Annotated in this window: 54 protein-coding genes and 1 riboswitch (1 of these 55 cut by a window edge); of the genes, 29 read left to right on the forward strand and 25 right to left on the reverse strand. The window is 62.0% G+C overall.

Annotated features, from left to right (window positions below; genetic code table 11):
- A partial coding sequence (locus QN224_RS20330; protein WP_283978128.1) for an SUMF1/EgtB/PvdO family nonheme iron enzyme occupies window positions 1-335 on the forward strand: 335 nt, incomplete at its 5' end.
- A complete protein-coding gene (locus QN224_RS20335) occupies window positions 314-1,321 on the forward strand; it encodes a ScyD/ScyE family protein (RefSeq protein WP_283978129.1) in 1,008 nt (335 codons plus the stop codon). The genes QN224_RS20330 and QN224_RS20335, both read left to right, overlap by 22 nt.
- A gap of 13 nt (window positions 1,322-1,334) precedes the next feature.
- Here the strand turns inward: QN224_RS20335 and QN224_RS20340 are convergent, their stop codons facing one another.
- The 6 genes from QN224_RS20340 to QN224_RS20365 all read right to left on the reverse strand — a co-directional run bounded on the left by QN224_RS20340 (window position 1,335) and on the right by QN224_RS20365 (window position 8,593).
- Entirely contained in the window at window positions 1,335-2,117 is a 783-nt protein-coding gene (locus tag QN224_RS20340; RefSeq protein ID WP_283978130.1) for an ATP-binding cassette domain-containing protein, read from the reverse strand.
- Window positions 2,107-4,362: an ABC transporter permease gene (locus QN224_RS20345; RefSeq protein ID WP_283978131.1), complete on the reverse strand. Its 2,256-nt coding sequence runs from the start codon at window positions 4,360-4,362 to the stop codon at window positions 2,107-2,109. Before QN224_RS20345 ends, QN224_RS20340 begins: the two co-directional genes overlap by 11 nt.
- An 81-nt stretch (window positions 4,363-4,443) precedes the next feature.
- Window positions 4,444-5,526 (reverse strand): substrate-binding domain-containing protein, encoded by a 1,083-nt coding sequence (locus tag QN224_RS20350; protein ID WP_283978132.1) that lies wholly within the window; start codon window positions 5,524-5,526, stop codon window positions 4,444-4,446.
- 238 nt (window positions 5,527-5,764) lie between these two features.
- Window positions 5,765-6,781, reverse strand: coding sequence for an amidohydrolase family protein (locus tag QN224_RS20355; protein WP_283978133.1), 1,017 nt, complete (start codon window positions 6,779-6,781; stop codon window positions 5,765-5,767).
- Between the two features lie 41 nt (window positions 6,782-6,822).
- Window positions 6,823-7,515 (reverse strand): class II aldolase/adducin family protein, encoded by a 693-nt coding sequence (locus QN224_RS20360; protein ID WP_283978134.1) that lies wholly within the window; start codon window positions 7,513-7,515, stop codon window positions 6,823-6,825.
- A gap of 88 nt (window positions 7,516-7,603) precedes the next feature.
- Window positions 7,604-8,593 carry a PhnD/SsuA/transferrin family substrate-binding protein gene (locus tag QN224_RS20365; RefSeq protein ID WP_283978135.1) on the reverse strand — a complete coding sequence of 330 codons (990 nt, stop codon included), beginning with the start codon at window positions 8,591-8,593 and terminating at the stop codon, window positions 7,604-7,606.
- A gap of 255 nt (window positions 8,594-8,848) precedes the next feature.
- Between QN224_RS20365 and QN224_RS20370 the strand changes: the two genes are divergently transcribed.
- Window positions 8,849-10,462 (forward strand): FAD-dependent monooxygenase, encoded by a 1,614-nt coding sequence (locus QN224_RS20370; RefSeq protein ID WP_283978136.1) that lies wholly within the window; start codon window positions 8,849-8,851, stop codon window positions 10,460-10,462.
- Window positions 10,463-10,526: 64 nt separating this feature from the next.
- Here QN224_RS20370 and QN224_RS20375 read toward each other — a convergent pair whose 3' ends face one another.
- From QN224_RS20375 to QN224_RS20395, 5 genes are all read right to left on the reverse strand, one after another.
- Window positions 10,527-12,035 (reverse strand): ethanolamine ammonia-lyase reactivating factor EutA, encoded by a 1,509-nt coding sequence (locus QN224_RS20375; protein WP_283978137.1) that lies wholly within the window; start codon window positions 12,033-12,035, stop codon window positions 10,527-10,529.
- Between the two features lie 11 nt (window positions 12,036-12,046).
- Window positions 12,047-13,285: a cupin domain-containing protein gene (locus tag QN224_RS20380; RefSeq protein WP_283978138.1), complete on the reverse strand. Its 1,239-nt coding sequence runs from the start codon at window positions 13,283-13,285 to the stop codon at window positions 12,047-12,049.
- Window positions 13,286-13,493: 208 nt separating this feature from the next.
- Window positions 13,494-14,243 carry an IclR family transcriptional regulator gene (locus QN224_RS20385; protein ID WP_283978139.1) on the reverse strand — a complete coding sequence of 250 codons (750 nt, stop codon included), beginning with the start codon at window positions 14,241-14,243 and terminating at the stop codon, window positions 13,494-13,496.
- Window positions 14,244-14,504: 261 nt separating this feature from the next.
- Complete coding sequence (locus tag QN224_RS20390; RefSeq protein WP_283978140.1) at window positions 14,505-15,278, reverse strand: class II aldolase/adducin family protein; 774 nt, start codon at window positions 15,276-15,278, stop codon at window positions 14,505-14,507.
- Between the two features lie 104 nt (window positions 15,279-15,382).
- On the reverse strand, window positions 15,383-15,700 hold the full coding sequence (locus QN224_RS20395) for a non-heme iron oxygenase ferredoxin subunit (RefSeq protein WP_173513447.1): 318 nt from the start codon (window positions 15,698-15,700) through the stop codon (window positions 15,383-15,385).
- 228 nt (window positions 15,701-15,928) lie between these two features.
- On the opposite strand from QN224_RS20395, the gene QN224_RS20400 reads away from it, so the two are divergent.
- The 7 genes from QN224_RS20400 to QN224_RS20430 all read left to right on the forward strand — a co-directional run bounded on the left by QN224_RS20400 (window position 15,929) and on the right by QN224_RS20430 (window position 22,312).
- Window positions 15,929-17,215, forward strand: a complete 1,287-nt coding sequence (locus QN224_RS20400; protein ID WP_269275301.1) for a Rieske 2Fe-2S domain-containing protein — start codon at window positions 15,929-15,931, stop codon at window positions 17,213-17,215.
- Between the two features lie 88 nt (window positions 17,216-17,303).
- Window positions 17,304-17,825, forward strand: a complete 522-nt coding sequence (locus QN224_RS20405; RefSeq protein WP_283978141.1) for a hypothetical protein — start codon at window positions 17,304-17,306, stop codon at window positions 17,823-17,825.
- 83 nt (window positions 17,826-17,908) lie between these two features.
- Window positions 17,909-18,748 (forward strand): IclR family transcriptional regulator, encoded by an 840-nt coding sequence (locus tag QN224_RS20410; protein ID WP_283978142.1) that lies wholly within the window; start codon window positions 17,909-17,911, stop codon window positions 18,746-18,748.
- 2 nt (window positions 18,749-18,750) lie between these two features.
- Entirely contained in the window at window positions 18,751-19,755 is a 1,005-nt protein-coding gene (locus QN224_RS20415; RefSeq protein ID WP_283978143.1) for an FAD-binding oxidoreductase, read from the forward strand.
- A 37-nt stretch (window positions 19,756-19,792) separates the two neighbouring features.
- On the forward strand, window positions 19,793-20,743 hold the full coding sequence (locus QN224_RS20420; protein WP_173513452.1) for a LysR family transcriptional regulator: 951 nt from the start codon (window positions 19,793-19,795) through the stop codon (window positions 20,741-20,743).
- A 239-nt stretch (window positions 20,744-20,982) separates the two neighbouring features.
- Complete coding sequence (locus QN224_RS20425) at window positions 20,983-21,918, forward strand: ABC transporter substrate-binding protein (RefSeq protein WP_283978144.1); 936 nt, start codon at window positions 20,983-20,985, stop codon at window positions 21,916-21,918.
- A 181-nt stretch (window positions 21,919-22,099) separates the two neighbouring features.
- On the forward strand, window positions 22,100-22,312 hold the full coding sequence (locus QN224_RS20430) for a hypothetical protein (protein ID WP_283978145.1): 213 nt from the start codon (window positions 22,100-22,102) through the stop codon (window positions 22,310-22,312).
- A gap of 155 nt (window positions 22,313-22,467) precedes the next feature.
- Here QN224_RS20430 and QN224_RS20435 read toward each other — a convergent pair whose 3' ends face one another.
- A complete protein-coding gene (locus tag QN224_RS20435; RefSeq protein WP_173513455.1) occupies window positions 22,468-23,064 on the reverse strand; it encodes a HupE/UreJ family protein in 597 nt (198 codons plus the stop codon).
- A 165-nt stretch (window positions 23,065-23,229) separates the two neighbouring features.
- On the opposite strand from QN224_RS20435, the gene QN224_RS20440 reads away from it, so the two are divergent.
- Window positions 23,230-24,165 (forward strand): LysR family transcriptional regulator, encoded by a 936-nt coding sequence (locus QN224_RS20440; RefSeq protein WP_283978146.1) that lies wholly within the window; start codon window positions 23,230-23,232, stop codon window positions 24,163-24,165.
- A 24-nt stretch (window positions 24,166-24,189) separates the two neighbouring features.
- Here the strand turns inward: QN224_RS20440 and QN224_RS20445 are convergent, their stop codons facing one another.
- From QN224_RS20445 to QN224_RS20455, 3 genes are all read right to left on the reverse strand, one after another.
- Window positions 24,190-25,056, reverse strand: coding sequence for an alpha/beta hydrolase (locus QN224_RS20445; protein ID WP_283978147.1), 867 nt, complete (start codon window positions 25,054-25,056; stop codon window positions 24,190-24,192).
- A 231-nt stretch (window positions 25,057-25,287) separates the two neighbouring features.
- Window positions 25,288-25,965, reverse strand: a complete 678-nt coding sequence (locus QN224_RS20450) for an RraA family protein (protein ID WP_283978148.1) — start codon at window positions 25,963-25,965, stop codon at window positions 25,288-25,290.
- Window positions 25,966-25,994: 29 nt separating this feature from the next.
- The gene (locus QN224_RS20455; RefSeq protein WP_269275321.1) at window positions 25,995-27,104 is read right to left on the reverse strand and encodes a zinc-binding dehydrogenase; all 1,110 of its coding nucleotides are present in this window, start codon (window positions 27,102-27,104) and stop codon (window positions 25,995-25,997) included.
- Between the two features lie 161 nt (window positions 27,105-27,265).
- On the opposite strand from QN224_RS20455, the gene QN224_RS20460 reads away from it, so the two are divergent.
- Complete coding sequence (locus tag QN224_RS20460; RefSeq protein WP_173513460.1) at window positions 27,266-27,559, forward strand: hypothetical protein; 294 nt, start codon at window positions 27,266-27,268, stop codon at window positions 27,557-27,559.
- Window positions 27,560-27,622: 63 nt separating this feature from the next.
- On the opposite strand, the gene QN224_RS20465 is transcribed toward QN224_RS20460, so the two are convergent.
- The 4 genes from QN224_RS20465 to QN224_RS20480 form a co-directional block, all read right to left on the reverse strand.
- Window positions 27,623-28,663, reverse strand: a complete 1,041-nt coding sequence (locus QN224_RS20465; protein ID WP_283978149.1) for an amidohydrolase family protein — start codon at window positions 28,661-28,663, stop codon at window positions 27,623-27,625.
- A gap of 55 nt (window positions 28,664-28,718) precedes the next feature.
- A complete protein-coding gene (locus QN224_RS20470) occupies window positions 28,719-29,585 on the reverse strand; it encodes a phosphate ABC transporter substrate-binding protein (protein WP_283978150.1) in 867 nt (288 codons plus the stop codon).
- Window positions 29,586-29,803: 218 nt separating this feature from the next.
- A complete protein-coding gene (locus QN224_RS20475; protein WP_173513463.1) occupies window positions 29,804-30,343 on the reverse strand; it encodes a chromate transporter in 540 nt (179 codons plus the stop codon).
- Window positions 30,336-30,923, reverse strand: a complete 588-nt coding sequence (locus tag QN224_RS20480) for a chromate transporter (protein WP_283978151.1) — start codon at window positions 30,921-30,923, stop codon at window positions 30,336-30,338. The genes QN224_RS20475 and QN224_RS20480 overlap by 8 nt, the downstream gene beginning before the upstream one ends.
- Before the next feature lie 598 nt (window positions 30,924-31,521).
- Between QN224_RS20480 and QN224_RS20485 the strand changes: the two genes are divergently transcribed.
- From QN224_RS20485 to QN224_RS20550, 14 genes are all read left to right on the forward strand, one after another.
- Window positions 31,522-33,033 (forward strand): tripartite tricarboxylate transporter permease, encoded by a 1,512-nt coding sequence (locus tag QN224_RS20485; protein ID WP_173513465.1) that lies wholly within the window; start codon window positions 31,522-31,524, stop codon window positions 33,031-33,033.
- Window positions 33,030-33,557, forward strand: coding sequence for a tripartite tricarboxylate transporter TctB family protein (locus QN224_RS20490; protein ID WP_283978152.1), 528 nt, complete (start codon window positions 33,030-33,032; stop codon window positions 33,555-33,557). The genes QN224_RS20485 and QN224_RS20490 overlap by 4 nt, the downstream gene beginning before the upstream one ends.
- A gap of 205 nt (window positions 33,558-33,762) precedes the next feature.
- A complete protein-coding gene (locus tag QN224_RS20495; protein WP_283978153.1) occupies window positions 33,763-34,767 on the forward strand; it encodes a tripartite tricarboxylate transporter substrate binding protein in 1,005 nt (334 codons plus the stop codon).
- 155 nt (window positions 34,768-34,922) lie between these two features.
- On the forward strand, window positions 34,923-35,930 hold the full coding sequence (locus tag QN224_RS20500) for a tripartite tricarboxylate transporter substrate binding protein (protein ID WP_283978154.1): 1,008 nt from the start codon (window positions 34,923-34,925) through the stop codon (window positions 35,928-35,930).
- Between the two features lie 219 nt (window positions 35,931-36,149).
- A complete protein-coding gene (locus QN224_RS20505; RefSeq protein WP_283978155.1) occupies window positions 36,150-37,010 on the forward strand; it encodes an NAD(P)-dependent oxidoreductase in 861 nt (286 codons plus the stop codon).
- 136 nt (window positions 37,011-37,146) lie between these two features.
- Entirely contained in the window at window positions 37,147-38,373 is a 1,227-nt protein-coding gene (locus QN224_RS20510; protein WP_283978156.1) for a hypothetical protein, read from the forward strand.
- 160 nt (window positions 38,374-38,533) lie between these two features.
- Window positions 38,534-40,039: an ethanolamine ammonia-lyase reactivating factor EutA gene (locus QN224_RS20515; RefSeq protein ID WP_283978157.1), complete on the forward strand. Its 1,506-nt coding sequence runs from the start codon at window positions 38,534-38,536 to the stop codon at window positions 40,037-40,039.
- Between the two features lie 37 nt (window positions 40,040-40,076).
- The gene (locus QN224_RS20520; protein WP_173513470.1) at window positions 40,077-41,039 is read left to right on the forward strand and encodes a LysR family transcriptional regulator; all 963 of its coding nucleotides are present in this window, start codon (window positions 40,077-40,079) and stop codon (window positions 41,037-41,039) included.
- A 29-nt stretch (window positions 41,040-41,068) separates the two neighbouring features.
- Window positions 41,069-42,595 carry a 2,3-bisphosphoglycerate-independent phosphoglycerate mutase gene (gene gpmI / locus QN224_RS20525; protein WP_283978158.1) on the forward strand — a complete coding sequence of 509 codons (1,527 nt, stop codon included), beginning with the start codon at window positions 41,069-41,071 and terminating at the stop codon, window positions 42,593-42,595.
- Window positions 42,596-42,748: 153 nt separating this feature from the next.
- A complete protein-coding gene (locus QN224_RS20530) occupies window positions 42,749-43,501 on the forward strand; it encodes a GntR family transcriptional regulator (protein ID WP_283978159.1) in 753 nt (250 codons plus the stop codon).
- A gap of 68 nt (window positions 43,502-43,569) precedes the next feature.
- On the forward strand, window positions 43,570-45,096 hold the full coding sequence (locus tag QN224_RS20535; RefSeq protein ID WP_283978160.1) for a putative N-acetylmannosamine-6-phosphate 2-epimerase: 1,527 nt from the start codon (window positions 43,570-43,572) through the stop codon (window positions 45,094-45,096).
- A 49-nt stretch (window positions 45,097-45,145) separates the two neighbouring features.
- Window positions 45,146-46,477, forward strand: a complete 1,332-nt coding sequence (locus tag QN224_RS20540) for an extracellular solute-binding protein (RefSeq protein ID WP_283978162.1) — start codon at window positions 45,146-45,148, stop codon at window positions 46,475-46,477.
- A gap of 54 nt (window positions 46,478-46,531) precedes the next feature.
- Window positions 46,532-47,398 carry a carbohydrate ABC transporter permease gene (locus QN224_RS20545; RefSeq protein WP_269275352.1) on the forward strand — a complete coding sequence of 289 codons (867 nt, stop codon included), beginning with the start codon at window positions 46,532-46,534 and terminating at the stop codon, window positions 47,396-47,398.
- A gap of 3 nt (window positions 47,399-47,401) precedes the next feature.
- Window positions 47,402-48,223 (forward strand): carbohydrate ABC transporter permease, encoded by an 822-nt coding sequence (locus tag QN224_RS20550; RefSeq protein ID WP_283978163.1) that lies wholly within the window; start codon window positions 47,402-47,404, stop codon window positions 48,221-48,223.
- Window positions 48,224-48,253: 30 nt separating this feature from the next.
- On the opposite strand, the gene QN224_RS20555 is transcribed toward QN224_RS20550, so the two are convergent.
- Window positions 48,254-48,673, reverse strand: a complete 420-nt coding sequence (locus tag QN224_RS20555) for a heme-binding protein (protein WP_283978164.1) — start codon at window positions 48,671-48,673, stop codon at window positions 48,254-48,256.
- 283 nt (window positions 48,674-48,956) lie between these two features.
- On the opposite strand from QN224_RS20555, the gene QN224_RS20560 reads away from it, so the two are divergent.
- Window positions 48,957-49,472, forward strand: a complete 516-nt coding sequence (locus QN224_RS20560) for an acyl-CoA thioesterase (protein WP_173513478.1) — start codon at window positions 48,957-48,959, stop codon at window positions 49,470-49,472.
- Between the two features lie 353 nt (window positions 49,473-49,825).
- Here QN224_RS20560 and QN224_RS20565 read toward each other — a convergent pair whose 3' ends face one another.
- Together QN224_RS20565 and bdcA are read right to left on the reverse strand one after the other, a co-directional pair.
- Window positions 49,826-50,263, reverse strand: coding sequence for a hypothetical protein (locus tag QN224_RS20565; protein ID WP_173513479.1), 438 nt, complete (start codon window positions 50,261-50,263; stop codon window positions 49,826-49,828).
- Window positions 50,264-50,512: 249 nt separating this feature from the next.
- Window positions 50,513-51,226 (reverse strand): SDR family oxidoreductase, encoded by a 714-nt coding sequence (gene bdcA, locus QN224_RS20570; protein ID WP_283978165.1) that lies wholly within the window; start codon window positions 51,224-51,226, stop codon window positions 50,513-50,515.
- Window positions 51,227-51,298: 72 nt separating this feature from the next.
- On the opposite strand from bdcA, the gene QN224_RS20575 reads away from it, so the two are divergent.
- Window positions 51,299-51,895, forward strand: a complete 597-nt coding sequence (locus tag QN224_RS20575; RefSeq protein WP_283978166.1) for a TetR/AcrR family transcriptional regulator — start codon at window positions 51,299-51,301, stop codon at window positions 51,893-51,895.
- Window positions 51,896-52,013: 118 nt separating this feature from the next.
- Window positions 52,014-52,116, forward strand: a riboswitch (TPP riboswitch).
- A 111-nt stretch (window positions 52,117-52,227) separates the two neighbouring features.
- The gene (gene thiD, locus QN224_RS20580; RefSeq protein WP_283978167.1) at window positions 52,228-53,022 is read left to right on the forward strand and encodes a bifunctional hydroxymethylpyrimidine kinase/phosphomethylpyrimidine kinase; all 795 of its coding nucleotides are present in this window, start codon (window positions 52,228-52,230) and stop codon (window positions 53,020-53,022) included.
- A 367-nt stretch (window positions 53,023-53,389) separates the two neighbouring features.
- On the opposite strand, the gene QN224_RS20585 is transcribed toward thiD, so the two are convergent.
- The 3 genes in view from QN224_RS20585 to QN224_RS20595 are tightly spaced (at most 54 nt apart) and all read right to left on the reverse strand, a layout consistent with a single transcriptional unit that may run on beyond the window.
- Window positions 53,390-55,756: a polysaccharide biosynthesis tyrosine autokinase gene (locus QN224_RS20585; RefSeq protein WP_283978168.1), complete on the reverse strand. Its 2,367-nt coding sequence runs from the start codon at window positions 55,754-55,756 to the stop codon at window positions 53,390-53,392.
- Between the two features lie 54 nt (window positions 55,757-55,810).
- A complete protein-coding gene (locus QN224_RS20590; protein ID WP_283978169.1) occupies window positions 55,811-56,716 on the reverse strand; it encodes a UTP--glucose-1-phosphate uridylyltransferase in 906 nt (301 codons plus the stop codon).
- Between the two features lie 4 nt (window positions 56,717-56,720).
- A protein-coding gene (locus QN224_RS20595; protein ID WP_173513486.1) for a glycosyltransferase family 2 protein crosses the window boundary here: on the reverse strand, window positions 56,721-56,798 show its 3' portion. Its footprint extends 936 nt past the window's final position; the window shows 78 of its 1,014 coding nt (coding positions 937-1,014); the start codon falls outside the window, past its right edge; its stop codon occupies window positions 56,721-56,723.

Consider the following 56,798-nt stretch of genomic DNA (forward strand, 5'->3'; position numbering starts at 1 on the left):
AGGCGGTGCCGGCCAACTTCGGCATGGACAGCTGCTGTTCCGGCGATGCACGCGACGGCTATCCTATGACCGCTCCGGCGGACGCCTTTGCCGACGGTGCGAGCGGAGAGGGCGTCCTCAATCTCGTCGGCAATGTCTGGGAATGGACCAGCGATGTCTATGCACCCTATGAAGGCGGGACGGACGCGGTGAACGTCGGACCGTATCGCGTGCTTCGCGGCGGCGCCTGGAATAGCGATCCAGCTCATCTTACCACGACCTATCGCCTCGCCTATGATCCGGAATTCCGTTTTGCAGCCAATGGCGGCTTCCGATGCGTTCGCTCCAAGCCCTGATCATCGCCACCGGTCTTCTGATCCTCGCAGCCGGCGCCGCTGCCGAACCGACAGCCGCGCCCGGCTACAGACTGGAGACAGTCAGCAAGCCGGGTGCCGCTTTCTCCGGCCTGTCCCGCAACCGTGAGGCGCTGCTTGTCACCGATCTCGCCAGCGGCCGGCTTTACCGGCGTGAGCCGGATGGTGTCCTTGTCTCCTTCGGTCCGGCCTTTCCGCACGGCCTCGATGTGATCGGCGACCCGACCGGCCCCTACCGCGTCACGCGCGTCGGCGATACTTTTGTCGTGGCTCAAGGGTGGACGCCGGTCGATGCCGGCGAAGGTCCGCTTGACCATGCCCTCGTGGCGATCGGCGAGGACGGCAACCCACGCGTGATCAGCAGCGATTTCTGGAATCCGTTCGACTTCGCAGTTACGAATGGAACCTACTACGTCATCGACTCCGCACGAAATAGCGTCGAACGCGTGCAGGCGGACGGTCGAAAGCAAACGGTCATGACCTTTCGCCGCGTGAAGCAGGAAACGACGGCCTTGCGGCAGCTTTCTCCGACGGAGTTTACCGAAGAGAACGGTTACGAAGTCGATGCGGTGCCGACCGGCATCGCTCTTCGCGACCGGCGCATCCATGTGGCGCTATTCGGCGGATTTCCTTTCCTCGACGGCGCGGGAAAGATCGTTTCGACCCCGGAGACGGGTGAAACAACGGTGCCGCGGGTCGATGTCGAAGGCCTGAACGCGCCGGTGGCAATCGCCTTCGATGCGGATGGCGGGATGCTTGTCCTCGAGCATGGTCGTTACGACCAGAAGGAGGGTTTTCTGAAGGGGAGCGGTCGATTGCTCAAACTCGATAAGACGACGGGCGCCAGGCAGACCATTCTCGATGGGCTGACACGGCCCGTCTCCGTCCTCGTCTGGGACGAGCGGCGGCTCGTCGTTTCCGAGCTTGCCGGTAATCTCCACTTCCTGACGCGGGAACCGACGCCATGACGCTGACGAGCACTCAGGCATTCCTTGCCTGGTCGGCCGTAAGCGCCTGGTCGCGCGTTCCCGAAACGATGATCTCCAGCACCTCGTGCTCGTCCGTGTTCCCGATGTATCGGTCGCCGACATACTCGCCGCGCTTGAGCACCATGACGCGATCACCGACAGCGAAAATGTCGACAAGGCGGTGGGAGATGATGATCTGGGCGACGCCTTGCCGCTTCAGTTCCAGCATGGTCTCGAGCAGCCGTTCGGTCGCCATCACCGATAGATTGGCTGTCGGCTCGTCGAGGATCACCACGCGCGGCTCGAACGAGATTGCTCGCGCGATCGCCACCGATTGCTGACGGCCGCCTGACAGGCTCTCGACCTTCTGATAGACCGAATTCACATCCACCTTGAGCCGCTTCAACACGCCGTCGGCTTCCGCATACATGCGCCGCCGGTCGACAAAAAACCCCCGGCGCGGCCAGCGGCCGAGAAAGATGTTCTGGCCGACGTCCATGTTTCCGCAAAGGGCGAAGTCCTGGTAGATCATCTCGATGCCCGCCGCGCGGCTTTCGTGCGGGCTCTTGAAGTGGACCGGCTTTCCAGCGACCAAGATCTCGCCGGCGTCGCGCTGGTAGGCGCCGGTGAGAATCTTCATCAGCGTGGATTTGCCGGCCGAGTTGTCGCCGACGAGGCCGAGGATCTCGCCCGGGTAGAGCACGAGGTCGACGCTGCGGAGCGCCTGCACCGCTCCGAAGGCCTTTTCGATACCGCGCATCTCGATAATCGGAGCACTTCTGGGGCTATCGGGCATGGCTGGTCTCCGGGGCTCGCTGGCGCGCAAGACGCTCGCGCAGGCGGCCGAACAGGTTGGCCTGGCGAACCCAGATATCGACAAGCACTGCGACGATCAGAATGCCGCCGATGAAGACGTTGATCCAATGCTGCGGCATGCTGAAGCCTTGGACGTTGAGCTGCAGCAGCGCCCGCACGAGTGTGATCACGGCCGCGCCGGCGAGCGCACCGATCATCGTGCCGTAGCCGCCGAAGATCGAACCGCCGCCGATGATGACTGCAGCGATCGCATCGAGTTCACGGAACTGGCCGGCCACCGGGTTGAAGCTGCGGAAATAGGCGACGTTGATGATCCCGGCCATGGTCGCGCAGAGGGCGGCCAACAGCAGCGAAAGAAACCGCACGCGATTGGTGTTGATCCCGGCATAGGCGGCGGCCCGGATGTTCCCGCCCGTGGCGTAGACCTGCTGACCGAACGGCGTGTAGGCAAGGACGACGCCGGCGACGAGCGCCACGAGGAGCATCCAGATCGTCTGCACGCTTACGACCAGGGCGACAGTGCGCAGAAGCCCGTCCGGCAGCACGATCTGCATGTGCAGGAGGATGTCATTCACCTTGCGGCCGATGAGGTTGTAGCCCTCGGGCCAACCGGTCAACTGCTGACCGGCGACGAACCAGGCGGCGAGGCCGCGGGCGATGTAGAACATGCCGAGCGTGGCGATGAAGGCCGGCAGCTTGAAGCCGACGGTCACGACGGCATTGACGAGGCCGGCGGCCATCCCCGCCAGCAGGCCCATCGTCACGGCGGTGACCGGGTCGGCGCCCAGCACCTTCAGGAAATAGGCCGCGGTACTGCCGGCAAGGGCGAGCACGGCGCCGACGGAGAGATCGATATCGCCGGCGGCGATGACATAGGTGAGCCCGACGGTGATCAGCGCCAGCTCGGTGTAGTTGAGCATGATCGCGAAGGTGTTGGAGAGATTCCACCAATAGTCGGGCCTGAGCGCAAGGCCCGTCAGCCACAGGACGGCAGTCAGGATGATCGCGAGTGCATCCCGGCGGCCCAGAAACCGACCGAGCATGGTGGTTGACGGCGCCATGTCCGTCGCCATGACCCCCTTTGTCTGCACGCCCTCGAGCGCCACACCCTCCATCTCGTAGGCCGGCGGCGGTGGCTGGCCGCGCAGCCACGCCCAGAACCGCGCCGCAAGCTGGCGGCGAATGAGGTGCGGCTCGATGAGCACCGCAATGACGAGGAGCAGCCCGAGAAACACCAGCACGGCACCTGAAGGCAGGGTGTATCGGGCGTTGACGGCAATGGTCTCGCCGCCGATCACGACGGTACGCGTGATCGGCCAGCCTTCACGCAACACCTTGTCGATCAGGACGACGACAGCGGTGCCGAGGCAGGAGCCGATGACACGGCCGCGGCCACCAAGGATCGACGCCCCGCCGATGATGACAGATGCGATGACGGTAAGTTCCCAGGTGACGCCGTAAAGGGGCGTCACACCCTTGTCCTGAGCCGCGGACAGGAGTGCCGCAAGGGTCGCCGAGAGCGATGAGATCAGATAGGCCCGGATGCGCACCCAGTTCGTCGGTATACCGGCATAAATCGCCGCCTGCTCGTTGCCTCCGGTGGCGAAGGTCTCGTAGCCCCAGCGGGTTTTGGCGAGCACCAAGGCGCCGACCGTGGCAACGATGGCGAAGATGACGATCTGGTTGTTGAAGCCGAAGACGTTGCTCCCGCCTAGGTGGAAGAAGAGCGGGTAATCCCTTGCTTTGCCGGAATAATAGATCGCCTGGCCGTGCGTCAGCGCCAGCACGAAACCGCGCCCGATGAAGAGGATCGTCAACGTCGCGATGAACGCCGGCACCTTCAGAACGGTGACGAGCATGCCGTTGACGAGCCCGATCAGCGTACCCAGTAGTATGCAGACGATCACTGACGTCGCGATGTCGAGATTGAGAAAGCTCGGCGCGAACAGCCGGGCGAAGATCACGGCGATCAGGCCGTAGGTAGAACCGACCGAAAGATCGAGGTCCTTGTTGGCGATGACGAAAGTCATGCCGACGGCGATGATCCCGACGCGGGAGGTGTCGCGCAAAAGCGCGTGAAGAGCACCCGTCGATCCGAAGAAGGCCGGATTGACGAGCGCCCCGCCGAGAAAGAGCAGGGCGAGGAAGATCAGAAGGCCGGCTTCCCAGCCGCCGACAAGCTGCGGTGGTGCACGGCCGAGCGATGCCGTCGTGGTGAGCGCCATGGAGTTCCTGCGATTCTTGCTGTCATCACGATGCGGGAGAGCTTGCGCCCTCCTGCATCTGCTCAGATGCACACGCCGGCATCAGTTCTCGAAACGCTTGCCGACCTTGGCGACCGTTTCCTTGGTCACGAGTTGGGCACGCGTATCGAGATTGGCGGCCGAAATGCCACGGTCGATCTGCAGGTAAAGCTGCATCACCGGCCAGAAGCCCTGCAAGAACGGCTGCTGCCCGAGCGAGCCGGTGAGGTTGCCGGCAGCGATGCCTTCCTGCTGGGCCGGGCCAAGGTCGAAGCCATAGGCGCAGAACTTGTTCGTCCACCCCATCTGTTCGACGGCCTTGACCAGCGGCGGCGTGAAGACGTTGTTGGCGGTAAAGGCGCCGACGACGTCGCCGCGCGACTCGAACAGCGACACGAGCGCATTGACCGGGTCGTTCGGGTTCGTGTCGATGCCGACGTTTTCCGGGCCGGCGTCGACCTTGAAGGCGTCGAGCTTGCCGGCATCCTTCAGCGTCTTGACGATCGCGTTGAAGGCGGCGGTAACGCGGTTGTTCACTTCGATGTTGCCCATTGCGGTCGACGACGGCAGCAGGATCGAGCCCGAAGTGGCGCCGCTTTCGAGCACGCATTTGGCCAGCGCCTCACCGCCGATCGCTGCAGCCGAAGCGTCCTGGCCTGTATGGCTGATGCTGCTTCGGTTGAGGATCGTGCCGTCGAAGGAGTTGGTCGTAGCGACCGGAATGCCGGCGGCCTCGGCGGCCTTGACGATATCGTTGTATGCGCCGGCCTGCGGTGTCGTCATGATGATCCCATCGATCGTCGGGTCCTGTACGATCTGGTTCAGGATCTCGATCTCGCGGGCGGGATCATCCACCGGCGATTCCGAACCGAGCAGCAGGATGGTCGCGCCGATCATGTTGCCGGCGACCTTGGCTCCGACATAGACCGGATCGAAGAAGCCGTTGCCGGCCGTGTGGGTCACGATGGCGAAGGTGAGATGGCCATCGGCCGAATGGAAGTTCTTCGTTTCCGGAGCTTCCTTGGCGGCTTCATCGAAGCTGTAGCCGCCGACTGCCTTTTCGACACTGCCGGACTGGGCAAAGGTGTTCTGGGCGCAAAGGGATAGCGCCGCGACCGATGCCGCACACAATAAAACTCGCCTCATGTTGGTCCTCCCTTGCAATCACGGGAGAAAGCCGTTCGGGCGCGTGACTGAGAGGGTCCGAAAGCTTCCTCCCATCTGCCAAGATGCTAATATTCTGCGCATTCCGGTCGAAGTAAATGGTGAACTCACCAAATTGTCGTATTATTAGGGCGGTAGACCGGTTTCGCGAGATAAACGCCCTGGCGCTGTCGACGCCGGCGGGCGCCCCCCCATCGCCGGCGTCGACTGCCCTCGAACTTCAATGCGCTGAAAGCCCGAAGAGCGCCTCAGCATTGCGGAAGCAGATCTTTTCGAGGTCCGCCTTGGGAAGGTCGAGCGTGTTCAGGATTTTCAGCGTGTCGCGGATATAGCCGGGGCCTTTTTCCGGATCGAACGGCGAGTCGGACGCAAAGAGGATGCGGTCGCTGCCGTAAAATTCCAGGCCGCAGAGCGTCGCTGCGCGCGAACCGAAAACGGCGGTGTCTGCATAGAAATCCTTGAAATAGTCCAGCGGACGCTTCTTCAGCCGCTTGAGCACGAGAGAAAGATCCTCGTCCGAGGTCCGCTTGCCGAGCTGGTCCCAGCCGGGGCCGACACGTCCTTCGAAATAGGGAACCATCGCTCCCATGTGGTGGGCCAGCACCTTGAGGCCGGGAAGCCGGTCCATGAAGCCGGAGAAGACGAGCCGCGCCATGGCGGCGCTGGTCTCGTAGGGCCAGCCGAAGGTCCACCAGATCTCGTATTTCGATTTGTCCTCCGTTGCATAGTCCGGCATGGACGAGTTCCGTGACGGGTGGAGCAGTACCGGCTTGCCATGGCGGGCAGCGGCTTCGAAGATCGGGAAGAAACGCTCCTCGTCGAGCGGCGCGCCGTTGACGTTGGTGTGGATCTGCAGGCCGTTCGCGCCGAGTTCGGTGAAAGCCCGCTCGGCTTCTCTGACGGCCGCTTCGGGAGCGTTCATCGGAAGTGCGGCGACGAAGCCGGCGAACCGGTCCGGGTGTTTCTCGACGAGTTCCGCCAGTCCGTCATTGCCGAGTTTGGCAAACTCCGTCGACAGCTCCGGGCCGCCCATGGCTTCGAGCGGCGGCATGCCGAGCGAGAGGATCTGCGTATAGTCCTTGAACTCGTCCATGACACGGAAGCGGGCTTGGAGGTCATGTATGCAGGGAATGCCTTGCATCCGGCGACCGATATCCTTGCCGGCACCGTCGAGCTGCTGGATCCTTTGCCAGAGCGCTTTCGGGAAAAAGTGATTGAACGCGTCAATATAGTGCATCGTGTTCCTCTTGCTGCGATTTTGCTTGGTGGCGCCGAGGGTCAGCCGCGCTTCAGGCGCCGGACGAGATAGGCGAAAGTGGCTTTGAACATTTCTTCGCGGAACATGTGCCGGCGCTTGGCCTTGACGTCCTCCGGCTTACCGAGCGCCTTGGCGCCGCCCGCCGCCTCTACCCAAAGCTGCATCATGCAGGCGGTTTCGAGCGAAAGCGCCAGGTAGATTGCCGGCTCGATGCTGGCGGCAGCGGTGACGATGCCGTGGTTCTGCAGCAGCATGGCGCCATGACCGCCGAGCGTTGCGGCCACCGCGCGGCCGCGTTCGGCCGTGGTGATCAGCTCGGTTGTTTCGGAAAAGACCGGCAGTCCTTCGGAGAAGATCGATCCGGCGTGGCCGATCGCCTGCAGCGGTTTACCAAGGGCAGAGAAGCTGACCGCGTAGGGCGCATGCGTGTGCACCACGGCGTTGACGTCCGGTCGCGCCTTCAGCACCTCCGAATGGATATAGACCTCGTTGTGGCGGCCGAGATCACCGGCGACCTTCTCGCCGTCGAGACCGACGGTGATGAGGTTGTCGGGCGTGATTTCCTCAAGGCCGATCTTTGAGGCCTTCATGTAGAAACGATCCGGCGCATCCGGCACGCGCACCGAAATATGGCCCCGCGTCCAGTCGCCCTGTCCGGCCTGTTCGAGGATCTTGCCGGCCTCGACCATTCTCTGTTTCACGTCCTCATGCATCGTCTTCTGCTCCGATGGCTCATTGCGCAGGAAAGGATTGCCGCCGGCGAGGAGGGCTCCGCCGCTTCGGTCTTGCAGGTCGCAGGCGCTACACACGGTGCTTGTCCCCCCGCTTGCGGCCTTGCGACACGTCGAGGAAGAGTTCGGAGAGCGGCACCTTGCGATCGATCAGGCCCTGTTCGTGTGCATAGCCGACGACCGTTTCGAGCGTCCTGCGGTTCTGGCCGTCGAGGCCATAGGCCCAGGGGTCGTCGCCGAGGATTTCCTGCTGTTCCTCCCAGGCCTCGCGGTACCAGGCGAGCGGCACGATGCGCGGATTCTCCATGCGCCGCATCGCGATGCGCTTTGCCTCGTTGAAGGCCTGAAAGAGATTGATCGGCACCCAGGGATGGCGCTCGACGATCTCGGGGCGGATGCCGAGAACATGCATGATGGGGAAAATGCCGGTTCGCCTGTAATAGGCGATCTCCTCCCGCTTGTAGTCGGGAAAAAGCCGGCCGACGCGGGGATCGCGCCTGACGATCGGTTCGATGAGGTCGGGATGGAGGAGCGCGTCGATCTCGCCGTCCAGAAGCATCTGCTCAACCGACTTGTCGTTGGGAAGGCGATGAAGCCGGAGCCCTTCCGGCGGCGTGAAATCGACATCCTCGTCCAGCTCCGCATACCAGTCGATCGACTTGTGCGGGACGCCGTACTCGCTTTCGAGAAGCCCGCGCAGCCAGAGCGTCGCGGTGACGAGATAGCTCTTCACGCCGACCTTGCGACCGATCAGATCCGTCGGTTCGCGGATTCCACTTTGGGTGTTGGTGAAGATGAAGCCGTGGCGAAAGCGGCGGTGCAGAAAGACCGGGATCGCCGCGAAGGGCAGCCCCTGTGCCTTCGCGGCGATGTAGGATGATAGCGAGACTTCGGCGACGTCGAACTCGCCGTTTCTCAGAAAGCGCCAGTGACGCGTCGTGGAGTCCATCTCGGTCAGGATCGTGAGTTCGATCCCGTCCGGTCGCACGCCTCCCTCCTTCAGTGCCCGAACGATCTCGTAATCGCCACAGGCCAGCGTCAGCTCAAGCTTTTTCGTCACCCGTTCCTCCCACTTCACGCGAGCTGCCCTGCGGCATCACCTAATGCACCATGCGCCAAACATCGCTGGAATGTCCAGCAGAATCTAAGAGTTTCTCGTAATGTGAGATTCTGTAATTTTCAGTTTGACGGACGAAACAATCTGACAGTACAAGTTTGTCATCCCTATCCGGCGGTGCTCGTTGTGTCGCAGCTGTGATCGATGTCGGTTTGCCGGGGCTGGTTGTGTCGCTAACAAACTTGATGGAATCTTATCATGCGCGAAACGGACATCCTCATTGTCGGAGCCGGACCTGTTGGGCTGACACTTGCGATCGACCTCGGCCAAAGGGGCGTGCGTTGCACATTGATCGAGAAGAAGGCGGCGCCGGAGTTTCTGCCGAAGATGGAGCGCTGCAACGCGCGAACGATGGAGATATTCCGGCGCATGGGGCTTTCCGAGCGGATCAGGGCGGCCGGTCTTGACGCTTCGGTTCCGATGGACGTCTATGTCGTGCTGGCGATGAACGAACCACCACTGGTGCGGCTGCCTTACCCATCCGTCGCCGAGTCGCTTGCGGAGATCGCGCTGAGCACCGATGCCTCGCAACCGCTCGAAGCCTATCAGCTCATCTCGCAATATACCTTGGAACCGCTGCTGAAATCTGTCGCCGAAAGCCTGCCCAGCGTCACCGTGCGCTACGGCTGCGAGTTCCTGTCGCTGGAGCAGGACGAAGGTGGCGTCACGGTACGGACCGCGGATGCGAAGGGTGCGATCGAACACATCCGCGCCAAGTATCTGGTTGGCTGCGACGGCGGCGCGAGCCCCGTACGCAAGCAGCTCGGCATCAAACTGCGCGGCGAGGGGAACCTTCTGCATCTGCGCCAGGCGCTCTATTACAGCGAGACGCTTTATGACCGCATTCCGATCGGGCGCGGCCCCGGGCGCGGGCGGCACTATCATGTCGCCGATGGGCAGGCGACGTTCCTCATCATGCAGGATTCGACCAAACATTGGACACTTCACGCGGTCGTCGAACGTGACGAGGACATGGCCCAGCAGTTCGAAAAGGCCGTCGGCGCGCCGGTCGACTATAGAATGCTCTATGTCGGGCAATGGAAGCAGAACCTGCTTCTGGCGGATCACTACGGCACCGGACGGGTCTTCCTCGCGGGAGACGCGGCGCACCTGGTGATCCCGACCGGGGGCCTTGGCATGAACACCGGCGTCGGTGACGCCACCGATCTCGGTTGGAAACTTGCGGCGATGCTGCAGGGCTGGGGCGGGCCCAACCTCCTGCGCTCCTACGAGATCGAGCGGCGACAGGTCGGCGATCGAAACGTCGGCGCGTCGCGTTATGCGTCGCTCGGCCGACGCAAGTGGCGCTCTGAGTACCGGCCGGACATCCGCGACGCGACGCCGGCGGGCCAGGCGACACGCGACAATCTCGCGCGTGTGGCAGATGTCGAGCAGCGCAAGACCAACGAGATGATCGGCGCCGAGCTCGGTTATCGCTATGTCGGCTCGCCAGTCATCACCGATGAGCCCGGAGGGCCGGAACACCTCTTCCGCGAGTACCATCCGACCACCTGGCCTGGTGCCCGGCTGCCGCATCTCTGGCTCGATAGCGGCGAGCCGGTGCAGGACCGCATCGGCCGAGGCTATACGCTGCTGCGGCTCGGTGGTACCGGCGCCGACGACGGCGCTCTCGGCAAGGCTTTTCGCGCTCGCGACGTGCCGTTCGCGACGGTCGATATCGCCGAACAGAGGGCGCGCGATATCTACGGCTACAATCTGATCCTCGTTCGCCCCGATATGCATGTCGTCTGGCGTGGGAACCAGGCGCCGGAAGATGCGGCCGCAATCGCGGCCATGGTAACAGGCCACTGAACGGCAAATGCCGCGAAGCCTCCGAGGCTTCGCGGCAGGTGTAAACAGCAGTCGATCGCTGTGCTCAATCGCGGTCGAAAGCTTCATGGCCGAGACCGAGGCTCGGGAAGACCAGCGACTTGATCACCACCGGCACGGCGCCAGACGTCTCGAGCATAGCGCCGATGTCGATGAAATCGAACTCGTCGAGTTTGATGCCGTCGATGGAGACGAGTTTCGAGACGCCGGCTTCCTGTTTGCAGTGCATCCCGACAAGGCCACCAATATCGCCTTCACCGACGAGGATCAGCGGATGACCGCTGTGAAGGATCGGAGCTAGCCCTTCGACAATGCCGCGACAGAAACCGTCGAGGCGCCGATAGCTTGCCGAGCCTTCCCATTCGTAGCAGACGGCCACCGCACTCTCGCCGTCTGTGAGATCGAGCCGTGCCAAGGCCTCCCGCACCGCGCGGGCAATGGCGTCCGCGTCGATTTCCTCGCCGAAGACGAGCGCCGGCTTGATGACCGGCACGTTGCGCACGGGCAGCATGTCGAGCGGGTCGACGAAGATCGTGCTGCCGCTCACTTGCACCGTATATTGCGAGGCGCCGACGACGGTTGCCCGAATGCCTTGCTGCGGGCGCTCCAGCTGCGGAGGCCAATTGGCGAGACGTTGTCGAAGTTCGACGGCAAGAAGGGGACCAAGATCGCTGAAATCCTGTTCCGTATCCGCATAGAGGAACTCGGAAACGCCGCCCGAGATCATCACGACGTCGGGTGTCGGGCCGGCCGGCAAAGGCGGCAACCGGTGAAGATCGGCGGTTTCCCGCCGTATCTCGCCGCCCTGCATGGCCTCGAACAGCAAATCGATCATCGAGGCGGCGATGCTTTGGGCATCCTCGGCCGTCAGTATCGCGCCGAGTTCGATCGCGACCCCTGCGCGACGCGCAAAGTAATAGCCTGCTTCTTCGATCCGCGTGATGCGGCGGTTGGCGTCGAAGGCGATCACGCGTGCGCCGATATCGATGGCGCTGATATTACGGATTGCGCCGTCCTCGCAAAGAGCGAGCTTGGAGGTGCCGCCGCCGATATCGACGTTCAGCACCCGTGCGCCTTTGCCGGAGCGTGCGACCGCGCCCGAGCCGAAGGCGGCGAGCGTCGTTTCCAGCCCGTCTCCGGCACTGACGACGACGAACTTTCCGGTCTGGGCGGAAAATATTTCACCGATCGCACGCGCATTGCGGCGGCGGACCGCGACGCCGGTCAGGATGAGCGCGCCAGTGTCGATCGCCTCCGGCTTCAGGCCGGCGGCCTCGTATTGGTCGGCTATAAACGCCCCGAGCGCCTCGGCATCGATCTCGTTGTCATCGGCGTAAGGCGTCAGCAAGACCTCGGACTGGTGCAGCAGCGTGCGCTCGACCACCATGTAGCGCGTGTCGAGGCGTTCGAGCACGATGCGCGAGAAGGCGAGGTGAGATGTCGACGAACCGATGTCGATACCGACGCTGGTCAGCCTGATCTCATCCTCGAGTTCCATGCTGCGGCCGACATTCGAAAAGAATATCCGGCCGCCCTGTTCTTCTTCCTCGAACATCGCTCCGCCAATCAGACGACCGTCGACATCTTTTTGGTCGTATCGGTCGGCTTCTCATACCACTCGGGCTTCATGCGGATCTCCACGCCGTTCCGCTTGAGATGGGCCTCGTATTCGTTGCGGATGAAAGGGTCTTCCATCCAGTAGGGGATGGCGGTGCCGCCTTCGTTGACGTCGATTGCGGTGTAGTCGGTGTGTTTTTCGCCAGGTGCGCCGGGATCGCGGCCGGGATTGTGCGGGCCGAACCAGGCCATCAGGCGGAATGGTTCCTTGGAGACGCTGAAGTGCTGGTGATACCAGCGGGCGCCGCCGGGCGCCGCCGTCACCATGCCGAACGGGCCGTAGTCGAGGCGGCGTACCTTGTCGGCGTGGCCGTCCTTCCAGGGGTTGACGCCGTATTGCTCGGGCCAGGTGTAGGTATAGCCTTCGCCCTTCAGGCAGATCAGGATCGCCGCCGAGGTGTGGGCGTGCGCCTTGGAATAGCGGCCGTTCTCGTGCTGGCCGATCCAGTAATAGAAGGTGTTGTTGGTCATGAAGGGCTCGACGCGGCGGTAGCCGGGCGAACGCCGATTGTCGAGCGGCAGTTCGCAGTTGACGGCGTCCGGCAGGAAGTTCGTGCGCCGCATGGCGAGACCGCGCACCGGATCGGGCTCGATCTCTTCGCGATATTTGTAGAAGTCGTCGGCGCCTGAGAAGCGGTCGCGGAAGACGTAAGGGTTGTTGAAGACGGCGTCGGCGTTCTGGAGTTGGTTGAGCACGTTCGGCGCCGTGGTGCCGCCGAGCAGCAGTGCAGGACTGTTGGTTGCATTGACGATGCGGTGCCATGCATTCATCGGGATGGAGAACATAGAGCCCTCCTGCCACTCGAAGACATGCTTGCGGCCTTCGCCTTCGAGCCAGACCTCGGTGGAGCCGCGCCCCTCGACCACGATGTAGATTTCCTCATACATGTGCTTCTCGGCGTTGAGTGCGCCGGCGGCGGGGACCTCGACGAGGTGGCAGCCCCATTTGGTTTCGGTGCCGTAGAGCTGGATATAGGTGCCGTTGCCGCCGGTCCGCTTCCACGGCTTCAGCGGCAGGTTCTTCACGCTCGAGACGCCGAGATCGCGAAAGACCGGAATGCCTTCCTCTTCCATGAACTGGTCATAGGGCGTCGGCTGTTTCTTGAACTCGCCGAAGCCAGCCTTCTTGGTGCCAGCGGGCTCATGCCAGTGGGTACCGGTGCCGCCGCCAAGTGGGTCCTGATGCATTCCTGTCTCCTCTCGGTTGTCGCAGTCGGGCAGCGCGAGCCGCGCTCGCGGCGGGGGAAGCATATCTGCTCCGGATTGCCCGTTTCAGCCAAACGCTAACAGACGGAGGGAATGACGGTAGTGCGTTTTCGGAAAGGCCTCCTTTCCGATCCGATCGAAGTCTGCTTGGCCACCGGCGAGCGAGCGAGGCCGTGAAGTGCGTCGCTTCTCAGCTGCGCGCTACGGCCTTGGAGATGATGCCGGCACAAAACACGACGCGCTCGGCGACATCCTCGATCATTTTCGAATTGGTGCGGGAATCCCGGAGTGTCAGGCTCAGGCTACCGAGGATCTCCGAACGGCTGTCGAAGACGGGGGCCGCCACGCCGGTCACGCCGGGCGTCACATCGCCTGTCGTGCTCACCCAGCCCCGCTGCCTGTGCTCCCTCAGCGCAGTCTTGACTTCCTTCAGCGTCGTGCCGAGGCCGGCGGCAGCAAACTGTTCCGGTACCAGGCCATAGAACTTGCGCAACTGATGGTCAGGCAGGTAGGCAAGAATCCCGAGCGATGCGGCGCCGTGAAGAAGTGACCGCCTGCGTCCGCGTTCGTAGTTGCTGTGGATCGTGTCCGTGCCGCTTTCCTGATGGACGCAAAGCACGTCGAACCGGTATCGGCGGCAGAGGAGGGCGATGCCGCGGAACTGGCTGGCGAGCTCCTCCATTACCGGGCGCGCCGCCCGGATGAGCACGTCGCCCGTTCGGATCTTGTAATCCAGTTCGACGATCCGCGGCCCGAGCATGTAGCCGACAGAAGGCAACGACGTGAGAAGGCCCGCGTCCGTCAGTGTCTTCAGGTAGCGATAGAGCGTCGAACGGGTATAGCCGAGCCGTTCATGCATCTCGTCGAAGGTGACGGCAACGGCGTCCTCGCCGCTGTCGAAAAGATCGAGAATGCCGAGCATCTTTTCGTGGCTGTTCAAGCGGCGGTCCCCCGCAGGTCAGCAGGAAAGAAGCCGAACAGAAGGGAAAGTCGCGAAGGCAGACCGATCACGGATGGCGACATCGATACTCGTACTCGAAGCTCAAGAGCCGGCGGGGCGGCCCGTTGCGCGGCGGACCGGGGTTCACCGGTCCGCCAATGTGGGATTCGCGCACATCTTGTGCCAGCCACACGCTTCCTTCAAGCAGCAAATTCTAAGGCCGGTCGCCCGACCTCATCGTCGTTTCTCAGCGGAGCTTGGTCACGCGTTCCACGCTTCGGGGAAGATGCCGTCCCGGATGGCGCCGCGGGCGTAATAATTCCAGAGCTTGCGGATGTGATGCCCGCGCCTGAAACCATGGGAGAAGGACTCGATTTCGGCTTCCGTCAGCGGCTTCAGCTTGCCGATTGCGGCGGCACGATAGGCGGCCTCGGCGTTCTCAACGAGGTGCAGCGAATCGATGAAGACGCCGCGCACCGTTTCGGCGGTAACGATCTGCCCATGTGCGCGAATTTGCATGGCGTGGTGCGGTCCGAGCGTCTCAACGATACCCCGACCCCTTTCGGCATCGTCCACGTGGGCGGGATCCGGATGGACCGGAATACCGCTCTTCCAGCGGATCGCGTGGTTCTTGAAGGGCAGCAGCGGCACGTCTTCGACAAGCGTGAAGACGTTCGTCACGTCGTGATGGAAGTGTGCGATCGAATTGACGTCCGCCCGTGCACGATAAATCTCACAATGAAGGAATACTTCGGACGGCGGCTTGATGCCGGTCGGGCCAGACACGACCTTGCCGTCGCGGTCGCAGACCAGGAGATCGTCAGGAGATACTTCGGCGCGACTCTTCTCCTGCGGCTGGATCAGAAAGGTGACGCCACCCGGCAGGCGAGCACTGACATGGCCGCTATACTCCAGTATTTTCAAGCTGTTGAGCAGCCGCGTGCTCATCGCCACATCGAGGCGCAAGGACGCTTCGGATGGCGCGTCGGCTGCCTCCGCGGCCGCCGCACCGTCGCTCTTCTTATGGACCTGCATGAGTTCCTCCGTGAGATAGAATAAATCTCACATTATACGACTTCGTTGTTTTCGCAAGCGCGCCGGAGCGTCGGTCATCGGCCGCGCACAAAGCGCGAGCGGCGTCAAACCTCGATCGTTACGTTCTCTCCCTCGATCACCACCTTGTAGGTTTTTACCGGAATCATGCAGGGCGGCGTGACCACTTCGCCAGTGCGGACGTCGAACGCTCCGTTGTGGAAGTCGCACTCGATCGTGTGGCCGTCGAGGTAACCTTCGGAAAGCGATCCCGGACCGTGCGTGCACAGGTCGTCGGTAACGTAAAACACGCCGTTGACGTTGAAGACGGCGAGGGTGAGATCGCCTTCCTCAACCCGTATCGCGCTGTCCCAATCGACGTCGCTCGTGGAACACAGCCTAATTCTGGTGCTTGCCTCGGCCATTCCTGGCTCCTCCTTCGTTGCGTTGCAGGCCCGCTTGACGGGGCGGTCATCAGATTGTACGTTGCTTAAACAGAAACAGCGTTCCGTATAAAGGAACACAGAAAAGATACCTGATCGGTCGAGAACGTCAACCCGGAATTCGGAAAAGCCGCGAGGCGGTCGGAAAAGGGGAGTGGCGGCGCAAATCGGCGGACCGCCCAAGCGGTCCGCAACATGGAGGAAATGAAAATGCTCAGGAAGGAACAGAACGATCTTCTAACGCAGACGGGCCCGGGCACGCCGATGGGCGACATGTTTCGCTGTTATTGGATCCCGGCGTTGCTCGCGGAGGAACTGCCCGACAACGATTGCGCGCCGGTCCGCGTGAAGCTCCTGAGCGAGCGCCTGCTCGCCTTTCGTGACAGCGAAGGCCGCTACGGGCTGATCGACGAATTCTGCGCCCATCGCGGCGTCTCGCTCTGGTTCGGGCGCAACGAGCAAGGCGGTCTGCGCTGCCCCTATCACGGCTGGAAATACGACCACACCGGCCAGTGCACCGAAGTGCCTTCGGAGCCGAAGGAAAGCGGCTATTGCGGCAAGATCAAGCTCAAATCCTACCCGCTGATCAAGATCGGCGACATCCTGTGGACCTACATGGGGCCGGCTGAAAAGCAGCCGCCGCATCCCGAATGGGAGTTCGCGCTCGTTCCCTCGGAACAGACTTTCACATCGAAGCGCTGGCAGGAGTGCAACTGGCTGCAGGCGATGGAGGGCGGCATCGATTCCAGCCACGTATCCTGGCTGCACAGCGGCAATCTCAACAGCGACCCGCTCTTCAAGGGCGCGCGCGGCAACAAGTACAACATGTCGGATGCGAGGCCCTTCTTCGAGGTGACCGACAGTGAGGGTGGTCTCTTCATCGGTGCCCGACGGAATGCCGAAGAAGGCCATTACTATTGGCGCGTCACACCCTGGGTCATGCCGTCCTTCACGATGGTTCCGCCGCGCGGCGACCATCCCGTTCATGGTCACTTCTGGATTCCGATCGACGACGAGAACTGCTGGGCCTGGAGCTTCGACTATCACCCCGTTCGCGCGCTGACGAAAGAGGAACGCCAGGCGATGATCGACGGCAAGGGCATCCATGTCGCCTACGTGCCTGGAACCTACCGGCCGCTCGCCAACAAGGACAATGATTACCTCATGGACCGCGAGGCTCAGCGCAAGGGCATCACCTATTCTGGTGTCGAAGGCATCGCGATGCAGGACGCCTCGCTGCAGGAAAGCATGGGGCCGATCGTCGATCGCAGCAAGGAAAACCTGGTGTCGACCGACAACGGCATCATCATGGCACGACACCGCCTGCTGAAGGCCGCTCGCGCATTGCGTGACAAAGGCGTCGTTCCTCCGGGCGTCGACCCGGTTCATCACCGCGTCCGTTCGGCTGCGATCGTGCTGCCGGTCGATAAATCCTATGTCGATGTCGCCGACGAGGCGTTGACCGTGATCGAGGGCAAGGCGCAGACCAGCGTTTGAGGCGGGGGCCGGGACACGGGATCCCGGCGGCCTCAGTCGTCGGGATCCGTGTATTCGCCAGCAGTTCGTTCCAATGAGGAGAAATGTCATGCAGCTCGGACTGAGCGAAAGTGCGCGCTTCGCCACCGCGGAGGAAGCACGTTTCCGTATCGCATACCCGAATTCGCTGCCACGCAAGTCCCGTGTCATCGCTTTGGATGAACCGAGTGTGGCGATGCTGCGCACGCTTGCCGACATGCCCTGGAGCGGCGCGCATTTCCTGCGTTACGTCAACGCAAAAGGGGCAACTGATTCCCTCCACATGCTGCCGGTCGACGCGGTCTTGGAGGACCTTGAAGGGAAGAGGGTCAGCCTCGCCGACGAGCTCGCCGATGCCGACATCATCGTCATGGTGACGACAGCCGGTACCGCGGCTGAGGCTGCAGAAGTGATCGGCAACGCCTGCTTCGTCCGCAACAAGCTGGCGACCGGACTTGTGCGCAACGCCGAGGGTATCTCCGCGGAGGATCTGGCACGCACGCTGACGACCATGCGTCCCTTTGCGGCGATGCTGGTGGTCTCCAACGGCGACGAATATGTCGGCGAAATGCTGAGTGCGCTCAGGGTTTGAGATCGGCAGGGTGGTGATGTGAGACCATGGCAACTGTGTTATGGACGAGCCGTAACTCTCGCGACGAAACGGACAATCACGCCATGAACGCACCCACCAAACCACCCGCGCGCGGAGGAAAAGGTCCCGCCGGCAAGCGCAACCGCCTCTCGTCAGTAACGACGGCGATCCGTCTCCTGAAGGCTTTCTCGGAGGACGAGGCCGAGATCGGCGTCAGTGCGCTGGCGCAAAGGCTGAAGGTCGCAAAGAGCACGGTCCATCGTTTGGCGGTGACGCTCGTAACCGAAGGGTTGCTCGAGCAGAATCCGCAAACGGAACGCTATCGACTTGGCGTCGGCCTTTTCGCCCTCGGCACGCTTGTCCGCCGGCGCATGGATCTCTCCAACGAGGCGAGACCCTATCTGTTCGACCTGCGCAAGCTGACAGGCGAAACGATCATTCTGGGCATCCCCTCCGACGGCGAGGTGATGCACGTCTATGACCTGGAGAGCCCGCAGGCCCTGGCGATGAAGTCCGATCTCGGCGCGCGCAAGCCCGCCCATTGCAGTGCCGTCGGGCGTGCGATCTTCGCCTTCGCCCCGGAACCGGCGATTGAGCGGATGCTTGCCGGGCCGCTGCAGCGGCGAACGGCGAAGACGATTACCGATCCGGTACGCCTGAGGGAGATGCTGGCCGAGGTTCGGGAGCGCGGTTACGCCATCGAGGACGAGGAAAGCGAACCCGGAATCCGCGGCATTGCCGCTCCGGTGCGCGATTCGACTGGCGCTGTCGTCGGCGCGGTCGGTATCGCAGGCCCATTGCAGCGGCTGTCTCTCGAGGTGCTTGAAGGCTTTTCGCCGGCGCTTCTGGAAGCGGTCGCGGCTATTTCATCCCGCCTCGGTTACACGGCGGCTTTTCGAGAGAGATACGATCTAGGGAGTTGAACATGCCGGCAATTGCACTCAAGGGAAGCGACGTCGAATGGAATTGTGCCGATGGCGACACGATCATGCGCTCGGCGCTGCGCGCAGGCCTCGGCTTTCCCTATGAATGCAATGTCGGTTCCTGCGGCAATTGCCGTTTCGATCTTCTCGAGGGTGAGATCGAGGAACTGCGCCCCGATGCGCCAGGTCTCAGCGACCGCGATCGGGAGCGCGGCCGGCGTCTCGGTTGCCAGGCCCGGCCGCTGACGGACTGCGTCGTAAAGCTCCGGCTGATGCCGCAATATGAAAGTCGCTTCCCGCCGGTTCGGCAGGAGGCGGAATTGACTGAAGTGCGCGACATCACGCACGACATCCGCGAGTTTCGTTTCCGGCTGGATAAGCCGGCCCGCTTTCTCCCCGGCCAATATGCCCTACTGGATCTTCCGGGGGTCGAGGGCAGCCGTGCCTATTCCATGGCCAATACGGAGAACGAGGCGGGCGAGTGGCACTTCCAGATCCGCCGCGTTCCGAACGGCGCGGCGACGGGCAAGCTGTTCGACGGTCTCGCCATCGGCGAGCGCATCGGCATCGATGGTCCCTACGGCATGGCCTATCTGCGGACCGAGTCGGACCGCGACATCGTCTGTCTTGCCGGCGGTTCCGGTCTTTCGCCGATGATATCGGTTACCCGCGCCGCGGCCGTGTCGCCGCTCCTTGCCGGGCGTCGGCTCGACTTCGTCTATGGCGGGCGAACGGCGCACGATATCTGCGGCAGGGACATGCTGGCCGAACTTCCCGGCTTCGGCTCGAATATCCACTATCATCCGGTCGTCTCGGGCGCGGACGACGATGATTGGGACGGTCATCGCGGCTTCGTGCACGAGCTTGCGGCAAAGCTTTTCTCCGATCGCCTTCCCGAATGCGAGGTCTATTTTGCTGGTCCTCCGCTGATGGGGCAGGCGATCCAAAAGATGCTGATTGACCTCGGCGTGCCGCCCGCCCAGGTTCATTTCGACCAGTTCTATTGACCGGTGAAAGGCTCGCATCAGAATGCTTGGACATGCAATGAAGCTCCGCCAGCTTGCCTATTTCGTCAAAGTCGTCGAGGTGGGCAACATCACCCGGGCAGCCGAGCAGCTCAACCTCGCGCAGACCGCGCTTGGTATCCAGATTCGCAATCTCGAGGACGCTCTGCAGATCCAGTTGCTCGATCGCCACTCGCGCGGCGTCAGCGCAACGCCCGCGGGCATGCTGCTTTACGAGCGCGCCATCGAAATTCTGCAACGGCTCGAGGAAACGCGCCGGGACCTGATCGCACTTGGCGGTGAGCGGCTGCGCATCAGGTTCGGTGCGACGCCGAGCATTCTAAAGCTGATCGGGACTGAACTGCTCGTTGCCGCCAACGCGCAGCTGCCCGGCATCGCGCTCCATGTCGTGGAGGAACTGAGCTTCGTGCTTGCCGACGCGCTTGAGCGCGGCGAGCTCGATTATGTGCTTGCTTACGATATCGAGGAGAACGCGGGTATCCGGCGCGTCGCGCTGATGGAGGAGGATCTCCTCCATGTGTCGGCGCCGAACGGCGGGGAACAGGGTAGCGATATTTCCTTCCGGCAGGCGGTCGCCGGTGATCTCGCCCTGGTTTCGAACCGCGACATCATCTGGCGGCGGGTGCACGAGACGGCTTCGCGTCTCTCCGTCGACGTCAAGATCACCTACCAGGTCCAATCCAACGAGGCGATCAAGGCGCTCGTTCTGCATGGCGTGGCGCAAAGCATCATGCCTTACGGGATCGTCGCGGAGGAGATCAAGACGGGCCAGATCATCGGGCGGCGCGTGGACCGGCCCGCTGTCAAGCGGACGCTGTTTCTCGCTCACCCGGCGCATCGAGGGGTGGCTGACGAAAAGCCTTTCCTCGCGTTCATCGACAAGATGGTCGACCGCCTGGTGGCTGAGGTCGGGCCTTACGCGCACCCGATCGATCGGCTGGTTCCCGCCGAGCAAGCGTATTCTCTTTGAGCAAGCCAATAGGTTTTATCTTGGACATTTGACGGCGCGCATTCGATGATCGGCGCAAATTGGATGTGAAAAGGGCGGGAAACGGTGGAGGAGCCGTCCGGGATTTTCGCTTGTAAGTCGCGGGCTTGCGCTCGGCCAACCCAAGCTTTCCTGTCCCCGGTATTGCTAGGGAGACTATTCTGACTTCGTCGCTTCGTTTGTCGTTCGGTTGCTGGAACTACGACCGGACACGTCCCCTCATGGACAGAACGGTCGCGCCCGATGGGATCGACCTCGTCTATCTCAACATGCCGGTGGAAGAGACTTTCTTTCGCATGCTGCGGCATCGTGAATTCGACATCGCCGAGATGTCGCTTTCGTCCTACGTCATGTCCTGCTTTGCCGAGACACGTCCTTTCGTGGCGATCCCGGTCTTTCCGTCCCGTTATTTCAGACATTCGTCGATCTACGTGAATGCCGCGGCCGGCATTCGGGAGCCGAAGGACCTGATCGGCAAACGCGTCGGAACGCCCGAGTATCAGATGACCGCCCCGGTTTGGATACGCGGCATCCTTTCCGACGAGTACGGCGTCAAGGTCGATGACGTCACCTATTATGCCGGCGGTGAGGAGCAGCCGAACCGGCCGGAAAAGCTGCCGCTCGATCTGCCAAGTCACATCCGCGTCAACCGTATCGGCCCGACGCAGACGCTATCGGCCATGCTGCGCGACGGCGAGATCGACGCGCTCTACACAGCGCGAAAGCCTTCTTCCTACGAGGGACCGGCCGGCCGTGTCCGGCGTCTGTTCGAGAACTTCGTCGAGATCGAGCGGAGCTATTTCAAGCGAACCAGCATCTTTCCGATCATGCACACGATCGTCATTCGGCGGGAGGTCTATGAGGCGCATCGCTGGATCGCACAATCGCTCTACAAGGCCTTTGCCGAAGCGCAGGCGCGCGTCTACCGCGAACTCGAAGAGACGGCGGCATTGAAGGTCATGTTGCCCTGGTTGAACGCGCACGTCGAGGAAGCGCGTCGACTGATGGGCGACGATTACTGGAGCTACGGCTTCAAGCAGAATCGCGAGACACTCGAGACATTCCTCCGCTACTCCTACGAGCAGGGACTGTCGAAGAGAAAGCTTTGCGCGGAGGAAATCTTCGCGCCGGAGACGATGGAGAGCTTCGTGATCTAAGGCCGAATCGACGCTTATTTGGCAGAGCGGATCCTATTGGATTAATTCAACCCGAATAAGCCGTTAGCGGAGTTTCTGAGAGGCACCCCCTGCCATGCGATCGTTGCATGGCAGGGCTGTTTGCGTTGGTCTTTTTGTTGTTGCACTGCGGTATTATATCCAACCAGTATGCAACGGAGAGATGATTGAAATGACGACGCTCGCAGCACGCCGTCCGGCTAACGCAGAATGGGTTCGCAGCATGTTCGGCGGGTTCATGGAGGGCATGAGCCTGGTCAGTGCCGCGCACGAGTGCGCAATGGCGACCAGAGAGCGACGCCGCCCGTCAGCCGCTGCCCTGCAGACACTCGGCATCGACGAGGTCGCCTTTGGTCGCACCCTCAGGCGCCGCTAACGCGATCAGCAGCGAAGAGCGCGGGGCCGCACGGTTGGAAGTGACTTCCTGCGACGGCCGCATTGTTTCTAAGACAGCGTGAACGGGCCGCTCGTTGGAGCCGCCCGTTTTTTGTTTCTTGCGTGGATAGCTTCCCTGCCTCGCAGGAACCGTGCTTACAGAACGCCGGTCATGATGCCCAGGCCGGCGAGTGCCATGGCACCTCCGCCGAGTTGCGTTGCGACATGGGACTTGGCGCCAAAGCGTCCAAGGGCAAGGCCCAGTCCGATGCCGACGAGATGCAGCAATGCCGTTGCAGCCATGAAGCCGAACGCATACTGAACGCCCGATGCATCCATCGGCATCTCGGCGCCGTGGGCGTAGCCGTGGAAGACAGCGAAGAGGCTGACGACACCCATTGCCGCGGCAGTCGACGGGCTCCAGCGAAGCGCGACTGCCAGGCCGAGCACGATCACCGATGCCGCGATGCCGGTCTCGACAAACGGCACGGCAATGCCCTCGGTCCCCAGAGTACCGCCCGCGGCCATCATCAGCACGAAGCTCGCCGGAACGAGCCAGAGGGCGCGTCCACCGAGAATGGAGGCGAATGTGCCGACGGCGACCATGGCGAGGAGATGGTCCAGGCCGCCGACCGGGTGCATGAAGCCGTGCGCCAGGCCGCCTGCCTGGCCGACGCCGGTATGGGCATGGGCGATGGCCGGGAGGGTTGCAGCGGCCAATGCCAGCAGACCACTTTTGATTGCTGCTCTCATCTTTCAGTTCCCTTGATGTTGCGAACGATTCTGCAGATGCCAACCGCTCGGTACCTGTGCGGATCTCATTGGGGGCGAACCTGCTACGTTGAAAATCAACCATCTCAGCACGAAAGTAAATTTTAATCTCTTTACGTGCGCATTAAGTTTTTTTATGCTTCACGAATGAAAAATATCACGTTTCGGCAGTTGAAGTCGATACGCGCGATCGAGGCACACGGTAAGGTCGTCGGCGCCGCGAAAGCACTCGGCTTAACCGCGCCGGCGGTTACCTTGCAGTTGAAACAGATCGAGGCGGAAGCCGGCGTCCAGCTCTTCGAGCGCATGGCCCACGGGATGTTTCCGACGGAAGCCGGACACGCGGTCCTTGCTGCTGCGCGCGATATCGAGGAGCGCCTTTCGCTGCTGGAAGCGGAGCTCGACGCGTTCAAGGGCGTGAAGCGCGGGCATATCGCAGTTGGAGCGGTTTCCACGGTCAAGTACTTCGCAAAACCGATGGTCGCGGCCTTTTCGAGTGCATATCCCGACATCGACCTCGAGCTTTTTGTCGACCGCCGCGCCGAAACGGTGGAGCGTTTGAAGAACAGAACGATCGACATCGCGCTGCTTGGGCGCCCGCCGCGGGAATTCTCGGTGCGCGCGGCGATATTCGGAGAGCATTCGCTGGTCGTCGTCAGCGCGCCCAATCATCCGCTTGCCGGGCGGCAGGGCATTTCCAAGGCGGAAATCGCGCGCGAGCATTTTTTCCTTCGCAGCCCCGACTCCGGGACGCGCATCTTCTTCGATCGTTTCATGAGCGAGATTCCAGGAAGGGTCGATGGCCCCAATACGGAAATGGAATCGATCGAGGACATCAAGCGCGCGGTGATGGCTGATACCAGCGTCGCCTTTCTCGCCGCCCACAGCGTCGCCGCGGAGGTCCAGGCCGGCGAACTGACGATCCTTGATGTCGTCGGCCTGCCGATCCGCCGGCAATGGTTTGCCGTCAGCCGGACAGATCGCGCGATGACCCCGGTCATTGCCGCCTTCGAGGACTTCCTCGCGACCCAGGGGAAGGAATTTCTGCCTGATCTCGTGGCCGCGGAGGATGCGGCCCCCTGATCTTCGGGAGCCGCTTTGTGCTTATCAGCCGTTACGCGACGCTTCTGCCTGGCGGAGGAATTCGATCACGCGCGCGTTGGTGGCGGCGGAAGTTTGCTCCAAGACAGGGACGTCCCAATACTGCGATCCGGGGATGCATTCCTGGAGGTATCGCGCGGCCGATGTCGCGTGAGAGGCGTCGGCCCCGGGAATGATCAGCGTCGGGATGTTCAGGCGCAACAGGTCCTCCGGTTCGGCGCCGGGCGAGGTATCCCTGTCGAGCAACGTTCTTGGCATACCCGCGAGGATCGCCTTGTAATGATCGACATTCTGCCGGACATAGCGCTCCGCGAACTCCGGATCGCGCCTGAGAACCGAAACCCATGGGCCCCCGCGAGGATCGGCACCGAAAGCCTTGTTGCTCTCCTTCGCCAATGCGACGACCGCCTCCAGGTTATTCTGATGGACGAAGGCCAGGTGCTCGGCGAAGCGCTGGTGGCCCGCGATGCGGTAACGTGCGCCGCCGACCGGCCAGAAGAGCACCATACCGAGCACGGATTCGGGAAGCTCGGCCGCAAAGGCGGCGACGACGCTACAGCCCATGCAGCCGCCCATCAGATAGGCCTTGTCGATGCCGAGATGGTCGAGAAGGCCCTTGCCCTGCCTGACGTAATCCGACCAGGTGACCCGCTCGACGCGGCCGCCGGACTGGCCAGTCTCGCGCCGGTCGAAGGTGATGCAGGTAAAGTGCTCAGGCAATTGTTCGAGGAACTGGATCTCGGCATAGATGCCCTGCGTTCGCCATTTCTCGATGGTCGCATCAAAGCCGCCGGGCGAGTACATGAGCAGCGGTGGTCCCGAACCAAGGACCTCGTAGCGCGTCGCGATGCCGTCGATCGTTGTCAGTGCCATATTTAATCCTCCTCGAAACGGCGCATCATTCTTTACAAAGCCGAATATGCGCGCCACCGGACAGTGACTTGGAAGGCACCGTGACGCGTCGGAGCGAGCGGCTCCGGAACGTGTCGCGCCCGGCAGGGCGCACCAGATCACTGATTTGGATCGGATCGACCTAAATCGGTGATCGATTCTGACAGGTCAGAGCGGGATGCGGCGGGAAAACCGCTCACACTATCCCCCGCTCTAGACCCCGCCACAGCCGAGCTTCTTCAGGCTTTCGTCCACCCAGAGCTTCGGGTCGAGCTTGCCGGCGAGCGTGTTGGTTAGCGTTTTCGCCTCGGCCTCGTTTTTGGCTTTCGCCTTGGCGTAGACGTCCTCGACCTGGTCGAACGGTACGCAGACGAGGCCGTCTTCATCGCCGAGCATGAGATCGCCCGGCTCGATGATCATTCCGCCAAGGGAAATTGGAACGTTGATCTCGCCCGGGCCGTCCTTGTAAGGGCCGCGGTGGGTGATGCCGGCGGCGAAGACCGGGAAGGTATTGGTCTTGATCCAGCCATAGTCTCTGACGGCGCCATTGATCACGACGCCGGTGACGCCGATCGCCCTTGCATGGGAGAGCATGAGTTCGCCGACGAGAGCGTTGGTGAGATCCCCGCCGGCGTCGACCACGATGACGTCGCCCGGGCCGGTCATCAGCAGCGCCTTGTGGATCATCAGATTGTCGCCGGGCCGTGTCTTCACCGTGAAGGCCGCGCCAGCAAGCACGCCGGAGGCATGGAGCGGCCTGAGGGCTGCCCCGCCCGCCGTCATGCGGGACATGACGTCGCTGACGTTCGCGACCGGCAGCTCACGAAATTTTTCGATCATCGCCGTGCCGACGCGCTGCCGCCGCTCGAGCACCCTGAATCCAAGTGTCATCTGCCTGTTCCTCCCTTGATCGCTACGGCTCACATCCACGGCATCAATGATGCATGGATGACGTCCGGTACGCCCTGGCCACCGACCGACTTGATCGCCAGGTCTGCGTCCTTCAGGCCGAAGCGGTGCGTGGTGATCTTTTCGAGCGGAAAGCGGTTCGATGCGATCTGATCGAGCGCCAGCTCGCAGGCGAGATAGCTGTGACCGCGCGCACTCTTGATGGTGATCGCCTTCGTCGTCACCTTCTCGAGCGGGAAATTCGGGAACTCCTTCATCTCGCCCTGGACGAGGATGGTGCCTGCTTTTCGCTTCAGCGCCTCGACGCCGAGCAGGATCGGAATCGTGCCGGCGCCAGCCGTGCAGTCGAGAGAGATGTCGACACCCCTGCCGCCGGTAATCTCCATGATGCGTGCAAGCGGATCCTCCTGCTGCACGTCGATGACGTAGTCGGCGCCAAGTGTCTTCGCGACCTCGAGGCGGGCCGCGTCCTTGGAGGTTCCGGTGACAATGATCAGCGATGCGCCCGCCTGCTTGCAGACAACCGTTTGCGACAGGCCCTGCTGGCCCGGCCCCTGGATAAGTACTGTGGAGTTATAGCCGACGCCGGCATCGAAGAGCGACCATTCAACCCCATTCGCCATCGGCGTGACGAGGCCCGCGAGCTCCGGCGTTACGCCCTTCGGCACGCGGTGGACGACGGCGTTCCAGGGGAGATAGACATATTGCGCGAAACCGCCCCAAAGGTGCGGCGCGCGTTCGGCCGAGGTGTAGCCGTAACGAATGCCATCAGGATTGTTGCGCCAGTCGGTGTTCTCGCAATGGCGATATTGTCCCTGATGACACCATTGGCACTTACCGCACATGACATAGTGCTCGACGAAGACGAGGTCGCCTTCCTTGAAGCCCTTGCGACGTGTGAATTCGCGGCCCGCTTTGGCGATGTAACCGATGTTCTCGTGCCCCATGATCGTCGGCGCGTTCGTCGGCGGGCTCTTGAAGAGCTTGACGTCCGTGCCGCAGATGCCGGCGACCTCCATCTTGAGGAGGGCTGCATCCTCCGGAACGTCCGGCATCGGGAATTCGCGGATTTCCATCTTGCTCGGACCGGTGCGGACCGCCGCGAGGACCTGTTCTGGCATGTTCACTTTCCTTTCGAATGCTGCGTGGCCGTTCGCATGCGCGGCATGCGAATACGATCAGGCCTGTTTTTCCGGATTCGTTTTTGACAGGAGCGGCCACGCCGCCCTATGTAACGGGAGACCGCTTCCGGCTCAGGTGCCGGCGCGACTGGATCAAAATCATGCTCAAGACCGCCGCTTCGAAACCCGAACATCTCGCCGCCGTCCGCCAGGTGAAGGCCTGGACGCGCGAGCGTTTCGCGCTTGCCGACGATGTCGCGATCATGGTGTCGGAAATCGCTTGCGGCCTGCCGGGTTGCCCGCCGCTCGAAACGGTTGTCGCCTTCTGGACGGCACCCGACCGGCGTCACCAGTTCAAGGTATTCAAGCGCGCCGTCGAGGTTCGGGAGGACGATCTGCCGCCGTCCTGGATGAAGAACGCAATCATCTCGGACGACGACGCGTCCTGCTGCTGAAGCGGCCCAGCGGGGGGGCGGCGGGCAGCGGTGGATGATGGGTGAAACGCCTCCCATGGCGCGTCACGCTGTCCGCGCCGGCCGCCCGCGCTTTGCGAGCTGGGCATCGAGTCTCGGATAGACGCGGCGGGCGTTGCCTTCGAAAATCTTGTAGCGGCTTTCCTTGTCGAGCGTTTGAAGCTGATCGATGTAGCGCTTCGTGTCGTCGTAGTGGTGCCCCGTTTCCGGATCGATGCCCTTGACGGCTCCGAGCATTTCCGAGGCGAAGAGGATATTGTCCACCGGGATGACCTTGGCCATCAGTTCGATGCCCGGATAGTGATAGACGCAGGTGTCGAAGAAGACGTTGTTCAGCAGGTGCTCCGAGAGCAACGGCTTCTTCATCTCCTGAGCAAGCCCGCGATAGCGCCCCCAATGGAATGGCACCGCGCCGCCGCCGTGCGGGATGACGAATTTCAACGTCGGGAAGTCCCGGAAGAGATCGCCCTGAATCAATTGCATGAAGGCGGTGGTGTCGCCGTTGATGTAGTGAGCGCCGGTATGGTGAAAGCACGGATTGCACGAAGACGTCACGTGGATCATCGCCGGCACCTCGAGCTCGCAGAGCTTCTCATAGAGCGGGTACCACTGCCGGTCCGTGAGCGGCGGATCGGTCCAGTAGCCGCCTGATGGATCGGGATTGAGATTGACGCCGACGAAGCCCAATTCGTTGACGATGCGCTCAAGCTCGGGAATGCAGTTCTTCGGCGGTGTGCCGGGATGCTGCGGCAATTGTCCGACCGCGGCGAAATTGTCGGGCAGCAGGCTGCAGATTCGATAGATCAGGTCGTTCGACATCGCCGACCACTGCATGCTGATGGCTTCGGTTCCGACGTGATGAGCCATGCCGGCGGCTCGCGGCGAAAAGATCGTCAGATCGCTTCCGCGTTCCTTCTGGAATTTGAGCTGCGGTTCGACCGATTTCAGCAGCATCTCGTCGGTGATGCCGAGGTCCGACGACAGTGGCCGTCGCATCGGATCTGCGAGACCGGCGAGCTGCTTGTCTCGGAACTGGTGGAGCGCCTGTGGCTCCGTCGTGTAGTGTCCGTGAATGTCGATGATCATTGCGGCATCCTTGTGCTGCAGCGGGCGAGCGCGGCCTCGTCCGCTTCTTCGAGCCTCAAATTGAATGGAATAGTTCGTCCACGTCGTAGACGCGCGGTGTGATCTGCTGCTCGGCCGAATAGGCAAAGGCGAGCTGCAGCGATCGGCGGTTTTCTTCCAGCCCGTAAGGCGGAGGCGGTGCCGCTCCGTCGGCCTCCGCTACACGCCGCGCCTCGTCGAACAACTCCATCAGCTCGCCGGCGAGCCACGGGTGCTCTTGCATAAGAGACGTCTTGACCGTCAGCACGTGGTTGATCGGAACGATGCCGGTCGCGGCAATCCAGTCTTTCGCGGCCCTCTCGGCATCGGGGATGACGCTGCGGATCCCCACCGGATCCACCTCGCGCTCACCCATGATCGCGGACAGCTCGCCTGTGAGCATCAGTGGCCGCAGGGCCATCTCCGATTGATTGCGCACCGCGATGGCCGGGTCGTCGTATTCGCTGAGATGCGCATCCTCCATGGTGACCCAGGTGATGCCGTTGAGGTCGACGCCGTACTCATGCTGAAGGACGCCCCGGACCCAGACGCCGGACGTCTGCGCATAGGCGCGCACGCCGACCTTCGTGTTTTCCAGGTCACGCGGTCCATCGATCTTCGATTCGACGGGACAGACGAGGTTGGTATGCGGCAACCGGCTCCAGAGCGGTACGGCGAGGCCGGTGATCGGCTTTCCATAGTGGTGCGCGAGCAGATGGGTGACGATCGCCATTTCCGAAAGATCGAGTTCTCCGCCGCGCACCATCGTACGGAACGCCTTTGGCAGCGGATCGAATTCCTGGAACTCGAGCGTTACACGGCTCGATCGGACCCTGCCGTCCTTCAGGGGCTTTACGTGATCGTGTTTCCCGACCGCGGTCCGTAAAACCAATGGTTCGGCCATCTGCGTGTACCCTCCCTTCAGGTGTTCCTTTATGCGGAACGATGTTCTGATTTAAGTATCATACCGTGAATCACCTTGCGGTCAATCGCGGCAGGACGATTTTTATCTTTCGTCAGGTTCCAAGGGTGACGTCGGGCAGCAATGGCGACGGCCGAGGTCCTCGGCCGCAGTCGGGTGCGCCCGCGAGACTTGAACACGCATGGAAATCGCGTGAGGTTTCAGGCCATTCCGGCGAGGCTCAGCAGAAAATAGCCGACACCGACCACGGCAAGGAGGGGATAGGCCCCGGTTTTCGTCGTCAACAGGACGGCACCCGCGCCGAGGGACGTTGCCAGTTCGAGCGGCGTGAAGCTGGCCGACTGCGCGACGGTGAAGACGCCGGCGAAAATCAGGCCGACGGCGACGGGGGCGAGGCCCTTTTCCGCCGCCATCGCCCAGGCAGAGCGGCGATGGCGTTGCCAATAGCTGCCCAAAATGCAGAGCAGGACGGACGAGGGAATGAATATCGCGAGCGTTGCGAGGATCGCTCCCCAAAGGCCGCTGACCTCCCATCCGATCAGCGCTACGATCAAGGTGCCCGGCCCGGGAGCCGCGCGCGAAATAGCGTAGAGATCGGTGAACTGCGGACCGCTCAGGAGTTGCAGAACATCGACAGTCTGATGCTGGAGGCTCGCCACGATCGTCTGGCCGCCGCCGAAGGAAACCAGCGACAGAGGGATACAGAGCAGAATCAGACCGAGCAGCTTGTCGTCAACCACGCGATTTCTCCCGTTCGATCCAGAATGTTGCGGCAACGCTGACGGGAATGGTGGCCGCAACGACGGCGACAAGCGACCAATGCAGGACGCCAACCATCAGGAAGACGGACAGCGCCATTAGGATGGGCAACGCATGCGCCTTGAGCCGGCGGGCGGTTTTGATTCCCATCGTCAATGAAGAGGCGATGCCAACGCAGGCAAGTCCCCGCAGCACTGCCTGTGCCTCCGGGTGGGACCTGAGTTGCTGGTAAGTGACGCTCATCACCAGGATCACCGCGAAGGCGGGCAACACCATGCCGAAGAGGGCGATGCAGGCGCCGGCTATCCCGCGCAGTTTAAGACCGATATATACGGCGAGGTTGACCGGATTGGCGCCCGGCATGATCTGGGCGACCGTCAGCGTCTTCAGGAATTCCTCGTCGGTCAACCAGGCGCGGCGTTCGACGATCTCACGATGGGTCCAGCCAGCCATGCCGCCTCCGAAGGAGGAGGCGCCGAGCCGCAGAAAGGAAGCGAGCAGGGCAAGAGAGGTCACGGTCTGCTCCTTCTCCATGCCGATGTCGCCGACAGGTTTGTCCATTGGTGCTCCGAAGCCGCAATCTCCCGCTCGGCAGTCGGAAGAGCGGGGAGAGCAAATGATAGAGGTGCGATTGGCGCGACACGCTTGCCCTGCGCTTGCGTGAGACCGTCGGATGCTAGTGGCGCAAACTCCGGAAAGTCCATGCTATTTCGCCTTAGCGTCGCTTTAAGAAAAATTTATCGACGCTATCCGTCCACGTGACGCATGTCTGGCGAGAGGGCCAGTTGAGGCCGGTCTTGCCTGACCAAGTCACAACCAGAAAGGTGGCGGAGATAGCAGTTCAATGAAGATTACTATGTTCTAAAGAACAGAAATAAAAGGAATATCAAGTGGATAAACGTGGGGTTGCAGGTCGCGGCAACAGCGTCCTCGATCATGGTGCCGATTTCTGTCCGCGCAAAAACTGTTGGACTAAGCATAATTTTTTGCTTTGGACAAAGGTCACAGCGATGGCACTAATGAAAACCACGCGACAGGCAGGGGCCAGCACCAATGCTGGTAATCGCCCTGTCTGCAGGGGGAGTTCGCAAGTGATTGCCCGATGGAGCCGCGATTTGATCGGCGGGAACTCCATTCCACGGGAGGATTGGAACCAGAAATGATCGAGACTATGTTCGGGGCGCTCTTCAATCTTGTGAGCACCCCCCACACCATGGGTCTCATGCTGATCGCAGTCGTCTTCGGACTGCTCGTCGGCGTGACGCCCGGCATCGGAGGCAAGCTCTCCATCGCCATGGCGATTCCGTTCGTCTATGGCATGGACATGGTGGCAGGCGCCGTTTTCCTGCTGACCATGCACGCCGTCAACGGCACCAGCGGCCAGATATCGAGCATCATGTTCGGCATCCCCGGCGATGGGGATGATGCGGCAACTACGCTTGACGGTTATCCACTCGCCAAGCAGGGCCAGGCGGCGCGTGCGCTCGGCGCCAGCATTACCGCCTCCGGTGTCGGCGGCATCATCGGCGCCGTCGTATTCGCCGTGATGATCCCTGTGCTGGAGCCGGTCATCCTGATGTTCAGCCCGGCCGAGTTCTTCCTGATTGCTCTTCTCGGCATCAGTTTCATCGCTTTTCTCGCGAGCGGGAGCAAGATCGTCAAAGGCCTGATTGTTGGCTTCTACGGCCTCATGCTTTCGACGATCGGCATGGATCCGATCACCGGCACGCCGCGCTATGCAGGGGACATGCTTTTTCTGTGGGACGGCGTTAGCTTGGTGACCGCCGTGCTTGCGATGTTCGCCGTGCCGGAAATGCTGGCGCTTGCCACCAAGGGCGGTGCGATCTCGGCTGCACCGATGGACAAGGCCTTCTCGTACCGGCAGATGTTTTCCGGTGTCATGGAAGTTCCGCGCCACTGGTGGCTCGTGGTCCGCACCTCGGTTATCGGCTCGGTCATCGGCATGATCCCCGGCCTTGGCGGCTCGACCGCGGCATGGCTCTGCTATGGCCACGCGGTGCAAAGCTCGAAGACGCCAGAGCGGTTCGGCAAGGGTGCGATCGAAGGCGTCATCGCACCGGAAACAGCCAGCAACGGCAAGGAAGGCGGCTCTCTGCTTCCGACCCTCTTCTTCGGCATCCCCGGCAGCTCGGGCATGGCCGTGCTGCTCGGCGCCTTCCTCATCCTCGGCATCCAGCCGGGCGCGATGATGGTTACGAAGCATCTTGATCTTGTCTGGACGCTGATCTGGGCACTGGTCGTGGGCAACCTCATTGCCGTCGCCATGCTGCTCGTCGTCTGTCGCTGGATCGCGGTTCTGACCTTCGTCAACGGCCGCATGCTGGCGCCCTTCATCCTCGTCTTCGTGACGATCGGCTGTTTCGTCAGCGATGTGCAGTGGCAGAATCTCGTGGTCCTCGTGCTGTTCAGTGCGATCGGCTACGGCTTCCAGCGGGCCGGCTGGCCGCGCTCGCCATTCGTCATCGGTCTCGTTCTCGGCGGCCAGGCGGAAGCCTCGCTGCACCAAGCGCTGCAGTTGTGGGGTTACTCCTTCTTCCTGCGCCCGATGTCGCTTGTCCTCATCGGCATGATCGTCGCGCTGATGATCTACGCCTTCTATCGCAACTTCCGGTCCGGCAATGGCCAGCCCAGCGTGGAGGTCAACACGTGAAGCACCTTTCCTTCAGCACATGGCTCACCATCGTCATGCTCGCCTTCTTCATCGTCATGGTGGGCCTCTCGATGGAGTTTCCAGCCAAGGCGCGCTTCATGCCGCTGATCGTCGGTCTGCCGGCCATTGCGCTCTGCCTCGTCCAGCTTGGCATCGACTTGATGCCGTCGTCGAAGAGCGCATTCCACAGTGCGCCGCGCGCGGGTGTGGCACATCAGGCCGGTCCGGATCCGGAACTGCCGGAATTCGGGCCGCACACGGTCTCGCAGGAGATCCTGATGTGGACCTATTTCGTCGCCTTTGTCGCGGCAATCCTGGCCTTCGGTTTCTACGCGAGCGTGCCAGTGCTGCTGGTAACGTTCCTCCGTCGGGAGGCCGAGGCGTCGTGGCGGTTCGCGTTGGCGTTGGCGGCAGCTGCCACGCTGGTGCTCTACCTGATGTTCGGTGCGCTACTGCACATCCAGCTCCACCCCGGTTTCGTGACACCCTGGTTGGTGCAGGCAATCGGGATAGGGGCAGCCTGACCCAGGTCCGCGAGGAGGCGGTTTGAGACGATGCGGGCGCCCTTCGGGGCGCGCGCCCAAACGAAACAGCAAACACATGGCATGGATGGTTTCACGTTGGCGGCGCCACCGTGAGCGGGACTGGTTTGCCGCTCGCAGACGCTGTCGGGAAACGGGGGCCTCCGAAATCGGGCGGCTTATGCCCGGAAGGTAACGGGAGGAAACAATGGGAATGCTAACACTTCGCATAGCGGCATCAGGCGCGGCCGTCCTGGCGGCTTTCTGGCCGGGGCTTGCCTCGGCCGAGGACGGGGTCGACTTCTTCAACGGCAAGACCGTCAACTACATCGTCGCGACGGCGCCGGGCGGCGTCTATGACACCAACGGCCGCCTCGTCGCGCAGTACATGCAGAAATATCTGCCGGGCTCGACCTTCGTCGTGCAGAACATGCCGGGCGCCGGCCATCTGCTGGGCACGAACTACATCTATGCCTCCGAACCGGACGGTCTTACCTTCGGCACCTTCAATACCGGTCTGCTCTACGGTCAGCTCAGCGGCGACCCGAACATCAAGTTCGATCTGACGAAAATGTCATGGATCGGGAAAGTCGCATCCGACCCACGGATTATTCTTGTCACCAAGGAATCGGGGATCGAAAGCTACGAACAGCTGAAAGCCCTGAAGGAGCCGGTCAAATTCGCGACTGCGGGGAAGGGAAGCGCCTCGATGATCGAGGCGACGATGTTCGTCAAGGCGCTCAAGCTGCCGATCCAGGTGGTTTCGGGCTATAACGGCAACGAGGATCAGCTCGCAATGATGCGGGGCGAGGTCCAGGGCGTGATCGGGTCTCGGTCGGAATTCCAGCAGTTCGTCGATGAGGGCAAAGGCCGCTTCATCGCGCAGGTCGGCGGCACGGAAACGGACGTGCCGCAACTCTCCTCGATGGTCGATGACGCGACGGCAAAGCAGGTTGTCGCCCTGATCGAATCGCAGAGCGGGATTTCGCGCCTTTCCGCCGGCCCCGCCGGAATTCCGGAAGATCGCCTCAAGGCTCTCCGTGATGCCTATGCTGCTGCGACATCCGATCCGGAATTCATCGAGAAGGCGCGTGCACTCGGTCTTCCGGTCGATCCCGAGGTCGGCGACGAGGTCGGGACGCGAGTCGAGAAGGCCTTGGACCAGGCGCCGGAGGTCATCAACGTGCTGAAAGAGGCGCTGAGCGAAGGCTGATGCGCCTAGATCTCGATGACTTTGGGTCGAATCGACCCAAAGTCATGAACGTGATCGATTCTAATAAGTTAGAGCGGGATGCGGGCGGAAAACCGCGCACACTTTTCCTCATCCCGCTCTGGCGAAATTTCAAGCTTCAACTGGGAGGAAAATCAATGAAATGGCAATCAATTCGCATGGCTGCTTGCGCCACTGCGGCTCTGCTCACGATCTCGTCGGGTTGCGCTTGGGCGCAGGAGGGCGCGGAGTTCTTCAACGGCAAGACGGTAAACTATATCGTCGCGACCGGACCGGGCGGAGGCTACGACACCAATGGCCGTCTCGTGGCGCAGTTCATGCAGAAATATCTGCCGGGTTCGACCTTCGTCGTCCAGAACATGCCCGGCGCAGGCCACCTCATCGGAGCGAACTATATTTATGCTTCCGAGCCGGATGGCCTGACGTTCGGTACCTTCAACACCGGCCTCATCTATGGGCAGCTCGGCGGTGACCCCGGTATCAAGTTCGACCTGGCGGACATGTCCTGGATCGGAAAAGTCGCCTCCGACCCGCGCGTCATCGTCGTGAGCAAGGAGTCCGGCATCGAGAGCTACGAGCAGCTCAAGGCTCTGAAGGAGCCGATCCGGTTTGCTTCCGCCGGTGTCGGTAGCGCCTCCACGATCGAGACCACGATGCTGGTCAACGCGCTCGACCTGCCGATCCAGATTGTTTCCGGCTACAACGGCAGCGACGACCAACTCGCCTTGCGCCGGGGCGAAGTGCAGGGGATCATCGCCTCGCGCTCCTCCTTCCAGCAGTTCGTGGATGAAGGCAATGGCCGCTTCATCGCCCAGATCGGCGGCTCGGAGACGGACGTGCCGCAGCTCTCGTCGCTGGTCGACGACGAAGAAGCCAAGAAGGTCGTTGCGCTGGTAGCCTCGCAGAGCAACATTTCGCGGCTTACGGCAGGTCCGGCCGGCATCCCGGAAGACCGGCTGAAGGCGCTGCGCGATGCCTACAAAGCAGCCACGTCCGATCCGGAATTCCTGGCGAAGGCACAGTCTCTCAGTCTGCCGGTGGATCCGAAGGTAGGTGAAGAAGTCGCGACAACGGTCAAGGCGGCCCTGGATCAGACGCCGGAAATCGTCGAGTTCCTGAAACAGACCCTTCTGTCGCGTAACTGAGCCTTGCGGCGTTACGGGCGGCGGTCATGCCGCCGCCCGTTGGATTGGCCTGCCACCACCCACGCGGCCGTCATCGCCGGCACGACGGGCCGGCGCCAATTCCTTAAATCGGAGCCGATTTAAGGAGAAATACACAACTAATCAAAGCGTTACACATGTTTTTGCACGTCTGAAAAGACGCGCGGCGCCGTAGCGCGGCAAGCAGATCCTGAGGTGGAAATGAAAATCGGTGTCGTTGGAACGGGAGAAATGGGCCTCGCGATGGCCGGTCACATGCTGGAAAAGGGCTTTGAGGTTTCGGCCTTCGACGTCAGCGACGAGCGACTGGCGGCGGCCGAGGCACGCGGCATCGCATCGAAGCGAAGCCTCGATGAACTGGCTCGTTCGGCTGATGTCTTTGTTCTCGTCGTTGCAACCGATCAACAGGTTATCGATGTTTGCGAGGAGCTTGCAGTCAAGGCAGCCGACGATGCGCTCATCGTCGTCGCAGCGACGATCAGCCCGGAGACGATGCGTGACCTTGGTCCGCATCTGAAGGCAAAAGGCAAGCGTCTCGTCGATGCGCCGGTCGTCTACGGCGCTGCCGGAGCGCGGTCAGGCACGCTGCTTTCGCTCTGCGGCGGGACGGAGGAGGACGTCGAGCGCGTTCGCCCGGCGCTGATGAGCTACAGCCGCGATGTCGTGCATGTCGGACCGCTCGGGGCGGGGCAGATTGCGAAATCCTGCAACAACCTGCTGCACTGGATTCATTGCGTCGCCAATTTCGAAACCCTCCTGATCGCCAAGCGTTACGGCATCGACGCGCAGCGCATGCGCGAGATTCTGCTGGCCTGTCCCGGCACGAATGGCACGCTGGCGCGCTGGGATTCGACGCGTTTTACATGGCAGGAGAAGGACATGGACGTCACCCTCGAGCTCGCGCAGAAGGCCGGGCTGATGCTGCCGCTCGCCGGTCAGGTGGATCAGATTATCAAGACATTGAAGGCGGACGACGTGAAAGCCCTGCTCTACGGACCCGAGGCGACGTATCTTGGGCGAACCGTGAGACCGCTCGCCCCCTCGGAAGGCGGTCTCGCCTGACCGGTTTCGGCCTTTGGTGTCACCGGCGAGCGCAGTATCGGGAAAACGTCTTTTCCGAAAACACACTACCGACGCCGGTTCAAAAAACTCATAGTTCGCGCCGAATGCGGAACGAAGCCAAGTGAAAGTGAACCAGATGGCCAGTACTATTGATACAAAGCCGCTCAGTGGTGAACCGGTTGCGGTTCCTGATCCCGGCAGCACCAAGTTCCTCGTCGATCCCTATAAGGATTGGTCCAAGGGCGAGGGCATCCCGATCCATTTCGATCTCGGGCACGATCTGCTTGCGCTCGAAACCGGACCATGGGATCGCTACGACGCGCGCGGCTGCTTCGCGCACACCCATGGCATGGGCGACTTCATGGCGAACTACGTCATCGAGGTTCTGCCAGGCCGCAAGACACGCCCGGTCAAGCACCTCTATGAAGCGTTCTTCTATGTCCTGTCTGGCTATGGCTCGACGACCGTCTGGCTTCCGAACGGCGAAGTCCGCACCTTCGAATGGGGGCCGAAGGCGCTCTTCGCCATCCCGTTGAACTGCCTCTACCAGTTCAACAACGGTTCGGGTGTCGATACCGTGCGCCTCTCCTGCACGAACAACGCGCCGCTGACCATCAACCTTTACCACAATCTCGATTTCGTCTTCGACAACGACTTCGCTTTCAAGGACCGCATCGGCCAGACCAAGCATTTCGAAGGCGAGGGCGCGCTTTATTCCTATGGCCTGGAATCGGCGCGCAAGGTGCAGAACATCTGGGAAACCAATTTCGTCCACGACCTGACGAGCTTCAAGCTCTATGAATTCGAGGGACGCGGCAAGGGTTCACTCAACGTCAATTTCGTGCTGGCGGACGGAACGATGCATTCCCACGTTTCGCAGATGCCGGTCGGCCGCTACAAGAAGGCGCATCGCCACGCCGCAGGAACGCACGTCCATGCCGTCGACGGCGAGGGATACTCGCTGATGTGGTACGAGGGAGACTCCGAATTCAAGGAGATCCCTTGGCGCCACGGCTTCATGTATACGCCACCGTTCTGGATGTATCACCAGCATTTCAACACCTGCGACCAGCCGGCGCGCTATGTCGCCTGCAGCCTCGGCAGCCGGCGCTATCCGTTCATCTCGTTGCGCCGCAAGAGTGCGGAAGGGGGCGGAGCGACTTCGGTCAAGGACGGCGGACGGCAGATCGAATACGAGGATCAGGATCCGCGCGTGCATCGCAAGTTCCTCGAGGAACTGCAGAAGACCGGCGTTCCGTCGGCCATGGGCGACATCTTCGATGAAGCGGCTATCATGGCTCTGCCGAAGGAAAGCCTGACGGGCGTCATCCAGACGCCGATCCTGGCCGGTCCCGCGACGTAACGCACGGCGCGGATCAGGGCGGCCGGGTGGGCCCGGCATCACTGCATGATTTCTTGAATCGGGCCGATTGAGAACAAAATCATGCAGCAATTCAAAGTGCTACAGCGATCTTTTGCGCCTCTTGAAGAGGCGCGGCGCTGTGGGGAAGGAGGAGTTGCGGGTGCACGATCTCGATTTCGACCACGAGCATGACGATCTGTCCGACAGCGAACGTCAGCAGATCGCGGATTGGCTGTGGAAGCAGGAAACTGTCGATCTGTTGACGGTCGGCATCGATATCGGCAGTTCCACGTCTCACCTGCTGTTTGCAAACGTCGTCCTGCGGCGGGAGACGGACGATCTTTCCAGCCGGTTCGTCGTCGTCGATCGGCGGGTGCTCTGGCGCTCGCCGATCCTCCTGACGCCGTTTCTGCCGGACGGGACGATCGACGCGCACGAATTGCGGCATTTCTTCCAGCACTGCTATCATGACGCCGGCTACAAGCGCAGCCACATAGACACCGGCGCCGTCATTCTGACGGGCGAGGCGATCAAGCGAAAGAACGCGCGGGCGATCGACGAAATCTTCGCAAATGAATCGGGCCGTTTCGTCTGTGCGACCGCCGGCCACAAGCTCGAATGCATGCTCGCAGCCCATGGTTCGGGCGCGACGGCGCTCTCGAAGAAAAGGGATGCCTGCGGCCTGCATGTCGATATCGGTGGCGGCACGACTAAGCTAGCCCTGATTGACAAGGGAGAAATTGTCAGCGTCGCGGCGTTTGCGGTAGGAGGGCGGCTGCTCGCTCAGGACAACCAAGGTGCATGGTCCCGTGTCGATGATTCCGCTCGGATCGTTGCCGAGGAACTTGGGCTCGGCACCGACCCCGGTACGATCGCTGACGCCGGGAACCGTCGCGCCATTGCGAAGCGCCTCGCGGCAATCGCCGTAGATGAAATCCTCGGGGGGCCGCTTGATGCACTCGGCCATCGCCTCCTGCTGACCGAGCCTCTCGAGCGGCCGGTTCAGCCTGCCTACATCACCTTTTCCGGTGGCGTCTCCGAGTACATTTTCGACTACGAGCCGAACGACCATGGCGATATAGCACGGGATCTCGCCAACGAGATCGTGGCGCAGCTCAAGCCGCGCATCGAGATACCGATCGTCGATGCCGGGCAACGCATCCGCGCGACCGTCATCGGCGCCTCGCAATTCACCGTCCAGGTAAGCGGCAAGACGCTCTACATGAACGGCGCCGACGCGTTGCCGAAGCACAACATCCCAGTGGTCCATCTCGGAAAGACGCTTGCCGAAGACATCGATCCGGAGGAAATCGCCGCCGCATTTCGTGAGAGTGCCGACAGGCAGGATCACGATGTTAACGCGATGACGGCGCTTGCTTTCTCCTGGACAGGGTCGCCGGACTACCAGCGCCTGCTCGCCGTGGCCAAGGCGATCAAGATGGTTGCCGCGCCAGAGGGCGAGCGCAAGGAGTTGCTGGTGCTGATGATCGATGGCGACGTCGGCCAGACGATCGGCCGCATCCTCGACCGGGAGCTCGGTATCCAATCTCACCTGATCTCCATTGACGGCGTGCGGCTCAAGGATCTGGATTTCGTCGATCTCGGCGAGTTTCTCAACCCGCCGGGGGTCATTCCCGTTGTTATCAAGTCGCTGCTCTTTTCTTGAATTGTCCCCGGCGCAGAGTTGTGCCAAGACGCCGGAGATGATCAAGTCTTCCGACATGCCGAGATCGAGTTTTGACGGGCTCGATCTCAACGACATCGTGATCTTCACGCGCGTGGTGCAGCATGGCAGCTTCACGACCGCCGCAAAGATCTTTGGGAAGTCGCCGTCCTATATGAGCAAGCACGTCTCCCAACTCGAGGAGGCGTTGAAGCTGACCCTGCTCAACCGCTCGACGCATGCCGTCTTTCTCACCGATGCGGGTAGCGTCTTCTTCGATCATTGCACGCGGATCCTCGCCGAGATCGACGCCGCGAAAGCGGATGCGAGCGGGCTCAGCAGCGAACTGATAGGCACCCTGCGGGTTCACAGCACCCCCGGCGTCGGTCAGGCGCTTGTCGCTCCGGCAATCGTCGATTTCAACGCGCGATATCCGTCGATCAAGGTCGAGCTCACCGTCAGCGCCTACTCGGTGAACCTGATGGAACGCGGCGTGGATGTCGTTATCGGCAGCCGCGATTTCGATGACGACGAGTCCTTTCACACCGGTCTCTTCGAACGCAAGCTCGGACCGGCGCCCTACGTCATTTGCGCCGCGCCATCCTATTTCGCCGAGCGGCCGAGACCGATGAAGCCCGCCGACCTTCGAGAGCACAACTGCCTCATCCATACGACGCAGAAGCCCGACCCGCGGACCTGGAGTGCGCGCTTTGACGACGACGAGATCACGGTCCAGGTGGACGGCACGTTCCACTCGAATTTCGAGAGCGCGATCCTGCTTGCGGCCCTCCAGGGCGCTGGCATTGCGCGTCTTCCGCATTACAGCGTTGTCGACGAAATCCGTGCCGGGAGGCTGCTTTCCGTCTTTGATGGCGAGATCGTCTCGCATCGTGTGATCAAGGCGTTCTATCCGCGCAGCCGTTTCGTGCCGAAGAAGCTTCGGGCTTTCCTGGCGATACTGGAAGCCCGGCTCAAGGATGCAATGCGGCCTGGCGCCGAATGAAGCCGGGACTGGAGCGATAGGAGGTTGCCTTGGACGAGAAGAGACCGACAGTCCTGATGATCATGGACGGATGGGGCTGGCGGGAAGAGACGGAGGGCAATGCCGTCCTGCTTGCGAAGACACCTAACTTCGATCGTCTGTGGTCGACGTGTCCGCACGCGTTCCTGACGACGCATGGCCCAGCGGTCGGCTTGCCCGAGGGGCAGATGGGCAATTCCGAAGTGGGGCATCTGAATATCGGGGCGGGGCGTATCGTCATGCAGGAGCTTCCGCGCATCGACGCCGCGATCGCCGACGGCACTTTGCGCGATCTGCTTGCTGAGAGCCGGCTGCCTGACACGCTCAAGCGGACGGGGGGCGTGTGCCATATCCTCGGGCTCGTTTCTCCGGGGGGCGTGCACTCGCACATGGACCATGTCGCGGCGGTCGCCCGGGAGCTTGCGAGCCTTGGCGTGCGGCCGATCGTTCACGCGTTCACCGACGGCCGCGATACGCAACCGGGGCAGGCGGCCCCGTATCTTCGCCAACTCACTGAGAAGCTTCCGGACGGTGCTCCTGTCGCCACCGTCAGCGGCCGTTTCTTCGCGATGGACAGGGACAGCCGCTGGGATCGGGTCAGGCTCGCCTACGAGGCGATCGCCTTGGGCAAAGGGGGGCGTTTCACTAGGGCGGAGGAAGCAATCGACGCCGCGGCCACGCAGGGCAAGACGGATGAATTCATTCCGCCGAGTGTCATCGGCGACTATGCAGGTATTCGGGACGGCGACGCGATCCTCTGTGCAAACTTCCGGTCGGATCGTGTACGCGAGATCCTGGCGGCCCTGACGCTTCCTGACTTTGATGGCTTCGAGCGTGGGCGGAGGCCGCAACTGTCGATCGCCATTGGAATGGTCTCCTATGGATCGGAGCTCGACCCATATATGCGTACTTTGTTTCCACCTCAGCGTCTCGATGACGGATTGAGCGAGACGGTCGCAAAGGCAGGGAAGACGCAAGTCCATCTCGCAGAAACCGAAAAATACCCGCATGTGACGTATTTTCTGAACGGCGGGCGCGAGGCCGCATACGAACACGAGGATCGCATCCTCGTACCTTCGCCAAAGGTGGCCACCTACGACTTGCAACCCGCCATGTCGGCTCCGGAATTGACGACGAAGGTCGCTGCGGCGATCGAGAGCGGGCACTACGACCTGGTGGTCGTCAACTTCGCCAATCCGGACATGGTTGGTCACACCGGCAAGCTGGAGGCGGCCATTGTTGCGGTGGAGACCGTTGATGCGGCGCTCGGCGAAATCGACGCTGCCGTCGCCCGCGCGGGCGGGTCGATGCTGGTGATCGCCGACCACGGCAACTGCGAGATGATGATCGATCCCGAGAACGGAGCGCCGCACACGGCTCACACCGTAAGTCCCGTGCCGGTCATGCTGTCGGGCTCATCGCGCGACATCCGCCTGCGCGATGGTATTCTCGCCGATGTCGCGCCCACTATTCTGGCCCTCATGGGGATCCGGCAGCCGGAGGCGATGACGGGCCATGTACTTTTCGCGGATCAATGATCTCGCCTGCGGAAAAGACGTGGCGGCGCGGCCGGCCAAGCGAACTTCGCGCCGGTGCATCGGCCAGTTTGCGTTGAGCGGATAATACCAGTATAGCTCCAGCTGGTGCCTGTGAAGGAAATCCACAGGCGGCAGAACTGGCATGGAGCGGCAATGGCAACCGATGTCTTCGTCGAACTGATAGGCAAGGAACTCGCCGATGCGGCGCCCGGGTCGCCGCCGCTGTACAAGCGATTGAAGGCGGCAATCGAGGCCGCGATCCGCTCCAATGCCTTGAAGGCCGGTGCAGTCCTGCCGGGCGAACGCGTCATTGCAGACGCATTTTCCCTTTCCCGCGTGACCGTGCGAAAAGCGCTTGCTCTGCTTGAGGAGGAGGGGCTCCTCAATCGCCGGCATGGCTTCCGCACGGAAGTCGGTTCGCGCGTCGAAAAATCTCTGTCGACGCTGACCAGTTTTTCCGAGGACATACGCGCACGCGGGTTGACGCCCGGATGCGTATGGCTTTCCAGGCAGATAAGCCGCCCCTCGCCGGCCGAGATGATGGCATTGGGGGTCGCGGGCAACGCCAGTGTCGTCCGCATGAAACGGGTTCGAACCGCCGATTCTGTGCCGATCGCCGTCGAGATTTCAGCAGTGCCGGTTCGCTTCCTGCCGTCGCCGGATCTGGTCGGCGATTCCCTCTACGAGGCATTGGAGGCGCGGGGTTTTCTGCCCCAACGCGCGATCCAGAGAATGCGCTCGCGAGCAGCCAGCGAAGAGGACGCGCAGCACCTCAATTGCCCCCCCGGCGCTCCGTTGTTGATGACCGAGCGGCGCTGCTTCCTCGCGGACGGACAGATCGTCGAATATTGCGAGACGCGCTACAAAGGCGACGTCTACGATTTCGTGTTCGAACTGCAGCGGTAATACCAGTCACAAACTGGTTGTAATCTGGTATTTTCCATTTATCGTGATGCCGAAACGGAGTGTCACGATTGCAGCGCGAAGACATAAGGAACGGCCTGATCGTCTCGTGCCAGCCGGTTCCGGCAGGCCCGATGGACAAAGCCGAATTCGTGACCGGGTTCGCGAAGGCGGCGCTCGACGCCGGCGCCCGTGCGTTGCGGATCGAGTCCGTCGCCTACGTCGGTGCCGTGCGCTCTGCGGTCGCCGCCCCCATCATCGGCATCGTCAAACGCGACCTCCCTGACAGTCCCGTGCGCATCACCCCGTATGTCTCCGACGCCGAGGCACTCGCGGACGCCGGCGCGGACGTCGTCGCCTTCGATGCGACGGAACGGGTGCGCCCAGCCGGGATTGAGGATCTGGTCAGAGCGGTAAAGGCGAAGGGCAAGCTGGCAATGGCCGATTGCTCCTCGTTGAAAGATGCCGAGCGCGCCCTCGCCGCCGGTGTGGACTTCGTCGGCACGACGCTTTCCGGATATGTGGGTGGTCCCGAACCGGTCGACCCCGACATAGATCTCATTGCGGCCATGCGGAAGCTCACACCCTATGTCATCGCCGAGGGGCGTATCCGCTCGCCGGAACAGGCGGCCGCCGCCGTCAGGGCCGGCGCCTATGCGGTGGTCGTGGGCTCGGCCATCACCCGCACGGAGCACGTAACTTCGTGGTTCCACGAGGCTTTGGCAAAAGCTTATGGCAAGGCGGAGGGGAGGGCGGCGGAAACCGTGCTTGCGATCGACATAGGCGGCACCAAGACGATGGCGGCGCTGGTCAAAGGCGGCGCGATTATCGACGAGATCCTCGTCCCGACGGCACGCGAAGCGGGGCCTGACTCATGGCTTGCGGCCATCGCCGACAAGACGGGCCACTGGCGCGACCATTATGTCCGCGTCGGCTTTGCGGTGACAGGGCTCGTTCAGGATGGGCGCTGGTCGGCGCTCAATCCGGCGACGCTCGGTATTCCTGACGACTACCCTCTGGCTGAGAGGGCGACGCGCCTTTTCGGCAAACCGGCCATTGCCATGAACGACGCTCAGGCAGCGGCTTGGGGAGAATCTAAATTCGGAGCTGGCTCCGGCGGAAACCTTGTCTTTCTGACCATCTCGACCGGAATTGGCGGCGGGATCGTGATCGACGGACGGCCGCTATCGGGATTGGCAGGTCATTTCGGTCTCATTCGCGGCCCCTCGCAGGGGCGGTCACCGCTTGAGGACGAGACATCCGGCCGCTGGATCGCCGCAGAGGCCTTGAAGGCCGGCCATGAGGCGGACGCCGCCGAGGTATTCGAGAAAGCGAGACAGGGCGAGCCATGGGCACGAGCGATCGTTTCGCAATCGACGCTGCGCGCGGCGACCCTCTGCCGCGACATCCAGCTGATGCTCGACCCGAAACAGATTGTCATCGGCGGCGGCATCGGGCTTGCCGCCGGCTACATCGATAAGATGCGTGATCATCTGAAAGACATTGCGCCGCGTCTCGCTCCTCGTCTCCTGGCGGCCAAGCTCGGCAGCCGCGCGGGCATTATCGGCGTCGCCGATCTCGCGGGAGAGGGCGGGTAGCGACGCTTCGCATGCATTCGAACTGTCAAAGATAAGAAAGGGAACAACGATGAAACTGAACAGGACGTCTTTTTCGGCTGTGGCCGTTCTTCTCGCAAGCGTTGCCCTGCCGGGCATGTCCCATGCAACGGTCACAGTTCTCGGTTGGCCAGGCGGTTCGGAGGAGACCGCGCTCCGCGCGACCGTCGAAGCCTATAATGCCCAGTCCGGCGTCACCGATGCCGACAAGGTAGAACTGCTCTTCTTCAACCGCGACGGCTTCTTCGATAAGTTGCAGGCGGACATGGCGGCTGGCTCGGATGCCTTCGATGTCAATCTTGTCGCGACCTATTCGATCGGTCGTTACGCGCCCTACATGGAGCCCGTCGATCTGGGTACCGATGCCGGCAAGGTGTTCGGCGAGTCCGTGCTGAAGACGATGCAGTTCGACGGCAAGCAGTATGGCGTGCCCACCGATCTGTCCCTGCACTTCATGTACTACCGCAAGGACTTGGTGGACGCTTTGATGCGGGACGATGCGGCCAAGAAGAAATATGCGGAAATCGCCAAGGAGCATCTCGGCAAGGATCTGCAGCCGAAGGATCCGGACAGCTGGACCTGGGACGATTGGGCGGCGACCACGCTCTATTTCAGCAAGCAGGTGAATTCCGAGAGCCCGGTCCGCTACGGTACGGTGCTGCAGATGAAGAACCTGCTTTTTAACATGATGGTCTTCCAGTCGCTGCCGCGTTCCTACGGTGCGGATTGGATGGACAAGGAGGGCAACGTCACTGTCGATTCCGACGCCTACAAGACCGGGCTGGAACTTTACAAGAAGCTCTATGATGCAGGCGCTTCACCGAAGGATTCGCTGAGCTACGAATATGCGGAGACGAACGCGGCCTATGGTTCCGGCCAGGCGGCGACCGCGCTGCAATGGAATGCCGCCGCCGCTGATTTGACCAATGCGGAGAAGACGCCGGCGGTTGCTGAGGTCACCGGGATTGTCGCACCGCCGGCAGGTCCGGATGGCCGCGCCGACCACATCCATGGACTGGGCCTCGGCCTTAACAAGAACGCCAAGAACAAGGAAGGTGCCGTCAAATTCCTGAAATGGCTGGCCACCGAAGATGCGGCACTGCTCTACGCCCGCAGTGGTGGTTCGCCGGCGCTTGCCCCGGACGTGGTTGCCAAGGTTTCAAAGGAGCGGCCGGACCTCGTCAAGCTCGGCGAATTCGCCAGCAAATACGGCTACGTCATGAACGGCGCCACCTCGGCAAAGGCGCTTTCGGTCTATGAACTGCAGGCGAAGGAATTCACCGGCTATTGGGCCGGCCAGCAAAGTCTCGAAGATGCGCTGGCACACACCACGGCCGGTATGCAGGATCTGTTGAAGAAGTAATTCCCAGTCGGGCGCCGGCGACAGCCTGGCGTCCGGCGCACTCGATGGATGGAAATGGCTATCGTAAAACGCGCCGAAGGCAGGGCGTATCTCACGCCGCTCGTGGGCTTCCTGCTGTTTTTCCTGGGGTTTCCGGCGGCGGTCAATCTTGTCTATTCGATCTCGACCGTTTCCTTTGAAACATTGCGTAGCCCCACTCTCAGCGGGTTCGGCAACTATGCGGCGGTCCTCGCCGATCGCGAGTTCTGGGGCGCTGTCTCGTTCTCGATGCGCTTCGGCATTCTGACTGCTCTCGCGGAATGCCTGATCGGGCTTTTCCTGGCCGTCTTCCTCACGCCGCTTCTGGCGAAGCGCTCTTATCTGATGGCACCCCTGATGCTGCCGCTGATGGTCGCGCCGGCAATGATCGGCCTCATGTATCGGCTTGTTTTGCACGAGTTCGCTGGCCCGGTGCCCTATTATCTGTTCGAATGGCTCGGTGATAGCCCGGCATTCCTCGACGTCGACAACGCCTTCCGCACGCTGCTTGTCGTCGAAATCCTGCAGTGGACGCCGTTCGCCTTCCTGCTCTTTTACATGGCCTACGCCGCGATACCGCTCGAGGTTCGCGAAGCCGCCTCGCTTGATGGTGCGTCGGCTCTGAAGGCGCTCTGGTGGATCGAGTTACCGCTGATGCTGCCGACGCTGGTAATTGCCTTCTTCATCCGTTTCATCGACGGTTTTCGTGTCTTCGACAACGTCTACGCGCTCACCGGCAGCGGGGCCGGCGGATCGACGACGTCGCTCTCGATCTACATCTATCAGGCCTTCTTCAAGGGCGGGGCGATCGGCAAGGCCGTCGCGGCATCCGTCGTCCTTTTTCTGGCGTCGCTTGCGGTGCTTTATGGCCTCAACTGGATAACGGGTCGCAGGAGGCGCTGACCGATGCTAAATCTGCTGCGCTGGCTCGTTTTTTCGATCGCCGTGCTCGCGATGAACTTTCCTGTCATCGTGACAGTGATCACGTCATTCAAGACCGCGCGCGAACTGTCGTTCAACCCCGGGTTCTGGATCGGCGAACCGACACTTGAGAACTACACGCAAGTGCTGGGCGAGACCGATCGGTTCAACATCTACGGCTATCTCTTCAACAGTACCGTTGCCTCGCTGATCGGTACGGGGCTGGCGATTGCGCTCGCCTTTCCGGCTGCTTACGCCATCGCTCGGAGCGAGGCGGGAAAGCGCACGCTGCTGCCGCTCATCATCAATCTGCGTGCCGTACCGCTCATCATTTTCGCGATCCCGCTTTACATGATGTACCAGTGGTTGGGGCTGCTCGATACGCAACTCGGCCTCGGTCTGATCCTGACGATCGTCAACACGCCGCTGGCGCTCGTCATCCTCGTCAACGCGATGTCCGACGTGCCGGCGGAGCTGGACGAGGCAGCGAAGATGGACGGCGCCAGTTCCTGGCAGGTCATGCTCATGATCATCCGCCCGATCGTGCGACCGGCCCTGGTCACGACCTTCATCTTCGGGTTCATAACGGCCTGGAACGAATTCCTCTTCGGCCTGATGCTGACGACGAACCGAGCGGTTCCGATGACGGTCGGAGCATCGTTCTTCTTCGCCGCGAGCGGGGGCGGCGTGCAATGGGGCACTGCCTCGGCCGTGATGGTGCTCGGCGCATTGCCCCCCGCCTTGCTGGGCCTGTTGATGTACCGGCAGATCTCGGCGTCTTTGACTGCCGGTGCCGTGAAGGGCTAGGCACGCGCTTGCGCGCGCCCACTCGACTGCTCAACCCGGATCGGCGCCGATTGCCTTCAGGGCTGTGCGGGCTACTTCGAAATCCTGCTCGCCCGTGCCGGAGCCGACGCCGATGGCGCCGGCAAGTTTGCCCCCGAAGCGAATGGGCAGACCGCCCGGAAGATGCGTCACCCCGCCCTGCGATGCGATTCCGGCGGCAACGCCGAACTCGACCGGCATCGCGCCAGTCGGCCCGTTGATCGAGGCCGCGGTGCGGGCCTTGGAGCGGGCAGTATGCATGCTCAGATATTTCGCGCCGTCCATGCGGATGCTGGCGATCGTCTCGCCGCTGGCGTCGACGACGAAGACGCATTGCGGAACGCCGATGCTTTCCGCGTGACGCACTGCCGCCGCAAGGGCATTCATTGCGCCTTCGTGGGCAAGGCTGATCGTCTCTTTGTAATTTGCCATCGTTCTCTCCCTGTTTTCGTCACGACACTACAACGGGGCGGGAAAGAGAATGCTCGTGTTCGGCGAAGCACTTTCGCTGTCGGGGAACAAGTCGGAGTGCCATGTTGCGCCGGGCGAGCAGAGACTGGGCTTGTTGTGGGCGAGTAGGAAGGTTGAAGTCATCACGTCATGGCGCTGTCGGCTGGGGGCCGTCTGCAGCGCCGCACAACGAACCAGACGGCGTCATCGTTGCGCGGTATGATGTTTTTGACCCGGATGGCAAACACGAAAAGGATAGGGACCGATGACGCCGATGGAGCAGGATGCGCGACGGCTTGAAATGACCGTTCTGATGACGCCGGACATGGCCAATTTCAGTGGCAAGGTTCATGGCGGTGCGCTCTTGAATCTGCTCGACCGCGTGGCCTTTTCCTGTGCTTCGCGCTTTTCGAAGCAATATGCGGTGACCTTGTCCGTTGACCAGGTGATCTTCAAGGAGCCGATCCAGGTGGGCGAACTGGTCACCTTCCGCGCATCGATCAACTATGCCGGCCGGACCTCGATGGAGGTCGGTATTCGCGTGGAGGCGGAAGATATCCGTGCCGGTACCCGACGGCATACGAACTCGTGCTACTTCACCATGGTCGCCGTTGATAGCGCAGGCCGCCCGGTGGAAGTGCCGCAATGGCGTCCCGAGACGGCGACCGACCAGCGCCGGCATCGCGCGGCCGAGTTGCGCCGGACGCTGCGGCGCGAGTTCGCCAACCGTCTGGAGGCGGTGGCGCAAACCGGCCGCGACGTGGAAGGGGCGCCAGGTTGAGGCGGGGCACCGGTCATTCTTGCGGTGATCGGTCAATTCCGCCGCACGAGCGATCTTCTGCCGCGAAGTGATATTGGGCTTATCTCGCACGGAACGGGGGGCGAAGCTGACCTACGATGCGATCATCTGGCTCAAAGAGCGGGAAGTAGTTCGACAGGCAGCGGGATGATGACAAAATCCCACGCGCGTGAAGAGGCGGGGCCACACGCGGGCCCCGACAAACAGCCCTGGAGACCAAAACACTTTCGTCCCGGCCGAACGGTCGGGCTGATCGAATAATCCGGCGGCATCCGCTCTGCGGCAGGCCAAGCTGGCCGCTTAGCCATGAGCCCGCAGAGCGTTGCCGGCTCGCTTCAACCGACGAAGATCGCGCGCAAACGCGCGAACAGGCCTGTCTGTTTTCCCGCGATCGCTGCACGGATGTGACGGGCTGCCGTGGCAGCACTCACCGTGGCACCGAAGTGGCAATAGCAGATAACCCTGTGCAATTGCTCGTCGCTCAGTTCGAAGAACCGCTTTGCTTCGCCGTAAGTGTCATTTTCCAATCCGGCTGCGCGCAGGACAGGATCCTTGAATGCGACCGAGATCGGCGAGTCGTCGCCGCGCATGGTCGCACGCACTCTGGCCGGCTGATACTCGGTCTCGTGCAGCGTCGAGAGGTGGCGATGGGGGATTTGTTCCAGGAGTTCCGCCCAGCGTTCCAGACGCTCTGCGCGCGTTGTCAGCCGGCGTGGGAAATCCTGTTTGACCTCGGCGACGATCTGCAGTTGGTCGAGTGCATGGTGCTTCATTTTGGCCTCCATTCAGACGATAGTTGCTCCGCCCCATTTCCGAATTTAGCCCGCTATAAAGGTGACTCTTACGGGTGCCGAAGTCCAATCACGATGTGCTCTGGGGAGCCCCTTTCACCAAAATGTGCAGCCTTCACAACGATGTGGCCGTGGTGCGAGACCGTTTTGCGCGTGTCCGGTGATATTGCCGAGCAGCTACAACCGCGCGCCGGTTGCGACCGGCGTGCGGGGTTTGATCGTCGCGGCGTGCTACGCGCCGAACCCGCCGTCGATGGTGTGGAGCGCGCCGGTCGTGAACCCGGCTTCGGGACCGGCGAGATAGGCGGCCAGGCCGGCGACTTCCTCCGGGCGACCGTGGCGCTTGATCGCCATGAAGCTGTGCATGAATTCGCTCATCGGACCGTCCTCCGGGTTCATGTCCGTACACGTCGGACCGGGCTGGATGACATTGACCGTTATGCCCTTGTCTCCGAAATCGCGCGCGAGGCCGCGTGCCATGCCCTGCACTGCCGACTTTGTCAGCGCATAGGCGGCTCCGCCGGCAAAGGGCATGCGGTCGCCGTTGACCGAACCGACGATGATGATACGGCCGCCATCGGGCATCTGCCGCGCGGCCTCGACCGCCGCGTGATAGGGCGCGCGTACATTGACGTCGATCATACGGTCGACCGCATCCGCATCGACTTCAAGCGGATCGCCGAGGACGAGCGATCCAGCATTCACGACGAGCACGTCGAGCGCGCCTTGATCCCTGACGACCTTAGTGACCGCGTCACGGTTCGCGGCATCGGATTGAATTGCGGTCGCGCCCGTTTCCAACGCGAGTGCCTTTGCTGCTTCGGTTGAGCCCGCATAGGTGAAAGCGACGGTCGCGCCTTCACCGGTAAAACGCCGGACAATGGCCGCGCCGATACCGCGGCTACCGCCTATGACGAAGATTTTCTTGCCGCTGAAATTTGCCATGATTCGCTCCTTGAGAAGAAATGTAGTAAACGCTACATAAAGAGTATTCCACATTGGCGCAAGGATTTTGTAGTGACTGATACAAAAAATGTGAAATCGCGCGGGCGACCCCGTAACTTCGACGTAGACGAAGCCGTCGGCAAGGCGCAGGCGCTGTTCCATCAACGGGGATATGACGCCGTCAGCCTTGCCGATCTGACGGCAGCCCTGGCTATCAATCCGCCGAGCTTCTATGCCGCATTTGGTAGCAAGGCCGATCTCTATGGGCGTGCGCTGGAGCGCTATGCGAAGACGGAGGGGCTGGACTTCGATCGTCTGCTCGCGCCGGAAAAGCCGCTGAACGAAGCGCTGGCGGCCCTGTTCGACGCTGCGGCCGTTGCCTACACGGCACATCCCGAGGCGACCGGCTGCCTGGTTATCGAAGGTGCGCGCGGCGGTACGGATGCGGTCGCTTGCGACAAGGCAAAGACGCTGTGGCGTCGGAGCCGGCAGGTGGTGCGCGATGCGATCGCTGACCGAGCGGCAGACCGCGCGGACGAGATCACGGACTATGTGATGGCGGTCCTGGCGGGCCTCTCGGCAAGCGCCCGCGACGGTCTCGGTGCCGCCCGACTGCGCGCAATCGGGCGCACGGCATCGCTGGCCTTCATGTCCGACAAGGCGCGATGAGTCTTCTCACGGCCCTCAATCGTGCTCTGACTGCGTCGCGGCGATGAAAGACTCGGCTACTCTGCCGTGCGACGGCCACGCGACGTTGACAGACCGGTTCATCTGTCCGATACAATGCGAGCATTCCGAGGGGAGCACCGAGCGGTGCTGAGATGGCGGTGAGCCGAACCCTTGAACCTGATCCGGGTCATGCCGGCGTAGGAACGGGAACACGGGCCTTTGACGGCCTTCATCCACGTCTTCGCGATTTCCCGGATCTCCGTGATATTCCGATCTGGAGACCGACCGATGATGCACTCGCCTTTCTCACCCCTTGTCGCGGTGAAAATCCGATGACGGCGATCGCACTGACGATAGCCGGGTCCGACTCCGGCGGCGGCGCCGGCATTCAGGCGGACCTCAAGACCTTTTCCGCCCTCGGTGTCTATGGCGCCAGCGTCATAACGGCGGTCACGGCTCAAAACACGAGGGGCGTCACCGCCGTCGCCGACCTTTCACCGGAAATCGTCACGGCGCAGATCGATGCGGTATTTTCCGATCTCGATGTGGCCGCCGTGAAAATCGGCATGGTCTCACGCCGGGAAACAATCGCCGCCATCGCCGACGGACTGCGTCGTTTCGGCAAGCGCGCCGTTGTGGATCCGGTCATAGTGGCGACTTCGGGCGACCGGTTGCTGCGGCCGAATGCGGTCGCCGCCCTGGCGGAGGAACTCTTGCCGCTGGCGCTTGTCGCCACGCCAAACCTGCCGGAAGCCGCGTTGCTGACTGGCCGTTCCGTCGCCGAGGATGAAAAGGAGATGGCGCGGCAGGCCGAAGCCATTCTCAAGAGCGGCGCCCGCTCGGTTCTGGTCAAGGGAGGGCACCTGCAGAACGGCGAGGCCACCGACCTCTTTTTCGACGGCAACGTCATTACTCGCCTCCCGGCCGCGCGGGTAGAGACGATCAACGATCACGGCACGGGCTGTACGCTTTCGGCAGCGGTCGCGGCCGAACTCGCGCTCGGGCAGCCACTGACGGATGCCGTACGCGCGGCCAAGGCCTATCTGCACGCTGCGATTTCCGCAGCGGATGCCTTGGCCGTGGGCAAGGGACGCGGTCCCGTGCACCACTTTCACAGCTGGTGGTAGTAGCCGCGAGACGTCGTCGAAACTGCACCCGCCCGCAAGCCGCTCACGGCGCCTTGGTGTCGCCACGGTTGCGACTCAAACATGATTTCATCCATGGTTAATGGGCTCTGCGGCGCCGCGCGTCTTATCAGACGGCGGCTCGTTCCTTGCGGAGTTTTTCCTGTTTCATGCGCTGGCACTCGCTGTGCCGGCGGTCGTGGTGGTACCGATGGCGCTGGCTTATCGTCGGGCTCGATCGAAAGCCGTCACGATGATTTTTCGCCGCTGCGGAAATCCGAAGTCAGTCAAAGTCAGGTCGCTTCCCGGTTTCGGTGAAACCGGCAGCAAGTCCGCACCTGCCTTCGCAGATGCGGACGCGAGCCATGAGCTAAGCTGCGGGGCGGTTCCCGTCGATCGTATGCTCGACATAGTATTTGCCATAACGATGCCGATATTTTTCCACACCGCCGAAGTCGCTGTACTTCGAAAGCTCGTCCATGTCGGTCTTGTTGAGGATAACCCCAAGCACCTTTGAATTGATCTGCGGCTCGGAATGCAAGACGTCGCGCACCAGTCGGGACGGCGTTCTTCCCCATTCGACAACGAAGATGAAACCGTCGGCGAGCGGAGCAAAGGCCTTCGCATCCACAACGGGTGCCAGCGGCGCGAGGTCGACGACCACGTAGTCGAACGAGCTGCGCGCGTTCTCGATCAGGTTTGCCATGGCAGCCGATGCGAGCAGTTCGTGGCTTTGATGCGGTTGATGATGGGACGCCTCGCCGCCAACCGGGAAAATGGCAAGCTTGGTCCGCTGGTCGACCTTGATGCCGGCGGGCCAGGTGGCCTCTCCCATCAGCGTCTCGACGAGCCCCGTGCGCGGAGCGGGCGTGATCATCTGGGTGAGGCCGGGCTTGCGTATATCGCCGTCGATCAAGAGCGTCCGCTTGCCGCTTGCGGCCAACAGCGCCGCGAAGTTTGCGGCGACGACGGATTTCCCCTCGTCCGGAACCGCCGAAACGATCCCGATCACGCGGCTTTCGTTGCCGTGCAGCATGTGATCGCAGGCGAGCTTGGCGTTTCTGAAGGTTTCCGCAAAAGAGGATTGCGGCGCATCGAGGACCATGCGCGACAGGCGCTGGAATTCCACTGTCCCTTCGGGGATCGCTTCTGGTTGCCTGTCGGACGCAAAGCGCGTGCGCACGAGTTCCGCAGACTTTTTCGGTCGTATGCCGACCAGCGGAACATAACCGAGCGACTTGTGGCCGAGGATGGTGCGCACGTCGTCTTCAAGACGGAAGGTTCTCTCGCGGAACTCCTGGAACGCGGCGAAGGCGCCGCCGGCCATCAAGCCGAGCACGGCGGAAAGTGCAAGCGTCAAGGTCTTCTTCGGGCTCGATGGTGCCGTGGGAACTCCGGCTTCGGAGATGACCCGGGCCTTGGCGATCGGGAAGGAGCGTTGCTGCGCCGCCTGCTCGTAGCGGCCGAGATAGGACTCGTAAAGCGTCTTGAGCGCCGCCGCCTTCTGTTCGAGCTCCCTCAAATGAACAAGCGACTCGCTGGCGTTCGTGTTCCGGCCCACGACCCCTTCGATGCTCTCGCGCAACGACGACTCGCGTGAGCGGGCGACTTCGTATTCATTCTTGTAGCTTGCCGTCAGTTGCTGCAGTTCCTGATAGATCTGCCGCGCGATGTCGGCCTGCTCGGTCCTGAGCGATACAGCCTGCGGGTGGTCCTCGCCAAAGTTCTGGGCGACCTCCTGCTCGCGTTTGCCGATGGTGAGATAGCGGGCCCTGAGATCGCGGATAACCATGTTGTCTCCCTCCTTGGGAGAGATGGTCGCGTTGTTTACGGCGGTCTCGGGCCCCTGGTCGATAATCGACTTGAACTGGTTGTAGCGCGCGGAGGCGGTGGCCGTATCGGCCTGGGCGACGATGAGCTGGCTGTTGAGGTCCGACAGTTGCTGTTCGGACATCAGTTCACCGCGCGCGGCGGTCAGACCGTTTTCGCTCCTGAACCGCTCAACCTCGAGTGCTGCCGCCAGCGAGCGCTGCCGCAGATCCGCGAGGCGTTCCTGCAGCCAGACGGAAGCCCGTTCCGTCGCTTCGAAATTGGCGTTCAACTGATCGGTGAGATAGGCTTCCGCATAGCCACGCACGACGGTAGCGGCAAGCAGGGGATCGCTCGACTTGTAGGCTAGTGCGACTACGGAGCTTCGCGATACGCGCTCGACCGTCAGGGCCTGCTGGATCAACGCTGCTGCCTTCAATCGCCGGCCGTTGCGTGCCGCCTCCTCCGAAACCACGGGACCGGACGAAAAGAGGCCGGTCGCTGTCCTCAGCCACTCCTTGACGATGGCAACCGGCGAACGCGGCGGATTGATGATCGTCTCGTTCTCGGAAAGGTTCAGCTTGTCGACAACCCGCAGGGCAAGCTCGCCGGACTTCAGGATCTCCACGGCGCTTGCGATCTGGGTGTCCAGCATCTGGCTGTTTGCGGGCGTTGGCTCTTCCTCGGCAAATTTGGACAGATTCTCGTCAAGCAGAATCTGCGTCATGGAAGTGTAGATCGATGTCGCAAACAGCAGGTAGGCGACGCCCAGCATGATGAAGAGGACAACAAAGGCCGCAACCAGCTTGGCCCTGCGAACGACAATCGCCAGAAGTCGATCAAGATCGATAAAACCGTCGGCTTCTTCCTCGCGGGGCACGATGCTCAAGGGGACACTTCTCTGTTTCATGGGGGCCGCTCTGTTCATTTTTTTCTCCGGTCCGTGCGCCGGCGGCTCCAGGAGCCGCCGGGAAACATTTGCTTATGCCGCTCGGATGCGGCTTTCGTGAGACAGGACAATCTCGCGAACGGATTCGAGCACCATCTCGCCGATATCCGCGCGGTTGAGCGCGAAAGCGACATTCGCCTCGATGAAGCCTTGCTTCGAACCGCAGTCGAAGGTTCTGCCCTCGTAGGGATGGGCGTGGAAGGGCTGTGTCGTCGAAAGCTTCAGCATGCCGTCGGTCAACTGGATTTCGTTGCCGGCGCCGCGCTGCTGGTGCGCGAGAATGGAAAAGATCTCCGGCTGGAGAATATAGCGCCCGTTGAGATAGTAGTTCGACGGTGCCTCTTCTGGGGTAGGCTTTTCGACCATCTGCGTTACCGCGAACCCGTGCCGAACCGTTCCGCCCTTGCCGACGATGCCGTATTTGGACGCGTCCTCGGGGGCGCATTGCTCGACGGCGACGACATTGCCTCCGACTTCCCGATAGAGATCCATCAGTCCGGCCATGCAGCCGCGTGCGCCGAAGGAGAGCATGTCGGGAAGCAGAAGCGCGAAAGGCTCGTCGCCGATAAGGTCGCGTGCGCACCACACCGCGTGGCCGAGACCAAGCGGGGCCTGCTGGCGTGTGAAGCTCACGGAGCCGGCGGTCGGCAGCATGCTTTCGAGCTCGGAAATCTGTGCTTTCTTACCCGAACGCGACAGCGACGAGATGAGCTCGGGCGTATCGTCGAAGTGGTCCTCGATTGCCTGCTTGTTGCGGCTGGTGACGAAGACGATGTGTTCGATACCGGCCTGACGCGCCTCGTCCACGGCGTATTGAACCACGGGCCGATCGACGATCGTCAACATTTCCTTCGGCACGGCTTTCGTTGCGGGAAGGAACCGGGTTCCGTTTCCGGCAACCGGAATTACTGCTTTTCTGACGGTCCTGATACGGTCCATTGTATCATCCTTTGCTTGTGTGAGGGCTCTCGCCGCCCAGCGGGGATCGTTCAGCCGCCACCGTCATGGGGGCGGTCTCTGC

It is taken from the genome of Sinorhizobium sp. 7-81, from assembly GCF_030124405.1.
Classification (GTDB): domain Bacteria; phylum Pseudomonadota; class Alphaproteobacteria; order Rhizobiales; family Rhizobiaceae; genus Sinorhizobium; species Sinorhizobium psoraleae.

Excerpts from the sequence above, each read along its gene's own strand:
- QN224_RS20335 (WP_283978129.1), top strand. The coding sequence starts at position 314 with ATGCGTTCGCTCCAAGCCCTGATCATCGCCACCGGTCTTCTGATCCTC.
- QN224_RS20340 (WP_283978130.1), bottom strand. The coding sequence starts at position 2,117 with ATGCCCGATAGCCCCAGAAGTGCTCCGATTATCGAGATGCGCGGTATC.
- QN224_RS20345 (WP_283978131.1), bottom strand. The coding sequence starts at position 4,362 with ATGGCGCTCACCACGACGGCATCGCTCGGCCGTGCACCACCGCAGCTT.
- QN224_RS20350 (WP_283978132.1), bottom strand. The coding sequence starts at position 5,526 with ATGAGGCGAGTTTTATTGTGTGCGGCATCGGTCGCGGCGCTATCCCTT.
- QN224_RS20355 (WP_283978133.1), bottom strand. The coding sequence starts at position 6,781 with ATGCACTATATTGACGCGTTCAATCACTTTTTCCCGAAAGCGCTCTGG.
- QN224_RS20360 (WP_283978134.1), bottom strand. The coding sequence starts at position 7,515 with ATGCATGAGGACGTGAAACAGAGAATGGTCGAGGCCGGCAAGATCCTC.
- QN224_RS20370 (WP_283978136.1), top strand. The coding sequence starts at position 8,849 with ATGCGCGAAACGGACATCCTCATTGTCGGAGCCGGACCTGTTGGGCTG.
- QN224_RS20375 (WP_283978137.1), bottom strand. The coding sequence starts at position 12,035 with ATGTTCGAGGAAGAAGAACAGGGCGGCCGGATATTCTTTTCGAATGTC.
- QN224_RS20380 (WP_283978138.1), bottom strand. The coding sequence starts at position 13,285 with ATGCATCAGGACCCACTTGGCGGCGGCACCGGTACCCACTGGCATGAG.
- QN224_RS20390 (WP_283978140.1), bottom strand. The coding sequence starts at position 15,278 with ATGCAGGTCCATAAGAAGAGCGACGGTGCGGCGGCCGCGGAGGCAGCC.
- QN224_RS20395 (WP_173513447.1), bottom strand. The coding sequence starts at position 15,700 with ATGGCCGAGGCAAGCACCAGAATTAGGCTGTGTTCCACGAGCGACGTC.
- QN224_RS20400 (WP_269275301.1), top strand. The coding sequence starts at position 15,929 with ATGCTCAGGAAGGAACAGAACGATCTTCTAACGCAGACGGGCCCGGGC.
- QN224_RS20405 (WP_283978141.1), top strand. The coding sequence starts at position 17,304 with ATGCAGCTCGGACTGAGCGAAAGTGCGCGCTTCGCCACCGCGGAGGAA.
- QN224_RS20410 (WP_283978142.1), top strand. The coding sequence starts at position 17,909 with ATGAACGCACCCACCAAACCACCCGCGCGCGGAGGAAAAGGTCCCGCC.
- QN224_RS20415 (WP_283978143.1), top strand. The coding sequence starts at position 18,751 with ATGCCGGCAATTGCACTCAAGGGAAGCGACGTCGAATGGAATTGTGCC.
- QN224_RS20420 (WP_173513452.1), top strand. The coding sequence starts at position 19,793 with ATGAAGCTCCGCCAGCTTGCCTATTTCGTCAAAGTCGTCGAGGTGGGC.
- QN224_RS20425 (WP_283978144.1), top strand. The coding sequence starts at position 20,983 with ATGGACAGAACGGTCGCGCCCGATGGGATCGACCTCGTCTATCTCAAC.
- QN224_RS20430 (WP_283978145.1), top strand. The coding sequence starts at position 22,100 with ATGATTGAAATGACGACGCTCGCAGCACGCCGTCCGGCTAACGCAGAA.
- QN224_RS20435 (WP_173513455.1), bottom strand. The coding sequence starts at position 23,064 with ATGAGAGCAGCAATCAAAAGTGGTCTGCTGGCATTGGCCGCTGCAACC.
- QN224_RS20440 (WP_283978146.1), top strand. The coding sequence starts at position 23,230 with ATGAAAAATATCACGTTTCGGCAGTTGAAGTCGATACGCGCGATCGAG.
- QN224_RS20445 (WP_283978147.1), bottom strand. The coding sequence starts at position 25,056 with ATGGCACTGACAACGATCGACGGCATCGCGACGCGCTACGAGGTCCTT.
- QN224_RS20450 (WP_283978148.1), bottom strand. The coding sequence starts at position 25,965 with ATGACACTTGGATTCAGGGTGCTCGAGCGGCGGCAGCGCGTCGGCACG.
- QN224_RS20455 (WP_269275321.1), bottom strand. The coding sequence starts at position 27,104 with ATGCCAGAACAGGTCCTCGCGGCGGTCCGCACCGGTCCGAGCAAGATG.
- QN224_RS20460 (WP_173513460.1), top strand. The coding sequence starts at position 27,266 with ATGCTCAAGACCGCCGCTTCGAAACCCGAACATCTCGCCGCCGTCCGC.
- QN224_RS20465 (WP_283978149.1), bottom strand. The coding sequence starts at position 28,663 with ATGATCATCGACATTCACGGACACTACACGACGGAGCCACAGGCGCTC.
- QN224_RS20470 (WP_283978150.1), bottom strand. The coding sequence starts at position 29,585 with ATGGCCGAACCATTGGTTTTACGGACCGCGGTCGGGAAACACGATCAC.
- QN224_RS20480 (WP_283978151.1), bottom strand. The coding sequence starts at position 30,923 with ATGGACAAACCTGTCGGCGACATCGGCATGGAGAAGGAGCAGACCGTG.
- QN224_RS20485 (WP_173513465.1), top strand. The coding sequence starts at position 31,522 with ATGATCGAGACTATGTTCGGGGCGCTCTTCAATCTTGTGAGCACCCCC.
- QN224_RS20495 (WP_283978153.1), top strand. The coding sequence starts at position 33,763 with ATGGGAATGCTAACACTTCGCATAGCGGCATCAGGCGCGGCCGTCCTG.
- QN224_RS20500 (WP_283978154.1), top strand. The coding sequence starts at position 34,923 with ATGAAATGGCAATCAATTCGCATGGCTGCTTGCGCCACTGCGGCTCTG.
- QN224_RS20505 (WP_283978155.1), top strand. The coding sequence starts at position 36,150 with ATGAAAATCGGTGTCGTTGGAACGGGAGAAATGGGCCTCGCGATGGCC.
- QN224_RS20510 (WP_283978156.1), top strand. The coding sequence starts at position 37,147 with ATGGCCAGTACTATTGATACAAAGCCGCTCAGTGGTGAACCGGTTGCG.
- QN224_RS20520 (WP_173513470.1), top strand. The coding sequence starts at position 40,077 with ATGATCAAGTCTTCCGACATGCCGAGATCGAGTTTTGACGGGCTCGAT.
- QN224_RS20530 (WP_283978159.1), top strand. The coding sequence starts at position 42,749 with ATGGCAACCGATGTCTTCGTCGAACTGATAGGCAAGGAACTCGCCGAT.
- QN224_RS20540 (WP_283978162.1), top strand. The coding sequence starts at position 45,146 with ATGAAACTGAACAGGACGTCTTTTTCGGCTGTGGCCGTTCTTCTCGCA.
- QN224_RS20545 (WP_269275352.1), top strand. The coding sequence starts at position 46,532 with ATGGCTATCGTAAAACGCGCCGAAGGCAGGGCGTATCTCACGCCGCTC.
- QN224_RS20550 (WP_283978163.1), top strand. The coding sequence starts at position 47,402 with ATGCTAAATCTGCTGCGCTGGCTCGTTTTTTCGATCGCCGTGCTCGCG.
- QN224_RS20555 (WP_283978164.1), bottom strand. The coding sequence starts at position 48,673 with ATGGCAAATTACAAAGAGACGATCAGCCTTGCCCACGAAGGCGCAATG.
- QN224_RS20560 (WP_173513478.1), top strand. The coding sequence starts at position 48,957 with ATGACGCCGATGGAGCAGGATGCGCGACGGCTTGAAATGACCGTTCTG.
- QN224_RS20565 (WP_173513479.1), bottom strand. The coding sequence starts at position 50,263 with ATGAAGCACCATGCACTCGACCAACTGCAGATCGTCGCCGAGGTCAAA.
- bdcA (WP_283978165.1), bottom strand. The coding sequence starts at position 51,226 with ATGGCAAATTTCAGCGGCAAGAAAATCTTCGTCATAGGCGGTAGCCGC.
- thiD (WP_283978167.1), top strand. The coding sequence starts at position 52,228 with ATGACGGCGATCGCACTGACGATAGCCGGGTCCGACTCCGGCGGCGGC.
- QN224_RS20585 (WP_283978168.1), bottom strand. The coding sequence starts at position 55,756 with ATGAACAGAGCGGCCCCCATGAAACAGAGAAGTGTCCCCTTGAGCATC.
- QN224_RS20590 (WP_283978169.1), bottom strand. The coding sequence starts at position 56,716 with ATGGACCGTATCAGGACCGTCAGAAAAGCAGTAATTCCGGTTGCCGGA.